This window comes from Vibrio sp. 1562 (assembly GCF_033340155.1).
GTDB lineage: Bacteria > Pseudomonadota > Gammaproteobacteria > Enterobacterales > Vibrionaceae > Vibrio > Vibrio alginolyticus.
The window spans coordinates 1-57,671 of record NZ_JAWOVY010000024.1 but is presented as its reverse complement, the minus strand read 5'-3'; the positions used below and the strand labels follow the sequence as shown (position 1 = coordinate 57,671).

Genomic DNA, 57,671 nt, shown 5'->3' with positions numbered 1-57,671 from the left:
TCGACGTTGAATTGTTTAACCGAACTGGCAACCAGCTCACCCTCTCTGAAGCTGGGAAAGCCATTTACAAAGATTGCGAACACCTACTTATCATCGCACAACGGGTCAGAAAGACCTGCGCTCAAATCTCGGAAGGGTTTAACGCGGAAGTTTGGGTAGCACGTGACGACTCCTTACCTGATGATCTCTGGCAAGAATTATCTCATACATTGAATAACCGCTTTCCTTCAACAACCTTCAACTTAATCTTGGCATCCAGTGGCGACTTAGCCAACTTGGTCAGTACCCACCAAGTAGATTTTGCTTTCGGCGTTGATTATGAGCGAGTAGACGATCCTCGTATCGTATATAACCCATTAGGCAAGATACGTATGATGTCAGTATGCAGTGTAGCACACCGCCTAAGTAAGATGCGCCGTGTCTCAGACGAAGATCTACGTAGTCAAATGCAAGCACTAATGGTGTACCTAAATGAGAAAGACAACCCTGAACTGCAACCTTTCTCGACTCGATATATTGGTTTTTCGAGTTTTGACTACATGCTGAACACCATCTTAGAAGAAGACGCTTGGGGCGTGCTTCCAGAACCATTAATCCGCCATTACCTTCGTCAGCAGAAGCTCGCCGTTATCAAACACACATACGGATTGACGCAAGAAGACTACTGTATGTTTTCACCTAACGGCCATGCTGAGCATCCTGCAATGACGTGGTTAGCAGATAAATTGAGCGAGTATTTATTTGACTTCTAAACATTTTATCAGTGAGCGTCAATTTTACTGACACCAAAAAACCACAGTAAGCCGTTGTTTTATAAGAGCATAAATAAAAGCGCAATTTTTTAGATTAGTTACTGGTCACTTTGTGGTTGCCTAAATTACCTTATGAGCGAAGAATAGTAAGGTATTAAAATTCAAAGGCATCTTTTATGTGTGACAGGACAAGCAAAAACGAAAACCGTATTCTAACCATTTCAGCCCTTTTGGCATCTGGGTTCGCTGCTGGTGGTATGGTACTTGGCTTGCTTGTAGGCTCAATTGTCATCGTTTTTGACGGTGTTTACTCTTTGGTCAGCTTACTGTTAACTTTATTGTCACTGGCCGCTTCTTACTATATTAACAAGCCTTCAAAATCTGTATTCCCATTTGGAAAAGCGGTCTTAGAACCAATCGTTATTGCGATAAAAGCAGCCGTCATTTTAGTGGTTGTAAGCTTCTCTCTCTACTCTGCGATATCAGCATTGATGTCTGGAGGTCGCGAGGTCGATGCTTCTATTGCGACCTTATTCGGCATCGTGAATGTTATCGGTTGTGGTTACGCTTGGTGGTTTATGGCGAAACGCAGCCGCCGCTTCTCATCAGGCTTGATTGAAGCGGAGAAAAAACAGTGGCAAATGGATACTTTGTTGAGTGTGGCGGTGACCGTAGGATTTATCTCGGCTTGGGCTGTTTCACTAACGCCATTCTCTGAGTATGCGGTATATGCCGACCCCATGATGATGGTTTTAATGGGCTTTTACTTCCTCAAAGTACCGTTCGATATGCTAGTAGGTGCCTTACGTGAACTACTAATGATGGCACCAAGCAAAGAGCTGTGTCAGAGCGTTGGCAAAGATGTTCTTGAGATTGAAAAAGTAACTGAGCATCAATTGAAACTGGCTGGCGTAACGAAGGTTGGCCAAGAGCTACGAGTAAATGTGGACGTACATATTGATGACGACACATTGGAGCTTGATACACTAGAGCACACTCGTAAGCAGCTTATCAAGCGACTGTCGAAGCACAGATTCAAGCTTCAACTACACTTGAACGTCGCTTATTAGAGCGCCACCAAAGAGCCGTTAAAACTCAATAAAAAGCTCCCAATCTCGGGAGCTTTTTTAATTTTTTCGATTTAGTTGCTTCGTATTCGAATACAGCTCGCAAGGGAGATCTGTTCGTTGCTCACTTAAATTCTCCGATCTCGTTGGTAACTTACCCAGCCGCTTCGCGCTTCTCTTTAGTGACTAACCAACACATCAGCGAGCCCACCGTTACCATCACAACGCCCTGCCAAAAGCTATGGCTCAGAGTTACGCCAAGAATAATGGAAGAAAATAAAGCGGAAAAAATGGGCGTGAAGTAAGACAAGGTGGCGAGAAAAACCATATTGCCGCCAACGATCGCGATGTTCCATAAACCATAACCACCAGCCATTAAAGCCGCAGAAGCCACTAAGTACCCCATCGCTTCCCAACTGAATGTCATTGGTGGCTCATCCGTAAACGCATATTTGACCCAAAGCGAAACAGCTGTTGCAATGAAAAACAGGGTAATCGCATTATGTTTAGATTGCTGCCTTTGGGTTAAGTTGCAATAAAAAGCCCATATAACCGCGCCAGCGAAAGCCATAAAATACACCAGAGGGTTACTACTAACATTGGACATGATCTGAGTTATGGATAAGCCATTCTCACCGCTCACAGTCCAAGCAACCCCAACAAACGCCAGCGTAACTGCTGGATAAAGCAACCAGTTTGTTTTTTTATTGCTGCCAAGGACCGCAAATAAAACCGTCAGTGCGGGCCAAAGGTAGTTGACAATCGACACCTCAATTGCCTGCGCGCGCGAGTTGGAATATCCCAAAGATAGAGCGAGAAATATTTCATAACAAACGAACATCGCACCACCAAGCACAAGATACTTGGGAGAAAAGTAAGACAACTTTGGAATACCGACCACGATAAGAAGGAAAACAGAGCTAAGAGAGTACAACATGGCTGCCCCGCCTACAGGACCTAAACTCTCCGTAACCAACCTCGCGATGCCAAGCAGACAACTCCAAGAGAGAATCGCGATACAACCATAAAGTGTGAAACGAAATTGCACTGATTTCATGTGACCTACCACTCACGAATGCCAAAGGAAACGTCAGCTTAACTCAAAAATGATCAGGTTCAACGTACTGTTTTATAAAAATCAGTATAAAAATCATTCTATTAAGCCGTTGGAGTTGATATGAAACATTTTCTGCCCTCTAGTGTTATGCTTACACCCTTTGTTGTGCGCTACTATGATGAAGATGACAACGAGAGTGAAAACGTTAAAACACACTCGGAAACGCATGGTCTAGATAGCGAAGAGCAATCTAAGGAACGTTCAGAGTAAAGGAATCCAAACATGAAAAAAGTCGCAGTCATTTTAAGTGGTTCAGGCGTTTACGACGGTTCTGAGATCCACGAAGCAGTGTTGGCGCTCTACGCCATCGAGAAAGCAGGGGCAACTTGGCACTGCTTTGCACCTAACATTGACCAACTCCATGTCATCAATCACCTAACTGGTGACGAAATGGATGAAACCCGTAACGTCTTGATCGAATCAGCTCGTATCGCACGCGGAAACATTGACGATGTTGCCAAACTTAACGTTGATGAATACGATGCCCTACTGCTTCCAGGTGGATTTGGTGCTGCGAAAAACTTAACCGACTTCGCCGTTTCAGGTGCAGAGTGCTCCATTAACACACACGTAGCTCAAGCTTGTCGCGCGTTTGCTAATGCGAAAAAACCAGCTGGCTATCTATGCATCGCACCAACCATTATCCCGATGATTTATGAGCAAGGCGTGAAAGGAACGGTAGGCAACGATGAGGCAGTCTCAATAGCATTTAATCAAATGGGCGGTGAACACACCACGTGCTCTGTCGAAGACATCGTTTTTGATGAAAAACACCTCGTACTTTCAACCCCTGCTTACATGTTGGCAGAAAATATCTCTCAAGCGGCTTCAGGTATCGAAAAGTTAGTATCAAAGCTGATTAAAATAGCTTAATTATTAGTAGTTATCTTATAAAACACTTCTCTATCCCCATTGATAATTAAGTTATTAATGGGGATTTTTTATACTTTAGTCGAATTTAGAGATATATCCGCGTCAGAAGTCAATTTCTGCCAATCGTTTGCGTCCATAGTTTCATATTTGTTCTACTTTATATCAGTGTTGCACTTATACGCAGTGCAACAAGATCACTGTCACAGTTTTTCTCTTGCAAGTACCTCTAAGTAGGTAAACTTGCTTCAGATCAACTTCAATCTGGAAACGAATGTGCGACAGTAAATGGCAAATTAAGAAAGATTATTAAAAATAACGACGGAGCTATCCAATATGACAAGTGCATTTTTTATCCCTACGGTAAACCTAATGGGCGCTGGTTGTTTGAAAGACGCAGCAGACAGCATCCAATCTCAAGGCTTTAAAAAAGGTTTGATCGTTACGGATAAGATCCTTAACCAAATCGGTGTAGTCAAACAAGTTCAAGACCTTCTCACTGAGCGCGATGTAGCAACCGTTGTGTTTGATGGCACTCAACCAAATCCAACTATCAGCAACGTTAACGACGGCTTAGCACTTCTTACTGATAACGAATGTGACTTCGTTGTCTCTCTAGGTGGTGGTTCACCACACGACTGTGCGAAAGGTATCGCGCTTGTTGCTTCTAGCGGCGGCAAAATCGCAGATTACGAAGGCGTAGACCAGTCTGCAAAACCAATGATGCCACTTATCGCAATCAACACGACGGCAGGTACTGCATCTGAAATGACGCGTTTCTGCATCATCACTGACGAAGAGCGTCACATCAAGATGGCTATCGTTGATAAGCACACAACACCGCTTATCTCGGTAAACGATCCAGAGCTAATGCTAGCTAAACCTGCTTCGCTAACTGCGGCAACAGGTATGGATGCCCTAACTCACGCGATTGAAGCTTACGTATCTATCGCAGCAACACCAATCACTGATGCGGTAGCAATTAAAGCGATTGAGCTTATCCAGGCTTATCTACGCACAGCAGTGAAAAACGGTGAAGATCTAGAAGCTCGTGAACAAATGGCATACGCGCAGTTCATGGCGGGTATGGCATTCAACAACGCGTCTCTAGGTTACGTACACGCAATGGCACACCAGCTAGGTGGTTTCTATGACCTTCCACACGGTGTTTGTAACGCGATTCTTCTACCTCACGTACAGCGTTACAACGCGCAAGTATGTCCTGAGCGTCTACGTGACGTAGCAAAAGCAATGGGCGTAAACGTAGAAGGCATGTCTGCTGAAGCAGGTGCAGCGGCAGCAATCGACGCTATCGTTACTCTAGCGAAAGATGTGGGTATCCCAGCAGGTATCAAAGAGCTTGGTGCGAAACTGGAAGACATCCCAACACTAGCAGACAACGCACTGAAAGACGCTTGTGGTTTCACTAACCCTAAACAAGCAACTCACGAAGAAATTTCTAAGATCTTCGAAGAAGCGATGTAATCTCGCTAACTAAACAGTTCTCTAGCCTTAATTCAATCCCCGATCTCGTATCGGGGATTTTTTACATTCATATACAAGTGAATCTCTGCCAAACATAGTCTTTTAGTGTTAGCTTTTAAGTATTAACACGATTCATATTGGAAGGAACCATGAGAACGATTGCTGCTGCCCTACTCACTTGTTTATCCTTTTCTGCCAACGCTGCCGAATACCGCGCGAACGAGGTGGCGAATGGATTTCAGATCCCTTGGGGGATCGAGTTTTTAGATAACCAACGCGTTATCGTCAATGAAAAGAACGGTACGGTTTCGTTGCTGGATATCACATCAGGCAAACCTCAAAAGCTGTTTAACGTCCCCAATGTGAACACCAGTGGACAAGCTGGTTTATTGGATGTTGCACTCGCACCGAATGCCGATACGCAAAACCCGCAACTCTTCTTTACCTACAGCAAGCGCACGAGTAAAGGCAATACGGTGGCGTTAGCGACGGCGCAATTGCAAAACAATCAACTTGTGGGTTGGAACGATCTCTTTGTTGCTGATGCCATCAGCGACACAGGGCGTCACTACGGCAGTCGACTTTCATTTGTAGACGACAAAGTTTATTTCTCAATCGGTGACCGTGGCGAACGTGATAATGGGCAAGACACTCAAACCCATGCTGGCAGTATTCTGCGCCTTAACCTTGATGGTTCGGTTCCGCAAGACAACCCATTCAAACCTTCCCAAGCTCGTCCTGAGATATGGAGTTACGGGCACCGCAACCCACAAGGTATGTTTTACGACGAAGCAACAAAACAGCTGTGGTCTATTGAACATGGACCACGCGGCGGCGATGAAATTAATCTAATCAAGAAAGGCGCGAACTACGGCTGGGCAAAAGTCTCTCATGGTAAAGAATATTGGGGTCCGTTGGACGTCGGTGAAGCTAAGTCGTTACCGGGAATGGAAGATCCCAAGCTGGTATACGTCCCTTCTATCGCACCCAGTAATATGATTTTGTACCGTGGTGATAAATACCCAGAGTTGGACGGAAAAATCCTCGCCGGTGCCTTGAAGCTGGCGCACATCAACGTGGTTTCTATTGAGAATGGCAAGCTCACCGAATCAAAAAGATTGATGGAGAATCTTGGTGAGCGAGTAAGAGATATAACCATCAGCCCCGATGGTTATATCTACTTTTCTACCGACAGCGGCAAAATCTTTCGTCTTGAGGAAAGGTAATCAAACACTAAAATCGTTAAGACTATTTAATTTGTGACGTACTAGTGATTTATTTTCGTACAATCTAAGCAGAAGAATCTAAACTTAACAATAACCTTTTGTTTTTTAAAACGATAGTTCGGTTAAGTTGTACGAGGTCATTATGATTCCATTCCCTTTACAGCTCGATAAAATTAAAGCCGTGGTGTTTGATTTGGACAACACCTTGGTGAGTTCTGATATGAACTTCGGCGAATTGCGACAACAGCTTGGCTGTCCGCAGAGTGAAGATCTATTGGATTTTGTCGACGCACTTGAGCATCCTCATCATCGAGAGCACGCTCATAACGTGATATTTGATTACGAGATTTCTGATGCTGAGCAGTCTGCTCTAATGATTGGCTGCCATGAATTGCTCGCCCACTTGCATCAAAATGAAATCAAAACCGCTATCGTGACGCGCAACTGCCAAATCGCCACTCAGCGCAAACTAGAGCACAACCAAATCTCAGTAGAACGAGTCATCACTCGTGAATGCTTCCCGCCCAAGCCAGACCCTTTGTCTCTGCAGGTATTGGCGAAAGAGTGGCGTTTGATGCCTGATGAAGTGCTTTATGTCGGCGATTACCTTTACGACTTGCAGGCAGCGTATAACGCGCAGATGCCCTCTTGCCTTGTGCACCATGGGAATCAAGAAACCTTCAATGACTCAGCCTCGTTGGCGCTTAATGAACTCAGCGATTTACTGAGCCATTTCCAATCCTTACCACGCAAATAAAGCGCACACATAAAACACGCAAACAAAAAAAGGGGCACCAGCGTGCCCCTTATGACTTATTCCCGATTGTTTCATGCGTTCCCAAGGATTGCTTGGGTGATGCGCTGCTTAGCCTTGTAGGTAAGCGTTAAGCATCCACATTAATTTTTCTTGCTCACGGATGTAGTCACCCATCAATGCCGCTGTACCTTCGTCATCTGCTTCACCCGCGTTTTGTAGAATCTCACGCTGTTTTAGAAGCAGAACGCTAAAGCCTTGAACCAGACCTTGTACACACTCCTCACCAGAAGTAGCGTTTTGATGTTCTTTAATTTCACTTGCTTCCAAGTAGTTGCTGAATGCGTGCGCTGGCGTGTGACCCAAAGTTAGAATACGCTCTGCAAGCTCATCGATTTTTGTTTGTAGATCAGTGTAGATCTCTTCAAATTTTACGTGCAGTTCGAAGAATTGCGCACCTTTAATGTTCCAGTGGTAACCGCGAGAGTTCATGTACAACACTTGGTAATGCGCTAACAGTTGATTGAGCTGTTGAGCTAGTTGTGCTGATTGTTCGCTGTCTAGACCAATTAGGCTTACTTGTTTGTTCATAATCTTGCTCCTAGAAGGATGATACCAATCGTAGTAACGAACGATTCTCTTACCGGGATTGGTATAAAGTTTAAAAATTCTTTTGCAGTATTTGCTGCCGATGGAGTCATATTACGACTCCGGCTCGGCGAAGAGAATTTGGTTTTAGCTATGATTTAAATAGCCAAATCCAATGAGCAAGCAGACGAATATCGGCGTATCATCCAACAAAAAGCCCCAACCCTTTTTGTGTAAAAAGGATTGGGGCTTTTTTACTATTTGGTTAACGTTCAAAAGTCGATGAAAGATGTAAACCTTATCTACGCCGTTTTGAAAGTTGCCATCTGTTGATTCAGCTCAGTAACTTGCTCTTTTACTTGCAATGATGTCTCTGATGCACGTTGGCTGTTATTCGAAACTTCATCCACTGATTGAGTAATACCGGACATCAATCCAGTGATCGAATTGGTCGCATGAGATTGCTGCTCTGCCGCTGCTGCAAGTTCTGCCATTTGCTCATTCAAGGAACCTATTTGCTCAGTAGTAACAAGCAAACGAGTTACCGCTTTTTCAATGTGCTCAGCGCCCTGCTCCGCAAGTGATTGACTGTGTTCAATCTCCTCTACCACCGAATTGGTCGAGCGTTGAATCGCATTGATGATACCGTTGATTTCTGTCGTCGATTGAGTAGTGCGAGTCGCTAACATACGTACTTCATCCGCCACAACCGCAAAGCCTCGTCCTTGGTCACCCGCACGCGCTGCTTCTATCGCGGCATTCAATGCCAGTAAGTTAGTTTGTTCTGCTAAGCCTTCAATCACCTCTGTAACTCGGCCAATGGCTTCGCTCTCTTTGCTTAACTGCGTCACCTGCGTACTCGCGGTTTCAATGCTGCCGTGCAAACTTTCCATAGTGACTTTGTTTTGCTCTAAAGCATCACGACCTTGTTCAATCTCGCCTTTTGAATCAGAAAGCTTCTGCACTGATTGGTTGGCTTGATCTAGGGTGTTACGCGCGGCTAAAGCGATTTCATCCAATTGGCTTCCCATTTCAACAATGCTGGTCTGTTGCTGTTCTACATTCGATGAAGTGACTTGCGCCGATTCCAACAAAGCCCCCATACTGGTATCCACTTGGTGCGCTTTCTCACTCACCCCTGCCACGATGCTCGCTAACGATTGGTTCATGCGGTTAATCGAATCGGTAAGGTCTGCCAATTCATCTTTCCCAACAACAGTTAACGGAGGCTGAGAAACGTCCCCTGAAGCGATCGTCTTTGCACGCTCCGATAAGTTTTTCACTCGGCGACCAATGGTGTTGCCCATGTATTTTGAAATCGCTACTGCGGCAAACAAAACCAATGCCGCGGCAATCAGCATGGTGGTGAGTACGTTTTTGATCGACTGATTAATGCCCTGTCCACTTTGATCTGCACGACTTTGCTGAGCCAATACGATCGTTTCTAAGCTTTGGTCTAGTGCATCCGCTGCTGGCAACAGTTCATTCGCCATTAACAAGTTTGATTCGTTCCACTCTGGCGATTGACGCAATGCAATTACCTGCTCTGCTAAAGGAAAGTACAGTTGCTGCATTTCTTTAAACAGTGACCACAAAGATTGGTCGTTATCAGTAAGTCTGTCGAGTTTGCTATCGATTTCCGCCACAGATTGATTGTGGTATTTAATCAAGTCGTGGTATTTGTCTAGGTGATCTTGCTGCCCGTATAACAGGAAATCTCGCAGTGCAGACAGTGCATTGGCGAGCGAGGTATAGCTGTCGGCATAAACTTTGAACAGACGTTTTCTGTCTCCACCGAATGGGTTTCCTGACTCTTCGTTGATTAAGCTTTGAAGCTGGTCAAGTGCCACTTCTGCAATGGGTGCCGCTTCGTTAATAAAGAGGTTGTGTGCGGGTAAGTTCTCATCACTGTGGCTAAGTTCAATCAGCTTGTTTAGAGAAACTTTTACCGCGTCCCACTGGCTTTGGATCGCTTGAAAATCCTGTTCAGAGATCAACGCCTGCAACGTTGGAAGCGACTCGTCTGTAGATGCCATGATATTACGCACGTCCTCACTCAGACGTGCGCTCGCCTCTTCATCGCCACCTAGCAACATGTAGGCTCGAATCGAGGACAGCGACGCTTGAACGGACTGTTGGATACCGCGACTGGTGTCGACGGTCGGTAAATCGGATTTAAGTAACGAAGAGGCGTATTGCTCTACGGTAGTGACGTTGCGATACGTGAATACCGCTGATGCCATAAAAAGTACGGCTAGCAGCACAAAACTGAGCTGCAACTTCCCTGATATCGTAAGGTTCATCCATAAACTCCTGACAACGATGAGCCTTAAATATAACGATGTTTACAAAAATGTTAAATACAGGTGTCAAAAGTTACTAAGAAAACCATGTAAACCACTATTTTAAGCCTATAAATAGGGCTTATTCGAAGTATGGTATGCGCTCACTACGTAAAATCAGATAATTAACGTAAGTCGTTTCTAAGCAGTCTTGCTCCCACAACGAAAGAATCCGCTTAGTGGCGAAGTAGTAATCTTTATTACGCAGTAACACGCCCACCGTGCGACTGAGCTGCTCAAAGCGCTGTTGCTCATTAGCAGAGATGTCATTGTCCTCATTTTCAATGATGGGCGCCAATCCATCGGCAAACCAATTGTTCAGAATTTCACGCATCTCAAGTTCTGACTCCGGTACATCGATACTCGACAACTCGCGATGCTGTGGTGGCGGTACTATGTACTTTGACGCTTTTGGTGAACTGACATAACGGTACATGTCGCTCCTCCTTGTAAATGACTCTTATACCCAAGTGACTTCAAGATGCAGGATTCAGAGCGTTGTCATTGATTCGGGGTCAAGGAAAACAACGCAGCGTAATAGTCAGCTCTTTCCAAGTTGTTTGACACAGAAACCGAGTCAATGACACGCTCCCGAAGGGCGAGCTGTCTTGGTTTGTATACTTTGTTGTCGATTCTTGATTTAGACCCACTAGACCTTTAAATCGCCGCCGCGTCTACAAACCAAGCCATTCTCGCTGAACCTAACATCTCGAGGTTACTTGGGTATAAACTAGCTAAGAATACTTTTTTCAATTTCCAAGTTTTTTTCTAGAGCTCATAGAAAGAAGCCCAACAAAAAAGCCATGCAAAGTAGGCTCTGCATGGCTTTGGTTTGGGCAGCAATGACACTGCCCTCGTCTAGGACTGGTTACATTGAGCTTTGATCGAAATCGTTGCCTTGGTCAGTACCCGTTTGAGTATCCGAGTCGAAGCTGCCAGAGTCATCCGTGAAGTCAACACCTTGATCTTGACCTCCTGCACTTGTCCAGTCGCTGCCGCCAGATTCCATACCCGCCATATCTGGTTGCTGATCTTGAGCAGAACCTTGCATGGTGTATTGATCATCGACTTCAACTTCAACTGTGCCACTCGCACCTTCTACTGCGCTGCCCAATTCGTCGTAACCTTGGAATTGGATTTCGCTCGTACCTTCGTAACCTTCTGGTAGGTCAACTGATACTGGTTGGTTGAGGTTGCCACTTAATGTGAAGCTACCATCGCCATTATCCAGTGCGTTGCTTACCGATGCACCATCAGGTAGACCGGACATTTCTGCATAATCCACCGATTCGTTACCACTGACCTCATCTGGAACCGAGATAGAAATAGTATCGCCTGGTGCTGCAGTCACATCAGCTGCGCTCTCCTCTTCACTGTCTGCACCGTTTGCTGCTTGCTCTTCAGGCTGTTGCGCTTCGCCAACTTGCTGCTCTGCTGATGCTTGAGCAGTTTGGATTTGTGGCTCGTCGCTTTGCGCTGAATCGTCCGCAACTTGGATGCTCAGATTCTGAGTCAATACTTCACCATTGTCGTTGACCTGAACATCCATAGCCAAATTGCCATCGAAGTCATCGTTCGGCCAGTATGTCCACTCTTCATCACCTGATTTCGCAAAGAAACCAGCATCGTTTGCATCGGCGACATCCAACACTTCTGCAGAAGGGCTAATGCCAAGTTCATCAATCAACTGCGCTTCCGTTAGTGTTAGTGAACCATCATCAGCCAGTGCGTAGCCTTCGCTGGTTGTGGTTTCACCTTCACCTTGGATGTCGACATTGAAGAAGCTCTCAATGCGGTTTTCACCGTCAGTTGCAATGAAGCCAACTTGAACATCTCCGGTGTAGCCTTCTGCTGGTGTGAATTGGTAGTTACCTTGGTTATCGGTCTCTATCACACCTTGACCTTCCATTAGGCTCACTGACTCAATGCTCAAGCTGTCGCCTTCTGCATCGCTCAAGGTCGATAGCATGTCATCATTGGTGAACGACAAGGTGCCATCCGCTGCCATTTCTGTGGTAGAAATGCTGTCGATTTCTGGTGAAGCATTCTCTTGTGGTGCGTCTTCTTTCACGACCACGCCTGTTTGCTCATCATGAAGCACACCGTCTTTATCAATCACGTAAGCGATATCCGCTTCACCCGTAAAGCCTGGTGCTGGATTGAATGTCCATGTGCCATCACCGTTATCGACAATTTCACCTTGGCTGCGATCAGCTAGGTGAACGAATTTCACTTCATCACCCGCGTCAGCGTCCACATTCTCTGCCAATCCGATTAGGTCATCTGCGGTTAGTACAACTGGCTCACCCGCTAAGGTTTCGAAGTCACCTGAATCGATGCCATCTTCGAACTCTTCTGGCTCGTCACCATAATCCACCGTTGTTGCGGTCACGGTTACGAAGAACTCGCCATTAAAGTCAGCCGGAGGCGTCATTTGCAGGTCTGAGATATCCCACTCGTTCAAGTCGATGTATTGACCCGGTTCCGTGATGGTAACGGTGTTCACACCATCCGTAACTTCGAAGCCAACAGGGAAACCAGTCATCACTAGGTTACTTAGCGTTTCTGAATCGTCGATCAGACCGACATTCAAGCCTAGGTGACCTGTTTCGTCCTCACCGAAGACTAACGGACCATCATGGTCGGTTGTGATGACTGCGCCATCGGCAACAGGGCGAACAAACACTGGTACATCAAGTACCGTCTCAAACTCACCGTCACTTACCACAACTTGCAAGTCAGAAACCCCTGCAAAATCGCCAGTCGGTGTGAATGTCCAAGTACCGTCACCGTTGTCCGTTACCTCACCACCATATTCACCTTCTGCGGTGATAATGCGTGATACGACTAGGTTTTCAGTGTCGATATCGCCGAACAAGTTCATCAAGTCGCCAGCGTCGAAGGTGAATGCGCCATCCTCGTCGGTTGCCATAAAGGCATTACCCACATTGAATGGAGCATCGTTGACTGGGATGACATCCACATTCAACGAGCCTTCAACCACTTCTTCACCATCCGTCGCGGTGTAGCCCAGTTCCACCAAACCATTGAAGTCTTGAGTGGTCACCAAGTGGTACATACCATCTGGCTGCTGGGTTAATGTCGCGTTTGCAGGAGCACGAACCGTGATGCTTTCTACGCTGATTTCGTCACCATCAAGATCCGTAACTTGATCAGCGATGTAAGCTGGGTCAATCACCATGACCACATCTTCTTCGCCTTGCATCTGGATGGTTGGCGCTTCTGGTGCATCGTTAACCGCTTCGACGTTTAGATTGCCTTCAACCGGCGTAACTAAATCACCATCGCTGACGCCGAACGACATTGGCACATCACCATTGAAGTTCTCAGCCGGAGTGAATGACCAAGTACCATCACCGTTGTCTAGCAAGTCACCGTATTGCTCATCAATCACTAGGTCGACAGCAGACAGTTCATCGTAGGTGTTGTCGATGTCTGTCGCGTTAGCAAGCAACATGTCCTGCGTAATAAGAATGGTGGTATCTTCGGTGCCAGCAATATTCACTGGCGTTGATTGCGGCGCATCGTTAATTGGGTTCACCGTTAGGTCGACGCCCACTTCCACGCTCGCACCATCGTTATCAATCAAGTCGAAACTTAGGTCGATATCGCCATTGAAGTTCGCGTCAGGCGTAATCGTAAAGCTACCATCTTGGTTCTCAACAACGGTTGCATTGGCTACCGCGGTTAAGTTCACCGCTTCTAGATTATCGCTGTCGACGTCACCCGCTTGAGCCAGTAACTGCTCTTGACTCAATGTGATTGAACCGCCTTCATCGACGCTGTAAGCCAAGTCGCCAGATACCGGAGCATCGTTGACTGGCAATACATCAATGTTCGCGTTGGTTGTCGCAGTTGCACCGTCTTCATCAGCGACGACTACGTCTAGGCTTACGCCACCGTTGAAGTTTTCATTTGGTGCGAAGCTGTAAGTGCCATCGTCATTCGCCGTTAGAATGCCGTCACTACCACTGTAAGAGACGCTTTCTAGGCTCACGTCACCTTCCACATCACTTGATTGCGCTAGCAGTTGCTCTTCCGTGAAGATAATGACTTCGTCTTCATTGACAGAGTAACTTGTCGCACCTGCGATTGGCGGATCGTTCACCTCAAGTACCGTAATACCTGCGGTGGTTGAATCCGTCGCACCGTCTTCATCGACAACCACAACGTCAAGGCTCACTTCACCATTGAAGTTCTCGTTTGGAGAGAAGGTGTACGTACCATCACCATTGTCTTGGAAGACGCCATCGTTGCCACTGTAAGTCACACTACTGATGTCTACGTCGCCTTCAATATCCGACGAATTAGCCAGTAGTTGCTCGTCACTGATGGTGATCGAGTTGTCTTCATGTACGGTGTAAGACGTGCTGCCCGCCACAGGTGGATCGTTCTCCGGCGTCACACTCACATCAATGTTGGCAGAGGTCGTATCCGTACCGTCTGACACATCGAAAGTGAAGTTCACATCACCATTGAAGTTCTCGTTTGGAGCAAAGCTGTAGGTCCCATCACCGTTATCGGTTAGGACACCATCAGCGCCAGTGTAAGTGACACCTTCTACCGATAGGTCATCACCATCGATATCCGTTGCGCCATCAAGCAGATCTTGGTCAGTGAAGGTCAACACACCATCTTCACCAATGGTGAACGCTTGATCTTCCGGCTGCGGCAAGTCATTGACTGGGTTAACCGTTAGGTCAGCCGTTGCAACGATAGTATCGCTGCCATCATTGATATCGAACGTGATATCAATGTCGCCATTGAAGTTCGCGTCAGGCGTGATAGTAAAGCTACCATCGTCATTAGCCGTAACCGTCGCATCACCGTCAACCACTAGGTTGGAAGCGGTTAGTGCATCACCTTCTACATCCGTTGCTTGTGCCAACAATTGTTCTTGGCTTAGCGTGATTGAGTTGTCTTCGTCGACACTGTAAGCCAAGTCACCCGATACCGGAGCATCATTGATTGGCAGAACATCAATGTTTGCCGTCGTCGAAGCGGTCGCACCATCTTCGTCCACGACTACAACATCAAGATTCACTTCACCATTGAAATTTTGGTTTGGTGCAAAGCTGAACGTACCATCACCATTGTCGGTAAAGATACCTTCGCTGCCACTGTAGCTCACGCTATCTAGTACTACCTCACCTTCAATATCGGAAGAGTTTGCCAACAACTGTTCTGCGCTGATGGTGATAACTTCATCTTCATCAATGGTGTAACTGGTTGTGCCTGCGATTGGTGGATCGTTCACCTCAAGAACGGTAATACCCGCTGTTGTTGTATCAACCGCGCCGTCCTCGTCAACCACGACAACATCAAGGCTAACATCGCCTGTAAAGTTTTCGTTTGGAGAGAAGGTGTAAGTACCATCGCCATTAATTTCTAGCACACCGTCGTTACCGCTGTAACTCACGCTGCTGATCGCAACATCACCCTCGATATCAGACGAATTAGCCAGTAGTTGCTCGTCACTGATGGTGATCGAGTTATCTTCATGCACTGTGTAAGACGTGCTGCCTGCCACTGGTGGATCATTCTCTGGCGTCACACTCACATCGATATTCGCGGTCACGGTGTCCGTGCCATCGGAAACATCGAAGGTAAAGTTTACGTCGCCATTGAAGTTCTCGTTTGGTGCGAAGCTGTACGTGCCATCGCCATTGTCGGTTAGGACACCGTCTGCACCTGTGTAAGTCACGCCTTCAACGGTTAGGTTGTCACCTTCTACATCCGTCGCGCCTGTTAATAGGTCTGCATCTGTGAAGGTAAGAATACCATCCTCACCCACGGTGAACGCTTGATCTTGTGGCTCTGGAGCATCATTGACTGGTGTTACTGTTAAGTCGAGGCCAGCAGCAACCACTTCTTCCCCGTCAGTCACATCGTAGGTGAACTCGATGTCACCGTAGAAGTTCTCGCTCGGAGTAATGGTGAAGCTGCCATCCTCATTCATTTCAACCGTTGCATTTTCATCATTGGTGCTCAGGTTGATTGCACTTAAGTCATCGCCATCGATATCAACAGCGTGCTCCAGTAACTGCTCTTGAGTTAGCGTAATGCTATTGTCTTCGGCAGTGACTGCGCTGATATCACCCGTCACTTCTGGTGCATCATTGGTTGGCGAGATATGAATCGTCACATCTTGCGTTGCTGTTGCCGTGGTTCCGGTATCCACATCTGTAGAGGTTGCATTCACGGTTAGCGTCACATCGCCATTGAAGTCCGCAGAAGGAATAAACTCTAGCCCTTCTAGCTCGCCCGGTTGTAGTGACCAAGTGCCGTCACCATTATCGACACCCGCTGATAGCGCGCTGCCTTCTGGCACATCTTCAATCAAGATAGAGAGGTTTTCTGAACCATCGGTATCGGTTAACGCTGCATCGATATCAAGCGGCACTGGTGTATCTTCGGTGCCAATGATTTGGTAATCCGCGTCCGCTACCGTGATTTCAATGTTGTCGATGCCGAATGACTCGTCAGGAATACTTTGGTTTAGCGTAGAACCAAAGCCTAACTGAAGCTGACCGTCTTCCACCGGAACGGTTAAGTTCACTTGGTGTGCTTGGTCGTTCCAACCACTGAAGCCTTCACGTTGAGAGGCTCCGTGGATCACTTCACCCACTTCATTACCATCTGAGTCGTAAAGCGTTGTCGTACCATCTTGAGTACGGAACGCGGAGTTCTCCAAGGTGGTTAGCTGTTCGCCGCCGACAAAGATTTGGAACGACTCGCCATCCCAAGAATCGATTTCGTAGAAGCTAAACGAGATATTCACTTCATTGACATCGCTTGGGATATCGTAGGTTTTGCTGACCGCTTCATCACCGCCAGTGCCACCAATACGACCCAGCATGTCGCCTGTTTCGAAACCTTGTGAACTTTCAGTATTCGCGTTCCAACCGTTCGAGCCAGACTCGAAGTTATCAGAGGCAATTACCAAGTCCGAAGCAATCGACAACTCTGGCATATCAACCACAGATTGAACATCAATGTTCGCTTCTGCAGGAACCGTTACGGTGCCATCGTTGACATCAAACGTCACGTTGACGTTGCCATCGAAGTTTTCATTCGGAGCGAAGGTGTACGTGCCGTCACCGTTATCAACCAAAGTACCGCTGTCAGAAGCAACGTTTTCAACCGTTAGGTTATCACCATCGATATCACCTGCATTTTGCAGCAGTTGCTCTTCGGTGAAGGTGAAGCTGGTGTCTTCTTGCGTAACAAACTGTGGCTGACCAACCGTTGGCAAGTCATTCACTGGGTTCACAGTCAGATCGGCAGTGGCTTGAATGGTCGCATCGCCGTCTGTAATGTCGAAGCTCAGATCAATGTCGCCATTGAAGTCCGCATCCGGTGTGATAGTGAAGCTGCCGTCATTATTCGCAACAACGGTCGCATTGCCGTCAACAGTGAGGTTGGATGCAGTTAGGTCATCGCCATCCACGTCGCCGGCTTGAGCAAGAAGCTGCTCTTGGCTTAGCGTGATAGAACCGTCTTCATCCACGCTGTATGCCAAATCACCTGATACTGGCGCATCATTGATTGGCAATACATCGATGCTTGCATTGGTTGACGCAGTTGCACCGTCTTCATCAACAACGACAACATTTAGGCTAACATCACCGTTGAAGTTTTCGTTTGGTGCGAAGCTGAATGTACCGTCGCCGTTGTCAGTAAAGATACCGTCGGAGCCGCTGTAGCTGACGCTATCAATCGCGACATCACCTTCAACGTCAGAAGCATTCGCCAATAGCTGCTCAGAGCTAATGGTGATGACTTCATCTTCGTTAACGGAGTAGCTGGTCGCGCCTGCGATTGGTGGGTCGTTCACCTCAAGAACAGTAATGTCAGCGGTGGTTGAGTCCGTCGCACCGTCTTCATCTACCACGACAACATCTAGGCTCACTTCACCATTGAAGTTCTCGTTTGGCGAGAAGGTGTACGTACCGTCACCATTGTCTTGGAACACACCATCTGTGCCGCTGTAGCTAACGCTATCAACTGCGACATCTCCTTCGACGTCTGATGAATTCGCCAGTAACTGCTCGTCACTAATGGTGATCGAGTTGTCTTCATGCACTGTGTAAGAGGTGCTGCCCGCAACCGGTGGATCGTTCTCAGGTGTGACTGTCACATCGATATTCGCGGTCACGGTATCCGTACCATCGGAAACATCGAAGGTAAAACTCACGTCGCCATTGAAGTTTTCGTTTGGAGCGAAGCTGTAAGTGCCGTCACCGTTGTCGGTTAGGACACCATCTGCGCCAGTGTAGCTCACACCTTCAACCGATAGGTCATCACCATCGATGTCCGTTGCACCATCCAACAGGTCTTGATCCGTGAAGGTCAACACGCCATCTTCACCAATGGTGAACGCTTGATCTTCTGGCTGCGGCAAATCATTAACTGGGTTAACAGTAAGGTCCGCCGTTGCAACAATAGTGTCGCTGCCATCATTGATGTCGAACGTGATATCAATGTCGCCATTGAAGTTCGCATCTGGCGTGATAGTGAAGCTACCATCGTCGTTTGCCGTAACCGTTGCATCACCGTCAACCACTAAGTTAGTCGCGGTTAGCGCGTCCCCTTCTACATCCGATGCTTGAGCAAGAAGCTGCTCTTGGCTAAGCGTAATTGAATTGTCTTCATCGACACTGTAAGCCAAGTTGCCCGATACTGGCGCATCGTTGATTGGCAATACATCGATGTTTGCATTAGTTGACGCAGTTGCACCGTCTTCATCAACAACCACAACATCTAGGCTAACATCGCCATCAAAGTTGGCGTTTGGTGCGAAGCTGAATGTGCCGTCACCGTTATCGGTAAAGATACCGTCGGAGCCGCTGTAGCTGACGCTATCAATCGCAACTTCACCTTCAACGTCAGAAGCATTTGCCAATAGCTGTTCAGAGCTAATGGTGATAACTTCGTCTTCGTTCACTGAGTAGCTGGTCGCGCCTGCAATTGGTGGATCGTTCACCTCAAGTACTGTAATACCTGCGGTAGTCGAATCCGTCGCACCATCTTCATCGACCACGACAACATCTAGGCTCACTTCGCCATTGAAGTTCTCGTTTGGCGAGAAGGTGTACGTACCGTCACCATTGTCTTGGAACACACCATCTGTGCCGCTGTAGCTAACGCTATCAACCGCGACATCTCCTTCGACGTCTGATGAATTCGCCAGTAACTGCTCGTCACTGATGGTGATCGAGTTGTCTTCATGCACTGTGTAAGACGTGCTGCCTGCCACCGGTGGATCGTTCTCTGGAGTGACTGTCACATCGATATTCGCGGTCACGGTATCCGTGCCGTCAGAAACATCGAAGGTAAAGTTCACGTCGCCATTGAAGTTCTCGTTTGGCGCGAAGCTGTAAGTGCCATCGCCATTGTCAGTTAGGACACCATCTGCGCCTGTGTAAGTGACGCCTTCAATCGAGAGGTCATCGCCATCGATGTCCGTTGCACCATCCAATAGGTCTTGATCAGTGAAGGTCAACACGCCATCTTCACCAATGGTGAACGCTTGATCTTCTGGCTGCGGCAAATCATTAACTGGGTTAACGGTTAGGTCCGCTGTTGCAACAATAGTATCGCTGCCGTCGTTGATATCGAACGTGATATCAATGTCGCCATTAAAGTTCGCATCTGGCGTGATAGTGAAGCTACCATCGTCGTTTGCCGTAACCGTTGCATCGCCATCAACCACTAGATTAGATGCGGTTAATGCGTCGCCTTCTACATCCGATGCTTGAGCAAGAAGCTGCTCTTGACTCAACGTGATTGAGTTGTCTTCGTCGACGCTGTAAGCCAAGTTGCCCGATACTGGTGCATCATTGATTGGTAAGACATCGACTGTGATGTAAGTATCGACCTCTGCACCGTCTTCATCACGAATGGTCACATCCAACTGCACTTGACCATTGAAGTTTTCATTCGGTGCAAAGCTACAAGTACCATCGCCGTTTACTGAGAAGATACCATCTGGACCGTCGTAGCTGATGCCTACTAGCTCAACATCCCCTTCAACATCCGAAGCATTCAGTAGCACTTGCGATTCACTAAAGGTTAGAACTTGGTCTTCATCGATAGTGTATGCAGTAGGACCTGCGATTGGTGGGTCATTTACCTCAATCACAGTAATGCCAGCAGTGGTAGAGTCCGTTGCACCTTCTTCATCGACAACGACAACATCTAGGCTCACCTCGCCACTGAAGTTCTCGTTTGGTGAGAAGGTGTAAGTACCATCACCGTTGATTTCCAGGACACCATCGTTACCGCTGTAGCTCACGCTATCAATCAACACATCGCCTTCAATATCCGATGAGTTCGCTAATAGCTGCTCGTCACTGATGGTAATCGAATTGTCTTCATGAACGGTGTAAGCCGTACTGCCTGCCACCGGTGGATCGTTCTCTGGCGTAACTGTTACATCGATATTTGCCGTCACGGTATCCGTGCCATCGGAAACATCGAAAGTGAAGTTCACGTCGCCATTGAAGTTCTCGTTTGGTGCGAAACTGTAGGTGCCATCACCATTGTCAGTAAGAACACCGTCTGCGCCTGTGTAAGTGACGCCCTCAACAGATAGGTCATCCCCTTCAATGTCGGTAGCGCCTGTTAGCAGATCCGCATCAGTAAAGGTCAGCACACCATCTTCACCAACAGTGAACGCTTGATCTTGTGGTTCAGGCGCATCATTAACTGGTGACACCAATAACTCAAGGTTGGTTGAGACAACATCATCGCCGTCAGACACATCGAACGTAAAGGTGATATAACCATTAAAGTCCGCATCTGGCGTTAAGGTGTAAGTACCGTCGCCATTGTCTGTAATGGTGATGTTTTCATCATCCGTTGCCAAGTTCAGTGCTGTCAGTTGGTCTCCATCCAAGTCACGCGCATTAGCGAGTAAATCTTCTTGCGTAATTAGGATCGAACCATCTTCTTCAACCATCGCTGAAACAGGCAATGCTTCAGGCGCATGTTCAATGTGGGCACCTGTTGCATTGACGTAGATGGTTTGAGAAACGGTTTCAGAATCATTATTTGATAGCTCTGTTGCCGTTGCCGTTACATTGATTTCTAGCTGTTGGTTAAAGTCTTCTGGCAATTGAATCTGTAGCTCTTGTTCAATTGCTGTGGTTGGAAGCGTTACAGAACCATCTGGACCGACTGTCACTTCACCGCTGTAGATCTGGCTGTTCACTTCACCGACATCAATGGTGAAGTTGAAGTCGGTGTAATCGGCATCGCCGCCACCGTAGAGATCTTCAAAGCCGTAAACCAGTTCACCGTCTTCGTTCACAGTAGTTCGGGTATGTTCAATACCATCTTGGTTCAGCTCTGAGCTTGAACCACCATGGAAGACAGCATCACCGAATTGGCTTTGAATCACGGTTTCAGAACCATCAGCGCCAACAAACACGAGTTGTGGGTCAACTGTATCCATGTTCGCAGGAGAGCCATCTGCTGCACGGAACTCGTACTGACCATCTTGCATGGACGCAAAGTCATTGAAGTTATGACCGTTAGGAATCAAGAATAGGTTGAAGCTTTCCCCTTCCGAGATTTGGAAGCTGAACTGATCTTGTCCCGGAACGAGGTCACCGCCGCCGCCAACTTGAGAGGCGTTTTCGTACACCACTTCAACGCCCGTGATGTTGCCATCTTCATCGACTTTGTAGTAACCCGCTGTATTTTGGTAACCCGCGGTTTCACCTTCAAACGTAACCGTGATTTCAGTATCGTTGAAACTGGTGATACCGTTGTCTTGATCGTTAAGTACCCCTTCGTTGTCGTAGCTGATCACCGAACCTTCAGGAACACCATCAACGGTCACAGTCAGCGTTTCTGACAAGTCTTGGTCAACCAATGCTGCGGCGATGTTCACTTCAACAATACCGCCTGGCTCAACCAAGATCGCTTGGTCATCCACGTTTCGACCATCGCCATCAGTGATGACTAGGTCTGGCGCATCTGCCACGGCTTCGATATGGACATTAATGTCTTGCTCAACTTCATCAGTACCGTCAGAAACCGTAAAGCTGAACTGCAAGTCACCACTGAAGTGCTCTTCTGGTACGAAGCTAAATGTACCGTCACCGTTGTCCGTTACAGTACCCTCATCACCCGAGTAGTTAATGCTGGTAACGGTGAGGTCATCACCATCAATATCAATCGCGCCACTTAGAAGATCTTCTTGCGTGAACAGGATGCTGCCATCCTCTTCAATGTGGTACATGCCAGGCGCAACAATTGGAATGTCATTGACTGGGTTCACCGTCAACGTCATTTCATTGGCAACACTCAATTCACCGTCGCTTACTTCATAAGTAAACTCTATGTCTCCATTGAAGTGCTGTGAAGGCGTAACGGTAAAGGTGCCGTCACCGTTATCCACGATAGAGGCATTCGGATCATTGGTTTCTAGTGCCGTTGCGTATAGGTCATCACCATCTTGATCGCTGGCGTTTTCAAGCAGCATTTCTTGTGTCACGAGGATAGAACCATCCTCGTCCACGTCTGCCACGATTGGTGCTGCTTCTGGTGCGTCGTTGACGAACTCAACTTTCAAGTCGATGTTTGCCGCCACCACATCGGTGCCATCACTCACATCAAACGTGAGGTCAACATTACCAAAGAAGCCCTGCTCTGGCGTTAACGTGTAGGTGCCATCGCCATTGTCTGTCACTTGAACCGTATCGCTTGAGCTCGTCACGTTCACAACAGATAAGTCATCGCCTTCGATGTCCGTCGCTTGAGCCAGCAGCTCTGCTTCAGTAATCGTGATGGCTTCACCGTCTTCTGTGGTGAAGGACAAATCAGGTACATCTGGCAGGTCGTTCACTGGGTTAACAGTGAGGTTTAGATCCGCGGCGACGGTTTCGATCGCGTCAGTTACGTCATAAGTAAATTCGATTTCACCAAAGAAGTTTTCACTAGGCGTAATCGTGAAGCTACCATCAGCGTTCTCAACGATGGTTGCATTAGGATCGTTGGTCGACAGGTTCACCGCTTCAAGGTTGTCACCATCCACGTCCGTCGCGTTCGCTAACAAGTCTTCTTGAGTGATGGTAATTGAGCCATCTTCATCAACGACCGCATCAACAGGACCGCTGACCTCTGGACCTTCGTTGACGATCTCAACATCGATCTTCGCAGTGCTTGGTGCACTTGCTTGACCGTCGCTGATATCGAAGGTCAGGTTCACTTCACCGTAGAAGTTCGAAGTTGGCTCGAAGGTAAAGGTGTTGTCGCCGTTGTCTGTCAACGTACCTTGTGACTGGTCAACAAGCAGTAGATTCTCGATATGAAGAATGTCGCCATCCACATCGGTCGCACCTGATAACAGGTCTTTTGCTTCGATGATGATGGTGCCGTTTTCTAGCATTTGAGTATGCAGCGGTGCACCAGGAACTGGCACATCGTTGACCGGAATAACGGTCAGATCTAGATGGGTATCGACTTCATCGGTGCCATCGAAGACTTTGTAATCGATATCGACTTCACCATTGAAGTTTTCATTCGGCATAAAGGTGTAAGTGCCGTCGCCATTGTCGACAAGCTCACCGTTATCACCGCTGTAAGAGATATCAGAGATAGACAGCGCATCGCCTTCCACATCACTTGCATTGGCAAGCAGATCGTCCGCGCTAAACGTAATGCCCACATCCTCATCAGTCGACAACACAATCGGACCAGAAACGATTGGCGCATCGTTTACTGCTTCGAAGTTGATGTTGATGATGTTGTCGTCAGTGAGTTCACCATCCGTAACTTGGTAACCCAGCTCAATCTCACCGTAGAAGTTCTCATCTGGTGTGACTGTCCATGTACCATCGCCGTTGTCAGTTAACGTAGCGTGCTCCGCGTTATCCCCCACCAGCTCTAGGTTTTGAATATCAAGAACATCGCTATCGATATCACTCGCTTGTGCGAGAAGCTGCTCTTCTGTGATAACCACAGAGGCAAACTGCGTAGAACCTTCGGTATCGATGGTCACATTTGGCAAGTCAGCGGTCAGTTCGATTTCACTGTCACCTTCTCGGATATTCAGTTCTACCGTCTCCGTGATTTCCGTGCCGTCCACGCCAATAGATGTGAACACTGCTTCATCATGACAAGTTTGCGATACCGTCATGTTTTGAACCACGTAAGTACCGTTACCTTGAATTGTTCCTAGCTCAAAGTAAGACACTGGCTCGTTCACCGTTAGGGTGTAATCCGTCTCATAGCTACCACGATCTTCTTTGTGGTAAGTCATCGAGTCGATCAAGTCACCATCGGAGTTGAATGCACGAATTTCGACTTCGGTAAAGTGGCGAGACTCTTCCATAAACCAGCCACCTAGACCGTCTAGGTGGAAGCTGATTTCGTTGATGTCTTGACCTTCAACGCTCACAGTCAGTTTTTCATCACCACTCAAGCCTTGACGGTCAGTATCACCAATACCGTGACCGATGTGTGTTTTACCATTCCACGCACCGAGTGGGTCATCATTACTTTGAACGGTAACTTTCAAATCACCATCAACAAACTCACGTGTGTAAGGGTCAACAGCAGTACCCCAATCATCGAGGCTAGCGTTGTCATCAAAGGTACCAATTTGACTCGTGTGCGTACCGTTTGCCAATGCGTCATCATTTGGAATGAAGCGCACTTCCGTATCTGCAGGCACCTCCTGCCCGACTTCTAGCTGTACCCATTCGTCATTTAGATTTGCTTCAATGATGCCGTTTTCAGGGGCTTGGTCGAGACGTAACGCAGGCTCTTCACGCAGAGAAACACCCACGGTTTGATCTTCTTCTGCTTGAATAAAGATCTCGTCGCCCGCTTCTGGCGCATCGTTGACAGGATTAACGGTCAGATCCAACGTGGTCAGAACATCATTTTCGCCATCGCTGATGTTGTAAGTGAAGTCCAACTCACCGTTAAAGTTTTCCGTATGCGTAATGGTGAAAGAACCATCATCGTTGGCTACGATCGTCGCATCTGGGTCATTGGTTTGTAGATTGCTGGCAACAAGGTCATCACCTTCAATGTCTGTCGCATTCGCAAGCAACTGTTCTTGCGTGATGGTGATGGCATTATCTTCATCCACTTCAGCTTGAATGCCTGACGTTTCTGGTGCGTCATTCATCGCGATAACATCGATGCCTGCGGTTGTTGTATCCGTTGCACCATCTTGGTCAATAACCGTAACGTCGAGCGAAATGTTACCGTCAAAGTTCTCATTTGGCGTAAAGGTATATGTGCCGTCGCCATTGTCCACGAAGCTACCGTCGTTACCAGAGTAGCTAACATTCGCCAAGGCTACGTCGCCTTCCACATCAGAAGAGTTGGCTAACAACTGCTCGTCACTAATGGTGATTTGACCATCTTCTTGAACCGTGTAAGACGTAGAACCTGCCACCGGTGGATCGTTCACTGGTGTCACGCTGACATCAATGAATGCTGGTGTTGAACCTGTGCCGTCAGACACATCGAATGTGAACTGAACATCACCGTTGAAGTTCTCATTCGGCGCGAAGCTGTAAGTGCCATCACCATTATCGGTAAGCACGCCGTCCGCACCTGTGTAGAGAACATTTTCGATAGACAGATCATCGCCGTCAATATCCGATGCGCCTTCCAATAGGTCTGCATCCGTGAAAAGCAAGGTGCCGTCTTCTTCTACCGTGAACTGTTGATCTTGCGCTTGTGGCAAGTCATTCACAGGATTAACCGTAATATCCAGACCAACTTGTACCGAGCCGCCATCGTTATCAATGATATCGAAGGTCAGATCTAGGTCACCGTTGTAGTTTTCATCCGGTGTGATGGTGTAGCTGCCATCATCGTTGTATTGAATCGTCGCGTTGTCATCTGTCGATAGATTGATGGCTTCAAGGTTCTCGCTATCAATATCGCCCGCTTTGGCAAGCAGCTGCTCTTGGCTTAGCGTGATTGAGCTGTCTTCGTTGATGGTGTAAGCCAAATCACCCGATACTGGTGGATCGTTGATTGGCAATACGTCGACATTGATGTGCGTATCAACGGTTGCCCCATTTTCATCTTGAATGGTCACATCCAACTGAACTTGACCATTGAAGTTCTCGTTTGGTGCAAAGCTGCAAGTACCATCACCATTGACGGTAAAGATACCATCCGAGCCTTCATAGCTGATGCCAACAAGCTCTACATCGCCCTCAATATCAGATGCGTTGGCAAGAATTTGTGACTCACTGAATGTCAGTACTGAATCTTCATCAATCGTGTAAGACGTTGGACCGGCAACTGGAGGATCATTCACTTCAATGACGGTAATGCCTGCGGTCGTTTCGTCAATCGCACCTTGCTCATCCGCCACAATCACATCAAGGCTGATATCACCACTGAAGTTCTCATTCGGCATGAAGGTGTAAGTACCGTCACCGTTGTCTTGGAATACGCCATCGGTGCCTGAATAGGTCACGCTATCGATGGACACCGCGCCTTCCACATCCGAAGAGTTAGCCAGAAGCTGCTCGTCGGAAATCGTAATCGCATTATCTTCATCAACCGTGTAAGACGTTGAACCCGCAACCGGAGGATCGTTCACTGGAGTGACGCTCACATCCACATTGGCAGGTACGGTCTCAGTGCCGTCAGAAACACCAAAGCTAAAGCTGACATCGCCGTTGAAGTTTTCGTTTGGTGCAAAGGTGTAAGTACCATCGCCGTGGTCAGTCAGCACACCATCGCTGCCTGTGTAGCTAATGCCATCAACCGTTAAGTTATCGCCATCGATGTCGGTCGCCCCTGCAAGCAGGTCTGCGTCAGTAAACTGAAGCGTGCCGTCTTCTTCAACACTAAACTGCTGGTCTTGAGGAACAGGAAGATCATTAACCGGATTAACCGTTAGATCTGCCGTTGCTTGGATAGTGTCTGTGCCGTCCGTAATGTTGAATTGGATATCAATGTCACCATTAAAGTCCGCATCTGGTGTAATCGTGAAGCTGCCATCATCGTTCGCTGTAACGGTTGCGTTTCCATCCACCGTCAAATCACTAGCAGTCAGGTCATCGCCCTCAATATCAGACGCTTGAGAAAGAAGTTGCTCTTGGCTGAGTGTAATCGCACCGTCTTCATCAACACTGTAAGCCAAATCACCCGATACTGGCGCATCATTGATTGGCAATACATTCACATTGATGACGGTATCAACTTCTGCTCCATCTTCATCTCGAATGGTGACATCAAGTTGAACTTGTCCGTTAAAGTTCTCGTTTGGCGCGAAGCTGCACGTGCCATCATCGTTAACGGTGAAAATGCCATCCGGCCCATCGTAACTAATGCCAACAAGCTCTACATCGCCTTCCACATCAGAGGCATTCAACAGCACTTGCGACTCACTAAACGTCAGAACTGAATCTTCATCAATAGTGTAAGAAGTTGGTCCAGCGACTGGTGGATCGTTCACTTCCAGTACTGTAATGCCAGCAGTGGTGACATCCGTTGCGCCTTCTTCATCAGCGACGACAACATCAAGCGTCACTTCACCATTAAAGTTTTCATTTGGAGAGAAGGTGTACGTACCGTCACCATTGATTTGCAACACACCATCGCTGCCAGAGTAGCTCACGCTATCAATCGATACATCCCCTTCTAAATCCGAAGAGTTTGCCAACAGTTGCGCGTCAGAAATGGTAATAGAGTTGTCTTCGTGAACCGTGTAAGACGTTGAACCAGCCACAGGAGGATCATTCACCGGCGTAACGCTCACATCCACATTCGCTGAAACTGTATCTGTGCCATCAGATACGTCGAAGCTGAAGTTTACATCACCGTTGAAGTTCTCATTTGGCGCAAAGCTATACGTGCCATCGCCATTGTCAGTTAGAACGCCGTCGGTTCCTTCGTAGCTGATTCCCGTTACAGAAAGGTCATCGCCTTCAATGTCGGTCGCACCTGCAAGCAGATCCGCATCGGTAAATTGTAGCGTGCCGTCCTCTTCCACACTGAATTGTTGGTCTTGAGGAACAGGCAGATCGTTGATTGGATTAACGGTTAGGTCAGCGGTTGCTTGAACGGTATTCGTGCCATCTGAAATATCAAAGCTAATGTCGATATCACCGTTGAAATCTGCGTCCGGCGTGATGGTGAAGCTACCATCGTCATTTTGAGTCACCGTCGCGTTGCCATCTACCGAAAGGTTAGAAGCCGTCAGTGCATCGCCTTCCACGTCAGAAGCTTGCGACAACAACTGTTCTTGGCTCAAACGAATCGAGCCATCTTCATCCACTGAGTAAGCAAGATTGCCAGATACTGGCGCATCATCAACTGGCGTAACGTTAACATCAATGTTGGCAGAAACCGTATCTGTGCCATCGGACACATCAAAGCTAAAGTTCACATCGCCATTGAAGTTTTCATTTGGCGCAAAAGTGTAGGTCCCATTACCGTTGTCGGTCAGGATGCCGTCACCACCGTCGTAGCTTACGCCCTCAACCGTTAGGTTATCGCCTTCAATATCCGTTGCACCACTGAGCAGGTCTGCGTCCGTAAAGATCAGCGTGCCATCCTCTTCAATCTCAAAGGTTTTATCTTCAGGCACTGGTGCGTCATTGATTGGACGAACAGTTAAATCAATCGAGCTAGAAATGGTTTCTTGACCATCACTGATATCAAACGTTAAGCCGAGTTCACCATTAAAATCAGTATCAGGTGTGACGGTATAAGTGCCATCACCATTATCCACAACGGATGCATTAGCACCCACTTGCACGTTGAATGCGGCAAGATCATCGCCATCAACATCACTCGCGTACCCGAGAAGTTGTTCTTGCGTGAAGGTAATGGTGCCATCTTCATCCATGATGTATGCCAGATCTTGCCCTACTTCTGGCGCGTCATTTTCACCTTCGACTTTAATTTGGAACGTTTCGCTCGTAGTTTCGGAGTCGAAATCGTCTTCTACTTGCGTCGTGGTTTCTTCGCTGGTGTCTTGTACATCCACCGCGAAGCTCTCTTCAGTGGTTTCTGAATCTAGCTCGTCACCACCTTGAGAACCTTCAGAGTCTGAAGAAGCACTTGGCGCAGATGAAGTTTGTACCGCTTGTCCTTGCGCTTCATTGCCTTCTGCGTCCGAACCACCTTCAGAGCCAGAGGCATCACCACCACCGACCGCTTGGGCACCCGCCCCAGAATCCGAACCACCGCTGCCCAGAGCCTCGTCACCTGATTCTCCGCTAGAAGCTACACTATCAACAACATTGGATTGTGCAGCGTCAGAGTCGCTGCTACTTTCAGTATCCTCTTCTTGAACTGCGCCACCCGAGCTCACTGCTTCTTCTTCCGTACCCGCGCCACTAGGATTTTCTTCCATCGCACGATTGGCTTCATCAACAGCATCTGCGCTTTCAGCACCGGTCGCTACAGTCGAAGAGACGGTCGACTGCTGTTTTTCTTCTTTTGTCCCCGTATCCTTCGTTTCTGTTTGCTCTACCGCATCGTTAAGCTTTTCATTGTCTTTTTCTTGATTAGTGTCGCCTGCCATTACAGCCTCCGTTGCTTTTAGCTAACTGATCGTATTTAGAGGCAGTAAAGGACACCATTTTTAGAAACCAACTTTTTTATACAACTTTTTTCATACCTTTCGAGTTCCATAAAAACAAAAAAATTTGAAAACCCAGTATAAAGATCCTTACTTGTTGTCATTAAAGCAATTAGTGCGGTGGGATAATGATAAATATGACAAATCTGTTGCGCTCAGTCGACAACAGCCATAAAGGGCTGCAATTGCTATTAGGCGATTTTTACCAAGATTTCAGTGACGCAGGGATTGATATTGAGATGCTGCATAAACAAAACCGTTTTGAAGCACTCAGATGTTATTCAAAAAGACTAAAGACCATTCTCGTCTTGTTATGTGATGACGACTTACCACCAAAATTGGCAAAGCTTGAACACTTAAACAAACACCATTTCCCTGCTCCTAATGAATTGATCGAGGATGTTAAAACCGAGCTTAACAACGTAAACAAACAAATTAGCCAGCTGTTAAAAATCGAAAATTCAATCGATAGCCGCACAGGTAGTGAATCGTAGGGGTGGCTCATGAGCAATAAGCAAATAGAACATCACCTCAAAAAGGCGCTCGTTTCGAACAACGAAGCTTCGAAGGTAACAACAGACGATACAATCGTGCTAGCCAGTGCAATGACCAGCGTACACAAAACCTTGCTGGTTATCTTTTTGCTTTCCATGGTGGCTATCGCCGTGGCATCTCAGGCTCGTATCGACATTGTGGTGTCGGTGCGCGGTGAGCTATTGCTCGAATCTGACATCGAAAAAGTGCAACACCTTGAAGGCGGTATTCTAGAAGAAATGCTAGTGCGCAAAGGCGAAGTAGTTTACGAAGGTCAGCCTATTGCACGCCTTCGCTCTCTGGATAGAAACACTCAACTCGATACGGTAAACACAGAGATCATTCAGCTTGAGCTAGACAAGATTCGTTACGAAAGCCTGCGCGATATGGTGGAACCCGATTTTTCTGCCTACATCGAAAAGTACCCAGAATTAGTGCAAGTCAACATGAATACCTGGCAGCAAGAATTTTCTAAAAACCGTTCCAATGAAGAGTTGATCACTCACGATATCCAACATAAGAATTCGCTTATTGATTCAATGCTCAAGCGCCGTAAAAGCTCCGAGAACCAGCTCTCCTTGATACGCAAGCAGCTCAATATTAAGAACACCTTGTACAAAGAGGAAATGGCGTCTTACGTCGATGTTCTGAATATGCAGGTTCAAGAGTCAAACATGGTGCGTGAGATTGAAAACCTTGATGAGTCGGTCATGAATGAGCGCTTCCAACTCGACAAACTAGAGAAGCAGTACCGAGACTTGGTGGAGAATCGTAATGCCGAGTATCAAGCACAAATCATTCAAGCAAACAAGGACTTAAAGTTGAAACGTATATTACGTCCTCAACACTCAGATAAAGTGGATCGCCTCGTGGTTTACGCCCCTATTGACGGTGTAGTAGATAAAGTGCACTTCAATTTCCGCTCCGCTGTGATACCGCCAGGTGAAAGCATCGCGGACATTGCACCGATCAATAACGCCCTTCACGGAGAGGCGAAGATCCCGCGTAAAGACATGGGTTTTGTAGAAATCGGACAAGCGGTCAAAGTGAAGATGGATACCTACAACTTTGCCAAATACGGATTTTTGGAAGGTCGAATTGCATCGATCAGCCGTTCTTCTTATGAAGAAGAAGACGCTGAATTCTATCTCGCGGAAATCCAAATCAGTCAAAACTATCTAGAGCGCGGAGGCACACAATACAAGCTGTCCCCTTATATGGAGTTTACCGCAGACGTGAAAACAGGTTCACGCCGGGTGATCGAATACGCAGCGAAGCCGGTTATGTCGGCTATCGAAGACGCATTCGATGAGAGGTGATGGATGAGTAGCAAACCTTCTTACAATATTTCCGTTCCTGTTATGCGCCTAAGCATCGCTTTCAGCTTGATGCTGGCTGCCCTCGCCTTTTATTTGTATATCTCTTGGGAAAAAGTGGATTCAGTCGAGAAAGTGCAAAACGCGCCTCTGTTGGTTCAAGCTCAACAGCTCAACCAAACTATCGAGTTTGATATTCAAACGCTTCAACGCTGTTTAAGCGCGCGTTATTGCAGTACAACAGAGCTTGATTTTGAGGTTCTGAAAGACGAAATTGACCAATTTAAGTCGCTCGCGTCACTCAACAAAACCGAGTTTAGCTTGGTGGGCGCGACCGAATACACGCAGCTTGAACTGGCAATCAATCGCTTCTCAGACAGCCAAAAAACACGCGACGATGTGTTGGCACTGTACCTCTCGCTCACCAATAACTACCTACAAATGGACGACAACTACCGGACCATATTTAACAACCATGCGAGTGACCTAATGATGGAGAAAAACGAGTTCTTCATTTGGTTGTTTGTGGTCGTTGTCGTACTGGTTGGTATCGCAGTGCTATCGAACTTGGTGGCAATCCTTAAACTGAAAAAATCCAGCTCGAATGAGCGTGACATTGACCAAGAATTCGATGAGCTTTATCAAGAACTCAAACTACTGGATTTACAAAGGTTGGAAGAGTTGCTGAATGAAGTGAGCATCAATCCTAAGCAGCGTCAGATCTACTCACACCTAAAACTGATTTTCAGCAAACTCGAAGAGCAAAAACGCAATAACGATCTCTACAAGCAGCTCTATGCTCTGATTGGTTACGAGATTCGTGGCATCACCAACACCATTAACGGCGGCGTGCAATATCTCGTTCAAGAGACCGATGAGAGCGGAGTGTTGATGGCGCAAGATATAACCTCGGCTGCCAATACCCTGTCTGAATTGGCAGAGAACTACAACCGACTCATTTCACAAGGGACCGAGAGCAAATCGAAAGAGTTTTCACTGCTGAATGTACTGTCTGAATTGATGATTCACATCAGTTCAAAAGTGCAGCGAAATGAAGGTGAGCTAGACTGCTTTATCTCAGATAACTTACCAAACCGTGTTGAAGGACAATCTACCAGCTTATTCTGGGTGTTGTTCCTACAGCTATCAAATGCCATCCAACTCAAAGCCGACAAGAAACTGTTTGTCACCATTGAATCAGGTGCGGCGTCAGACATTGAAAATACCCGCTTGACCATCAATCTAAACTTCTTAACCACACTGGATGTGCCGTTTGCCAAGCTCAATACCCTACACTGGAGCGACCATAAACAGCACACTGCAACCAAAGACGATTTGGCTAAAAGCGTACTGAAAGATTATGGCTATTACGAGAGCCATTGGTATCAATCGGGCAATCAGGAACGTTTTCAAATTCAGCTCGATTTGAAAGCCAAAAGCTTCCACACCGAGAAAACTCGCTTCGACAATAAGCGTTTGTTGCTGTGTGCCAACTCTCAGCTGCGCATTGATGTAATGAACAAAATGTTAGTCAACTTGGGCTTGGAGATCACGCCAATTCGAACGCCGAACGAACTCTTCTCTGCTGCAAAAACCTTTGGCGAATACGATGCCATCATGCTGACCGACACGTTCGAGCCAAACAAGCTGCCCTCACTGAGCAAAACGGTGAAATCGCAACTGCGCAATCACCCGAACACGAAGTTGTTGCTTTCAGTCACTAGCACTCAGCAAGCACAAGAGAGTCATACCTTTGTCGACAAGATTCTGAACTCTCCTGCGATTCCATATGAGTTCATCCCTAACCTGTTAGCAATCATGGAAGCGGAAGCCTCTGAAGATCAGATGGAGAACAGCTCATTCCTGATTGTGGAAGATGACCGTGTTCAACAGATTCTACTCAAACGTATTTTGAGCAAGCAAGAATACGAAGCCGATACCGTTGGCGATGGCGCAGACGCTGTTCAGCACTTCATAAATCAACGCTCGGACATCATCTTTATGGACTGCATCATGCCAGGCATGGGCGGTATTGAAGCAACCAAACGCATTCGACAGTACGAACAAGAGAGCGGGCAAAACCCTTGCACCATTATAGGTGCGACAGCATTGACCAGCAGTAATGAACACCAAGCTTGTATCGAAGCAGGAATGGATTACGTGATCAGCAAACCTTATAAAAACGACGAAATCATCAAGGTGATCAACAAGTATGTGGCGGTACAGAAACTTAACTAGCTGCGTATTGGCAGCGCTTACATTGAGCAATGCTCCTTCGGCAATGGCGACCACCTTGCTTGAGGCGGTCAAACTCGGCTTGGAAAACAACTTATCTCTGCGCGCTAGTGACAAAGGCGTGGAAGAAAACGAATACAACATCGACATTAGCCGTTCTAAGTTTCTACCCTCTTTAAACGGTGCTGCTGATACCACATGGAATGAAAACGAAACCATATTAACGGGAACACCGGATACACGTTCTAGCTACAACTCGAACAGCTACAGTGTGTCTTTATCCCAATCGGTGTTTAACCTTGGTGACATCTTTAAATACGGCACCGCGAAGCTTGATTTCAACATTGAAGAAATCAAACACGAGAACAAAATCCAGAGCACCATTTCTGAAATCGCGACGCAATATTTCGAATACCTCAAAAACAACGCGCAAATCAAAGCCACCCAAGTAGAACTTAAATCGTCTGAAACACGTGAGCGCCAAATGCGTCGCAACGTGGAACTTGGCAACACTGCGGCGAGCGAGTTGTATGAGGTAATTGCCCAGAAAGAAGGCATTGCCAATCGCTTAAGAACCTTAGAGAAAGACCGGCGCGTAATTTTGAACGGTTTAGAGATTCAAGTTCAATACCCAGTCACCCCATCACAGGACATCTACGAAAGCGTGCCCTTGGCGGAAATCAGCGAATCCGAACAACGTGAGATTCTTGAACAAGCTTTGAAGCTCAATAACGACTTATTGGTTGCGAAGAAAACCGTCGAGCGCAGCCGAAGAGGCTTGAAAGAAAGCGGTTCAAACTTTGTGCCGACCGTATCGCTCTCTGCCAGTTACCGTTACGACGATGCGAACAACTATGACCGAACCGACCCAACCGCAACAGGGGACAGTAACTCGACCAGCGTCGGGTTGAACTTGAATGTGCCAATTTTCTCCGGCGGTTCGGATTACTACGGTTATCAAAAATCGTCGACTGCCATCGAGCGAACGGAGCTGCTGTACCAAGATTCGTTGTTCACTACGCGCAATAGCGTTAACACCTCGGTGCTCAACATCAATGACTTCTCCCGCGCCATCAGCAGTTACGAGAACATCATCCGTGCAAACTACGCTTCCTACAAAGGCATTCAACGCGCTTACCAGCTTGGCACGCGAACCATTACCGACTTACTGGCAGCGGAAAGTAAACTGTTTAGCGCGCTACGTGATTACGAGAGCGCGCGTTATGACTACATCATTGAATCGATCAATCTTGAGCAAATCAAGGGCATGTTGTCGGTGCAATCCATCGAAAGCATCATGCAGTTGATGAGCGATATCGAAGGCAGAAGCAATCAAGACTTAGTTCCAAAACACCTTCTCTCCAAACCATCGATTAAGAAAGGAGGTCGCAATGCAAACTGAGCATTTTTCCCAAAAGATTAACTTTGCTGACAAGTGTTACCTGACTTTCTCAACGGTCATCTCGACACTGTTTGGTTTAGTACTGCCCTTTTCGATTCTGATTATCTTTGACCGAGTTTTACCTAACCAAGCCAAAGACACACTGTTTCTTCTGTTTGCCATTATCTTGATCACCATCTTCCTCGACTATCACTTAAAAAATCAGGAAGAGAAGATTTCGTCGGTCATCATGAAGCAGTTCGAAACCAACCTAACCAACAAGGTGTTTCAATCCATCTGTTTGGCTGAGATATCGAAGTTTCGTCGCCTAGAACCCGGTGAATACCTAGAGCGTATTGCTACCATTCCAGAGATTAAATCCTTCTTTGGCGGAGAATCTGTACGGGCATTGATCAACCTTGCAGTCAGCATACTGACCATTCTGATTATCGGTCTAATCAACATCTGGGCTGGGGTGACCATCTTGCTCGCCTCCATCGTTTTGGCGGTGTTCGCACTCAGTCTTTCCAAGCAAAAAATCAACAGCCTAGAAAACAAATCCGACATCGAAGGCTTAACCACGTCGAAAATCATCGAGATCATCTCTAGCCCACTCGATATCAAAGCGCGCAATATGGAATATCGCGTCGAAAGTTTGATGACACAAATGGTGGAAGAACGTGAAGTCGAGAACATCAAATACGAGCAAATCGAATCGAACTTCAGCCTTATCTTGTCGCTCATACAACAGCTCTCCATCGCTTGTGTGGTGGTGGTTTTGGCAACGGCAGTTATCAACATGCAATCTAGCCAAGGCATCATGGCAGCCATCATCATGCTTACCAACCGCTACTTCGCCCCATACCAACAAGTGATGCGTACGGTGAGCCGCTGGGAGTTGAACAAGCTTCATATTCAACGTATCGCCGAACTACTTGAGCTTGCGGCATCTGTAGAACAACAAAATGACACGACAGAAGTCGAGCGCATCTCGGTGAAGTATTCGGAAAAACAACGCATCGAGTTTGAACGCGGTCAGGCTTACTTGCTAACAGGGAAAAGCGGCGCAGGCAAAACCCACCTCGCTAACTGCATTACGCGGCAAAACACCGACAGCAAGCTCGATATCCAAATCAACGAGACACCACTCGATGACGTCAATTACAACGTCTGGCGCAATAGCGTGCTCATGGTCGACAAAACCAATTCGTTCGTCGAAGGCACCATCATCGACAACTTGACTTGTTTCCGCCCGAGCTTAAACAACACCGCATTTGCGCTTTGCGAGACCATGAACATCAAAGCACAAATCGATGCCCTTCCCGCTGGTTTTTATACCGAGCTTAAAGGACATTTACGCAACCCATTCTCGCGCCAAGTCGCTTATGCCTTGTTGTTAGTGCGTGCCTTACTCGCGAACAAACGTGTGTTGATCTTCGACGATATCGACTGTGTTTATGATGACGACTTTGCTCGATTGGTTTTGACCAGTACCGCCTATCGCGCCAACGACAAAATCCTCATCATCGTCAGCAACAAGATGGACAAACTTAATCATCGCCTCAAACGCGTCAAACTTACCGGAGGTGACCAATGAGTATTTTGGTTGATTTTAATAATGTCCCTCAGCGCTTGTTGGACTTTGAGGCTCGCAGTTATGACGAGCGATACAATCAGTCACCTTTGATTCGTGGTTTAGCTTACACCCTCATTGCGCTTGAATGGGAAGGCACACCTTCTATCCTCAGTGACGCTTTTATCCCTAAACCAAAAGACAGCGACAGTTTTGTTGCCACGATTGAACGTCTTGGTTACCGTTGTGACGTCACCAAATTAAAAACGTTGGAGCACATCGAGGGGCACCCTCATCCTTGTTTTATCGAGATAGAAAACCTCACTGCGATTTTCTTGGGCACTAAAGACGGCAAACTGATCCTGTTTGATTACACAAATAACAACACCATTGAATACCCGCTCTGCAAGAAGCCGTGCTTGTTGGTCTCGATCAGCGAATACTCCCGCTTATTCCGAGAACCGCCACCTGAATCTCAAGACCGCAGTAACTGGATTAAATACGCGTTTTATCGCTACAACAATGAACTCAAAAGCCTGATTATTCTCAGCTTCGTGGTCAGCATTCTCGGCGCACTCCAGCCCTTTTTTATTATGAGTGTGTACAACTTCGCCTTAACCTCTAGCTCGCAAGCCACGCTTTATTGGCTCACGTTATTTGCTGTGATTGTTGGGTTCTCGGAATACTTTTTCAAGAAAATGCGGGTCAACATCATCGCCACATCAGGAAAGGATTTGGCGGTGCATATTTCTCAAAACGTAATATCCAAACTGTTGTGGCTTCCTTATTCGATGACATCTACCGCTGGTGTCTCTTCTCAGTTAGCACGATTGAAGGACATCGACACTTTCCGCCGTTTGGTAACCGCAGAGTCAACATTAAGCTACTTCGACATGCCGTTTGTTATCGTATTCATTATTGCCATTGCTCTTATGTCTGGTACCGCAGCGCTAGTCGTTATGGCGGGGTTGATTCTAATGTTGGTGTTCTGTGTTTATTCTCGTTACATCTACTCGCAAGCCACGTCCAAGAGCTCTCGCGCCAACGCCATGGTTTCTTACCAATGGAATGAGATTCTTCGTGGTATAAAAACCATCCAAGGCTTGCCATTATTGCGTGTTATCCAGTCCCGCTTTAGCGCATCGCATTTACAAAGCACCAGCGATGCAGAACATGTTTCAGTGACTAATAGCAGGGTTCAGGCAGCAGGCGGGAGTTTGATTCAGGTTATTGGTACCGCAAGTATCGTCGCGGCCGTTATCGGCGTGATGGACGGCACCTCCGATGCAGGTGCAATGCTTGCTACCGTAATTTTAGTCTGGAAGGCGTTGGGGCCTATTATGGGCATCTACAACTCTATTTCTAAGTTCCAATCCATTAAGGCGTCTTCTGCGCAAATCAACAACCTTATGGCGATGAATGACGATAAGCTAACGTTAGAGAAAAGCCCCCCTATTCGCCTCTTTCAAGGTAGTATCGTCGGCTCTGGTGTGAGCCATCGTTATAGTGGTGCGGCAACAGGCTTAACTAATCTTGGTTTTAAAATTCCACCGGGCGCAAAAGTTGTGATTTGTGGACCAACAGGTTGCGGTAAAACGACGCTCATTTCTATTATCGCTGGGCTAGAGGAACGCTATCAAGGCTCAGTTTCGGTGGACGGTTATAACATCAAACAATTCAACAGTTACCGCTATCGAACCTCGATTAACTACATCCCGTTTAACCTGCATATTTTTGAAGGCTCCTTGGAGACTAACTTCATCTTGCATAATGGGTTAATCCCAACAGAAAAAATGCGTGAAATGGTGAGTTTCTTTGAGCTCGATACATGGTTGCCACAAGGCCTGGACACTCAATTGAGCGTTGATATCTGTAAAAGTTTACCAAATGGTATTCAACAAAGACTGCGGCTCGCATTAGGGCTAGGCAACTGCGAACAATCTTTGATTATCATTGACGAGCCATTTAATGGTGCAGAGCAAGAAAATTCCCACTACTTCAAGCGGTTATTTAGCGACAAACTACTCAATAAGACCGTTATTTTCTCAACGAATGATCCGGGCATGATCTCTACATCCAATATGAGCTTAGTCTTGGAGCCAGATGGCAACCTGAAGTATTTCGGGTTAACCGATAAGTACTTAAAAAGTCTAAGTTAAGTTCGGAATGTGGTGTGGTTCATCATTCATACTTGAGCACGGTCATTGACAAAAATGTAAACGATGAGACTATTTACTCTGTAAGCGCGTACACTAAGGAATCCGATGTATACATTTGTTGCAGACAAATTGGATGTGGTTTATTTATCAACGATACCAGAAAACTACCAGTTACAAGACTTCGACGTGCCTGAAGAAGAACTCGAAATTCGTGAAATTGTAGAGGTATGGTATGAGTGTGCGTTTCTTCCTGACTTTAACCTTCAACACATCGACATCGAAAACAAAACTGCTTTGGTCGAGACACAAGCGCAAGTCGTAAACAACTACACAAGTACGCTCGCTTTTTTACTCAAAAGTCGTACTTATCGCGCAGCACTTAACCGATTATTGAGTGTATGGAGATTGGAGGCAGCAGCTAAAGCACAGCTTGAGCTGCTGTTACTTACGGAAGAACAGAGTAGCAAGCCAGTAAATTAATCGGCTAGGATAAGGGGCTAAAAATCTTAAACCCAACCATCGAATCGGAGACGTTTCTGCACGCGTTCAACCGCCTCTATCTGCATCTGACGAACACGCTCGTTAGACACGTTTAACAACAGGCCTATTTCCGACAAGGTTTTCACTCTCTGGTCAAATAATCCGAATCGATGGATTAAGACTTTCTGCAACTTAGTTGGCAAGGTTTTAATAATATTTTCAATAGCTTGAGTAAAGCACTGGTTTTCACAGTCTTGTTGTGGATCTGGCGTATACTCACTTTCACACAGTTCAAGAACAAATGGAACACGATGAAGGTCCGCAGTGGTCGATACATCAATAAAACCACTAAGAGCAACAAGTTCATCTATACGCTCTGCTTTCACCCCTGAGCAGCGTGAGAGTTCAGAAATAGACAACTCCTTGCTCTCACTTTTTGACGCATCGAGCTTTTTTAAAGCCAGGCTATTTATCTCTTTGCACACATGAGCAGGTAAACGTACCGTGCGGCCATTGTTCATTAATGCCGCTTCTATATTCTCGCGAATCCACCATACCGCATAAGTAGAAAAACGGTAGCCTGGCTCAGGATCGAACTTATCGACCGCTTTTATCAAACCAATGTTACCTTCTTCTATTAAATCGAGCAGAGTAAAGTTATTGCCTGGCCGTTTGAGGTAGCCTTTTGCGATTTTCACAACAAGTCGAAGATTAGACTCAATCAACATTTCGCGCGCTTCTTCATCACCAGCTCGATTAAGTTTGGCGTAATGCAACTCCTCTTCACGAGACAACAAATCAATCCCCACAATATCTTTGAGATAGTGAGCATAAGGGTCTTTCCCAACTGACAACGATTCTTTCATTGACAGTTCATCCGTGACAGCTCGGAACCTAGCAAAGCATTCGTTGTTCATTCCCCGTCCTTCTCAAGCCAACTTATTTCTTATCTTCTTTAATTGTTTTTGTACAACACCGTATGCATCATGCTTTATATGCATTACTTTACACTGAGTGTAGACAGGGGTTCTGATCTTTACCAAGAAATCGCTTATCACTTTAAAACAATTACTGCTTCTATGATAAAAACGTGAGCAGGTGGGGGGTTATATATATGAAAGTGCGAATATTTGTACGCAAATTGGCCTCAAAGAAAACAACGCAACGTAATCGTCAACGCTTACCACGTTACTCTGACTAAACCTTTGAGGCTTGAGGATGGTTTGAAGTATCAGTTGAATTAGCGAGACCTAATTCACTTGACGAAGCGCAGGTTGAAGCTGACAGTCTGTTATAACTTGGAAAACTGCACGATTCTTTCCTTCAGACTTACCTTGATACATCAAGTCGTCAGCATCTTGCAAGCTCACGATGTGGGTAAACTCAGGATAGTAAGCACAGCCCAAACTGATACTCAAATGAATTGCTTGTCCGCCCAGTATAACAGGCTGATCGTAAACGGCTTTACAAAGCATATTGGCAAAATTGAGCGCTTCTCGCTCTGACAGAGACGACGTAACGAGTGCGAACTCTTCTCCTCCAATTCTCGCCAATGTCATTCGGTCATCAGTCATCGACTTAGCGGCTTCTGCGATGGCAACTATTGCTCGGTCTCCAGCAAGGTGGCCATATCGATCATTGATTGATTTAAAATCATCAATATCAAACACCATCACCGTTAAGTTTCGCTTCAAATGATTCAGTAGCGCCAATTGCTCAATCAGGTGTCTACGGTTGTATAGCTTTGTGAGAGAATCCGTCAACGTCATCTCCAGCAATTGCTGATTGGCAATCGTTAATTGCCTTGTCCGAAGAGCAACCATACGTTTGAGAGCAAAAATATGATAAAGCGTTGCGACCGCCATAATGAAAATAGCAATAGGGAAAAGATAAAGTGGATAAACCGTTTTCACCACACTCCAACGGGTGAGGATCCGCTCACGATCCGTATCGATGACTTTTTCAAACGCTCGTGATACCTCTAAAATGGAAGTTGCACTGTGCATTCCTGCTGCAATCCGAAGATCTTTACTATATAAGCTAATTGTCGGGACAAACATACCCGCTCCCGGCGTGGTTGCCATATAAAAGTTAGCAACTTGCAGGTCTGCAACAAAGTACAGCACCTTTTTATCGACGGCGGCTTGTATCATCGAATCATTGTTAATGTATTCTGCGATAGGTGCATTCGGATAATTCGTCTGAACAAACTCAGACTCGTAACTTCCTTTAACAACGCCAATTGGCAGCGTCATTTCGCCAGTTAAAACACTCCTGATATCAACCGAAAGTACATCTTTATTTACGTACAGTTTGGTTTGGATAGGCATTATGACTGCGCCAAAGTCCATATACTTCGCTCTTTCGGGCGAGTAGACAAGTCCTCCGTGAAAGTCAGCCTTACCCTCTTTTACGGCTTGTAAAGAAGCATCCCAATCCAAAAGGAGAAACTGAACGTCGATTTGGTTGTTCGCCGCGTACTCTTTCCAAAAGTCGATTAAAATACCTTTAGGTTCACCATCTGGGCTAAGGTAAGAGAACGGCTTCCACGCTTTGGAGTTAGCAACAATTAAAGAATGAGACTCTGACTTGTGTGCATGCGCCATCGGACAAATGGACAGCCACAGTAGTAATAAAGAAGCACACGCTTTTTTACATTTGCAACCATAAGTACCATAACTCGTCGATGACATACCTACTTCTCACCAGTCTTTTTAAACCATAATCTCGGCTGTTTGATTAGACTAAAGATATAGTAGAGTTGCATAAGACAGGAAGTGACGCTTATTGATATGAATCTAACTTAGTAAGTTTTAGTACTTAATTGGTACTTTCAACGCCTAGTTCGCTGAAGCAGTTGAAGCAGTTGAAGCAGTTGAAGCAGTTGAAGCAGTTGAAGCAGTTGAAGCAGTTGAAGCAGTTGAAGCAGTACATGATAAATTAGGAAAACTTATCTGGTACTAAAAATTGAATATCATCAGTTTTGCAAACACCTAGTACCAACAAAAAAGCCCTATTCAAAATCCACCTTGGGGAGAACTTTGAATAGGGCTCTTTGCCTCTATGCTTCATTTTACGGCTGAAGCTACCTTTACCTTTTTTCGCTTTAACGACTCGTGTTTGGAACAGCTGACTGGTAACAACCGCTTTTAACGCGTTGTCTTTGATTTCACCTCTGCCGAAGTCGGTCTCATGTTGTGAGCCACTCGGTTGAGGACTGATTTTACGCTTTGCCATAAATCCTCCTTAATGGTCGAACCAGATTGGACAATAATTATATAAATAAGTCAAATTTATAGATTTAGTTGAATTTTATGCTAAAAAACTTCACATCACCGTCATTTATTTGAAATTTAATCAAAAACATGCTGGTTAAATAGTGACTAAATACAAATATTTGTCCATAAAGCACTAATATATGTTGACTCTTCGTGGAATTAACCTAGACTCAAACACGGCTAGAAAGAAAGTTCTTTGTTTTCACATTTCGTTGGATTACTTGTAACCCGTCGTCCTGTGGTACGCAATAGCAATTTATTTTTCCACGCTATAAGCGCCGTTGAGGCGAAAGATTACATTATTTAGATATTTAGGAAATAGACATGTCTAACACAGCTACTGGCACAGTTAAGTGGTTCAACGAAACTAAAGGCTTCGGTTTCATTCAACAAGAAAACGGTCCTGACGTATTTGCTCACTTCTCTGCAATCACTGGTGACGGCTTCCGTACTCTAGTTGAAGGCCAGAAAGTAGAATTTGTTATCTCTCAAGGTCAAAAAGGCCCTCAAGCAGAGCAAATCAAAGTACTTTAATTCTTAAAGAATTTGATACGATAGCCAGCTTTTAAAGCTGGCTATTTTTTTGCCTAAAACTTATTTTGCCAACAAAACGATATAAATCTATGGCTCTTAAACCAACCATTTACAAATTTCGTATCGCCATTTCCGATATGAATAATGACTATTACGATTCTAAAAATCTAACTATCGCCCTTCATCCTTCTGAAAAGCCGCAACGAATGTTGGCTCGCATTCTAGCTTACTGTTTAAATGCTCAAAGCAATCTGGAGTTTACAAAAGGACTCTCTACGATTGAAGAGCCTGATTTATGGCATGTTGGCGATGATCAAAGCATTACTCACTGGATTGAAATTGGCGAACCAGAACCAGACAGAATTAAGAAAGCTTCTCGCCTCGCAAAGCATGTAAAAGTTTACACTTATAACACCAAAGCGGCTGTCTGGTGGGACAAAATGTCAGGAAAGTTCTCAATGCTTCCCGTCAACGTAGAGAGCTTTGACTATGACGCTATCGACTTGATTTGTCAGCATCTTGACCGAGGTACTAGCCTTTCTGTTATGATTACTGGCAGCTCAATTTTTGTTGATATCAATGATCAACATATCGAAGTAACGGTGAAGGAACTAAAAAACCATGACGTCTCTTAGTGAACTGAGTCAAGAGATGGGATTTGAAGAAATCCCCTTTGTTAAAGAACATAAAGCAGCAAAGCGGCGTTGGTTAAAAGAACAGTCACAACTATTTACAAAAGTTTGTGAGAACAAACCCACAACAGCACCTACTCTTCACCTGCTTGGCCTTTTGACCAAATCACATATTGAAGCAAGTGCTAACTACGAGCAACATGCTCACTCTACCCAGCGTATGCAGCAAGTTCTGACTGACTCCTTGGGTAATGAGCACGCGGATAAGTTTACTAACCAATCTGCTGAAGACCTAATCTTAGTCACCCACCTTTGGTTATACACGCAAGGCTATTTAAATATGGATTTCAGCTTGGCGCACGATCATGCCGAGCAGACTCAAAATACATTGCAGCACGAACTTGTCATGAAACGCATGGACGTTGATGCATTCAGAACCGAACTCATGCAAAGTTTTTATCAAGGTAAAGAAGCCCGTCCGGCTTCAGCAAGTGGCTTTTGGGGTTGGTTTAAACGTCTATTTTCCGCATAAAATACATGGTTTTATCCATTTCAAACAACTGATAGACTTCACGTCCAGTGCAACAAGCATCATGATTGCATTCTTAAAGGACAATTACCCAATGAACATCAAGGGATCATTATGAAGTTTATCCGTTGGATTTTAGGCAAGGTTATCTTATTGCTGAACGCGGTGTTCTCACCTCGTGGTATTAAGCGCACCGCAGAAGAACAGCAACGTATTGATGAAAAAGCGAAACAATACGCACTTTACCAATTTGAAGCCTGCCCTTTTTGTGTAAAGGTCCGCCGTGCAATGAAGCGTCAATCGGTGAACATTGAGCTACGTGATGCAAAAAATAACCCGACTCATCGAGCTGAACTAGAGCAATGTGGTGGGCGAGTTAAAGTCCCTTGTCTTCGTATCGAAAAAGATGGCGAGACACAGTGGTTATACGAGTCATCTGACATCGTCGCTTACGTTGAAAAAGAATTTGCCTAAGTTCCCCCTATGAACATTGGCGGATGTAAAAGAGGCACCTAACGGTGCCTCTTTTCTATTTTTTCTAGCTAGATGTTGCCGTGCGAGCTTTCCTTATTCAGTCTTCTTGCTCAACTCCGAACTTAAACTCCACTAAGCAAATAACGGGTATGCAAGAACAACACAACGAAGATTACCGCCTAACGTCTGCGTTATTCATCCACGATCAATGTTAGCTCTACGCGCCGATTGCAAGCTTTACCACTCGCTGTCGCATTGCTGCACTTCGGTACATACTCCCCGAAGCCTCTAGAAAACACTCGTTGACGTGGAATACTCGTCGCCAATAGTTGTTTTTCTACTTCACGAGCTCGCTTTTCAGATAGCGTGTCATTGAAGCTTTCAGCTCCCGTGCTATCCGCATGACCATCAATCACGACATCAACATCAGTTCTTCCAGCCAGATAGTGACCAATGTTTCGAATCCAGTCTTGAGATTGAGCAGATAACCGTGCAGAACCCGTTTGAAAATGCACTTGCTCTTTCAAACGTATCATCAGGTGACCACCACTGAGCGTCTCGTGAGGAATGTTATGCCTGCTCAGGAACATTTCCAGAGAGGTCACGTTTTGCGACTTTTTTACTGACGCCCTCGCCGTTTGATATGAACGAGGGGAAGAAGCCACATTGGATGCGCTCGGGTATCCCCACTCTGGGTGTCTCAGCTCAGTGTTTGATTTAGGAGCTGTATCTAAAATGTTCCCACCAGGGACCATATCTTGATCGAGGCTGCTGCACCCGGCCAGAATGCCACAAACAATTAAAAACCAATGCTTCATACCATTACCAACGTAGAAAAACTCTTGTTCATTGTGTCGACAAAACACGCCGAATCTTTAGCGCTTTTGTCCACCGATTGGTTTGTCTATGCAGCGTTCATGCCACTGGAGTCAATGCAAAATCATCTCTCAAATAAAACGCAACACTAAAATACCCTACCCTTACAGTCCATACGTCAGGCAAAGTCTGTTACCAATGGTCTCACTTTATTGTTATTTAATGGTTTTAGTCACTATCGTTAACCGATAAACTAACGCAAATTTCTCATTTAGAGCACTACTATGTTAAAAACCATATCGAAAGGCTTTGCTGTTGTTGTTGCCGTAATGGCTTTGTCGGCATGCGATAGCGGCAAGAGTCAGCCTCAGCAAGGCAAACAATACGAAGTTTTGCCAGTATCCCTTGAAGAGTATGATTTAGCTCCCCTGACTGAAGCATTCTCTTTAACTTGTGGCCACTGCCGCTCAATGGAAGAGTTTGTCCCTCAAATTGAATCATTGACCGATCAAAGCGTTGAAAAAATGCATGTAACGTTCAATGAAAGTGCACAAGTGAGCGCCATCATCTTCTATACTGCCGTAATGCAGCTTGAATCAACACCAGATAAAGCGTTTATGGCGGATCTTTTTACTGCTGTGCAAATGGGTGCCGATGCAACGGCTGAGGAACGCCAAATCGCTGTTGAGAAAGCCTTTGAGTCTCGCAACCTTATCAGCCCTTACCATTTAGATGAAGCACAGCAAAAAGCGCTGTTTGAGTACATCACTAAGGCAGAAGCGATCACCACGCGAGGCCAAATTAACTCCGTTCCAGCCTTTATCGTAAACGGAAAATATCAAGTAATTACTGGTGGTCATGACAGCGTTGAAGCCATGGCAGAAACCATCAACTTTTTGCTAAAACAACCTAAATAGACAAGGAGATTACGTGTCTAAATTTTTGTTTCCTCTTATTATTTTTATTTTGGCGGGCTTTTTCATTTACCGTACTTGGACAAACCATAAAGTAGCAGATGAAAACTTTGCCAAAGGCCAAGCATTCTTACTAGAAAATGCGAAAAAAGAAGGCGTCATCACAACAGAAAGTGGCCTTCAATACATGGTTCTTGAAAAAGGCGAAGGTGAGGTTCACCCAACGGCAACAAGTAAAGTAAAAGTACACTACCACGGCACCTTGATTGATGGCACGGTATTCGATAGCTCTGTTAATCGTGGTGAGCCTATTTCATTTGGTCTTAACCAAGTCATTAAAGGCTGGCAAGAAGGTCTACAATACATGGTAGAAGGTGAGAAAATCCGCCTTTTCGTACCAAGCACGCTTGGCTATGGTAAGAGTGGCTCTGGCCCAATTCCACCAGCAAGTGTTTTGATCTTTGATGTTGAACTGCTAGAAATTCAATAAATCTAGAAAGCTTTGTCTTAAAGCCAAAGTATCAAAACCAAAAACGCCGCGAACCACGCGGCGTTTTCTGTTTTAAGAGAGGTTAAAAACCAATATAGTGATCCGAAAGCAATGCAATGAACAACGCCAAAAGATGATAGATAGAGAATTTAAACGTCTCCATCGCGGTATTTGGCTCTGGTGCATATTTTAGCTTCCATGCATGGTACATAAAGCCAGCATTGAGTAGTAGCGAGGCAAAAAGATACACCACGCCGACCATACCAACCAAAACCGGTAGGACACAAACCAAAGTCAATAGCACCGTATACAACAGAATAGAAGTTTTGGTGTACTCAATGCCGTGTGTCACTGGCAGCATGGGAATATCTACCTTGCGGTAATCCTCGACACGATGAATAGCCAGAGCCCAAAAATGTGGTGGCGTCCAGATAAAAATGATCATTACGAGCAGCCAAGCATTCGCATGTAATTGCCCTGTTACAGCAGTCCAACCGAGAAGAGGCGGCATCGCACCGGCAATCCCTGCAATGACGATATTTTGGGGCGTAGCACGTTTGAGGTACATTGTGTATACCATCGCATAGCCGAGCAAACTCATCAAAGTCAACCATGCCGTCAGCGGGTTGACCATCGCATAGAGAAGTACAAACCCTAAGACACCTAAAACTGTAGCGAAGGCTATCACCGATGATGGTTTAGTCTCACCCGATGGCAATGGTCGTTTGTGTGTACGTGCCATTCTCGCATCAATTCGGCGGTCAATTAGATGATTAAACGCTGCCGCAGACCCTGCCATCAGACCAATCCCCGTTAGGCCAACTACCGCCTGCAACCAGGGGAAATCATCAACCGGGGCTAAGCTCATCCCTACTACTGCCGTCACCAACATTAACGCCACCACTTTAGGTTTCGTTAACTTCAAATAAACGGAACTTAGTCGCTTTCGCCCATTTAACGACAGCGCGATTTCTTTACTCATAGCGAACTCCTTTCGCGGTGTAATTCCAAGCCGTTTTACCCTGCCACAAGTAAAACTGGCTAACACAAACGAGACTCAACATAACAGCGGCACCAAGGTTGTGCGCCACCGCGACATAGATAGGAAGTTGAAATACTACGTTGCTTACACCCAGCATAATTTGGCACACCAGAGTGAATAACAACCACCCTCCGATTCTCTGTGAATGATGAGAATCTTGCCTCATAAGCCCAATACTATAAGCCAATACCACGGTGGCGGTAACAATAGCGCCTATACGATGAGTGACGTGTATAGTCATTCTTGCCGGATACTCCAAGACACCAAATTCATAATTCTCGAATCCAGTTTGCCAGAAAGAAAACGCTTCTTTCCATGAGAGATGGCTCATCCAGTCTCCCTCACAAATCGGCAGTGTGGTACACATCAGCGCAGCATAATTTGACGAAGTCCATCCTCCAAGGAGCACTTGCACCAAAACAACCAGGAAAGCCAACAATGAAAAGCCTCTCAGAGAGCTAGAAGATGGAGAGAAATAGAGATTGTTTTGCGCTTTTAATTGGCAGTAAAAAATCGCCTGTAACGCCAATAAAACAAAACCACCGAGCAAGTGAAGCATCACGATGACGGGCATTAATTTAAGAGTAACTGTCCACATCCCCAAAAGTGCCTGCCCAATCACCAATACGCTTAGCAACATCGGAATGGTTGAATTTACACGCTCAGACCTTACTGATATCGCTGCCATCGCAAAAATGACTAAACCTAACGTTCCTGCAAAATAGCGATGAATCATCTCAAGCCATGCTTTCTCATGCTCTACTGCCCGCTCGGGGAAGTTCAGGTTAGCACGTATGACGTCTTCTTCTTGATGCGGCACAGAAAAGTGCCCATAACAACCAGGCCAGTCCGGGCAACCTAACCCTGCATCTGAAAGGCGAGTATATGCCCCTAGCATGATCACCACGAGAGTTAGGAGCAAACTGAATCTAACCAACTGAATTAATTTCATATGCACTTCCTCTAACCGACTCGTGACAGTTTTAAGAGCTTGCGTAAGTCCGCCAACATACCTTTATTCAATAGGACTAAGTCCTCATTTGGTTTCGGCGAATAAGACATCACCAGTTGCCCAAGAGGATCAACGATCAACATTTGCCCAGGTTTCACTTTTGCGGTAACCAATTCATTCATTTGCATCGCTAACATCGATACTTCCATGGGATCTGAATGCTCAGTCTGCCAAACGACTGGCACTACTCGCTCTTGATACTTACCTAAAGCAACATGACTTTGCTGAAGCAGGTAAAGCTGCTGTTTACACTGTTCAGTGCATTCGTTAGGCAATACATAAGCGAGTTGCCAACCATGGTCTTTGAGAGGTGACTCTTGACCAAGCTGCTCTAACGTCGTGTATGGTTCGACTAACTCGCCTCTATTGGTCACTCCGCTTTGATACCACCCTTGTGTGAGAATGACTTTTGCAATGACAGCGGGAAGCGCGAACGTACAAACCAGCGCAATCAACATTAGTCGTCCTTTGGTTACTTTAGATGTCATGCTTCACCTCCATGTGACGCAACTTTTTTTGCCAACGAACAAAAACAATTAAAGTCAGTATTAAGAAAACACCTGCCATCGAAAACCATTGAATCGAATAGCCAAAATGTTTGGCACTATTGAGTGGTAATGGATTCCAAGGAAAGTCATAGGGCCAACGAGTTAAATTGTCTGGCTGCAAGACTGCGGGCATAAGTTCAATATTCAGTAGCTGATTCAATTGCGCGATGTTTAGGTTTTGCACGCGAATAACATCGCCAACTTCCGGCATTAACTCTGAGCTCAGTGGATTAGTAGATTTTCGGTACAGGCGTCCTGTGATGAAAATCGAATTATCGAGTTTGGTGACCGTTGGTAACACTGAGCGATCTGCTTTTCCCTCGACAAAACCAAGCTCCAATAACGCATAGGCACTAGGTTCATCGCTCGTCAATACAATCTGAAATGCTAAATATCCCACACTGCCTTGATGCGTTTGGTTGTCTAACAAAATTACGGGAAACGCCTGAGGAACAACATTAACTTCCACTTTTTTCCCGAGGATACTTTCCTCTCGCCAGTCGTTGTCTTCAAGAACGACGCTTAGTGCTTGGTACGCACTATCCGCACGCGCGAGAATGGCTTGTTCCAATGCTTGTTTTTCTTGCCCTCTCTCAAACTGCCAAAAACCCAGTTTGACCAAAAGAGAAAACACAACCACAGTTAAACCAACTGCAACCCAAAACCGTTTCGATAGCCATAATTGTCTTGATAACAACAATGATGAAACCGGAGGTGCCATGTCCACCGTATTTCTATTCAAACTGACGCTTGTCCTTTTGCTGCTTTTCATTATCTTCAACCTCGCAAAAGCGCTTATCGAAATGGTTCGTGAAGACCCAGATAATCCTGAAAAAAGAGACAAACCCATGAGTCATTACTTAGGCCGTCGAGTCATGTTCTCCGCTTTGGTGGTCGTCCTTTTGCTTATTGCGCTCAGCTCGGGTTGGCTAGCACCAAACCCTCGCCCTTATTAGTCGAACCAAGAGTTCACACTGCGCCTAAAGTACGTAAACAAACACAAACAGACATAACCAAACCACATCCACGAAATGCCAATACCAGCTGCCCGCTTGAAAGGCAAAATGGTTCTTTGGCGAAAAGTGATCTTTAGCGATTCTGAACAGCAGCACGATCAAGAAGATAGTCCCAAGACAAACGTGTAAACCGTGGAACCCCGTCAACATGAAGAACGTGTTACCGTAAATACCGGACTGCAACGTGAGCCCTATGTCTTGATAAGCATGAACATACTCAACCGCTTGGTAATATAGGAAAAAGCCAGCAAGTACGATGGTTATCTCTAACCAAACAATCAGTGCCGTTCTTTTGTCTTGTTCAAGGCTTATATGCGCCATATGTAGCGTAATAGACGACAATAGCAGCAAGATAGTATTGGTAAGGGGTATGCCCTGCCACGGCATAGCTTGTGTTGTTTCTCCCCCCGGTGTCAGTGTGAGTGGCCACATCGCTTCGAAGGTTGGCCACAGGACTTCGTTGGTCATGAAGTTATTATCTGCCCCACCTAACCAAGGCACAGAAATCATTCTGGCGTAAAACAAGGCACCAAAAAAGGCACCAAAAAACATCACTTCAGAAAAGATAAACCAGCTCATTCCTTGGCGAAAAGAACGAGTAATTTGCGAGCTGTATTTTCCACTCAGTGATTCAGTAATCACATTACTAAACCAACCAGCCAACATGTAAAGCAAGAACAAGAAGCCCACCGCTAGCACAATGCCACCAATGGTTCCCACTGCACCGCCACTTTGTGTCCCCTGGACGGTCATGCCTGCGCCAACAGCAACCAAAAACAGAGCAAATGCACCGATGATCGGCCAGCTACTTTGAGCGGGAACATAATATGTTCCTGGCTTGTTACTCATAATTTCTCTCCTTACTGACCAACCTTGGTCTGTATCTCTCTCCCTGAGTGGCTAAGAGCCTGTAGGAGGGGGAAGTTTATAGAGTGTGTAAGACAGCGTTAACGTGTGTATAGACTCCGGCAAGTCCGGTTCGATATAAAAAATCAACGGCATTTGAGCTTGCTGTTTACCATCCAGAGGCTGCTGGTTAAAACAAAAACACTCAATCTTATTGAAGTAAGCAGCTCCAGTCCCGGGAGAAACAGAAGGAACGGCTTGCCCCACCAACTTCTGCCCGCTTTCATTAAATGCAAGGTATTCGGTTTGCACGACTTCACCTGGGTGAACATCCATCGAAATCACTTTGGGTCTAAACTCCCAAGGCATATCTGGGCTGACATGCGCCATAAACTCCACGCGAATAGTTCGGCTCATGTCCGGTTGCATACCTGTCGGTTGAATGGCGGCCACTTCACTTGTCTTTCCATTGATTCCCAGTGCGTCGCACATCACGTCATAAAGTGGGACCAGTGCATAGCCGAAGCCAAACATTAACAGGGTCGCCAAAAGTAACTTCACTGTGAGCTTCTTGTTTGATGGATTCGGTTTCATGTCACTCACCCCACTTGCTAGTCAATCTTAGGCGGTGTAGTAAACGTATGATGTGGCGCAGGGCTTGGCACTGTCCACTCTAAGCCTTCCGCACGTTCCCACGGTTTTGCAGAAGCCTTCTCCCCGCCACGAATACACTTGATCACCAACCATAAGAAGATCAGTTGTGACAACCCAAATGCAAACCCACCAATTGATACTATTTGATTAACATCAGCAAACTGAATGGCGTAATCCGGTATGCGCCTTGGCATGCCTGCTAAGCCTAGGAAGTGCATTGGGAAAAACAGGACATTGACGGAAATAATTGAGCACCAGAAATGCCATAAACTCAGCTTGTGGTCGTACATATTGCCCGTCCACTTAGGTAGCCAGTAGTATGCCGCTGCCATGATCGAGAATACCGCACCAGATACCAACACATAATGAAAATGGGCAACCACGAAGTAAGTGTCATGATATTGGAAATCCGCCGGCACAATCGCCAACATCAGTCCCGAGAAGCCGCCAATAGTAAAAAGCACAATAAAGGCAATGGCAAACAACATTGGCGTTTCAAATGTCAGAGCTCCACGCCACATGGTGGCAACCCAGTTAAAGACTTTAACCCCCGTTGGTACCGCAATCAGCATAGTGCAATACATGAAGAAGAGCTCAGCAAAAACTGGCATCCCCGTGGTAAACATGTGGTGCGCCCACACAAGGAAAGATAACAATGCAATGCTGCACGTCGCGTAAACCATCGAATGATAACCAAACAGCTTCTTACCACTGAAAGCAGGCAGAATGGCGGAAATGATTCCAAACGACGGTAAAATCATGATGTACACTTCTGGGTGACCAAAGAACCAAAAGATGTGTTGGAACATTACCGGGTCACCACCACCAGCTGCGTCAAAGAAGCTAGTCCCGAAATATTTGTCAGTAAGAACCATGGTCACTGCACCCGCTAGTACCGGCATAACCGCGATCAACAAGAAAGCGGTAATTAACCAAGTCCAAACAAACATTGGTAACTTGAACCAAGTCATTCCCGGAGCTCGCATATTTACGATCGTCACGATAACGTTGATCGCGCCCATAATGGAGCTGATACCCATGATATGCACAGAGAATACAAACAGCGCAGTGCTATCTGGTCCATAAGTCGTGGACAGCGGAGCATAAAACGTCCAACCAAAATCAGGACCGCCGCCAGGTAAAAACAACGAGCTCAACAAAATAAGAAATGCAAAAGGTAAGATCCAAAAGCTCAAGTTGTTCATGCGCGGCAGCGCCATATCAGGAGCGCCGATCATCATCGGGATCATCCAGTTAGCAAGACCCGTAAATGCTGGCATCACCGCACCAAATACCATCACTAAACCGTGTACCGTGGTCATTTGATTAAAAAACTGCGGATCGACTAGCTGTAGCCCTGGCTGGAACAGTTCGGCACGAATGATCATTGCCATCGCACCACCTGTTAGAAACATCGCAAAGCTAAACCAAAGGTAGAGGGTGCCTATGTCTTTATGGCTTGTAGAATACAACCAACGAGTGATGCCCTGGGGTGCATGATGCTCGTGACCATCATCGATCGCAATGGTACTGTTCGCACTGGCTTCTGCTGGCGCAGACTTCACTGCCTTATCTATTGGCTTACTCATATTTCCTCCTTAGCACTGCCTTGTGCCTTAAAGGCATTCACATCGGATGCTTGCACTGTATCGCCAGTATCGTTGCCCCATGCATTTCGTTGATATGTGATAACCGCGCCAATTTCTTTGTCACTTAACTGATTAGAAAAAGCCTGCATTGCGGTGCCCGGGCGACCGTTGACAATAATATCTATGTGCTCTGTAACATCTCCGGTTGCAATAGGACTGCCTTTAATCGCGGGAAATGCACCCGGAATCCCCTCACCATTTGCCTGATGACACACAGCGCAACGCGCCGTGTATATCGATTCGCCTTGCGACATCAATTCGTCCATAGATAAGTCTTGAGAGAGCGCTTCTTGTGCCGCCGCTTTTTGAAGCGCGAGTTCTTCCTTCTTACTCGCTAGCCATTCATCGAACTTTTCTTCTTCCATTGCATGCACCACCACTGGCATAAATCCGTGTGCACGACCACATAGCTCCGCACACTGACCGCGATATACGCCTGGCTCATCAATTCTTGTCCATGCTTCATTGATAAAACCTGGAATGGTGTCTTTCTTGACGGCAAAGTCTGGTACCCACCAAGAGTGAATGACATCATCAGAAGTCATCAAAAAACGCACTTTGCGATTCACAGGCAACACCAAAGGGTTGTCTACTTCCAGTAAGTAATGCGCGCCTTTAGCTTCGATTCCATCAATTTGTTTTTGGCTGGTGGCAAGCAAACTGAAGAACTCAACATCTTCACCAAAATAGCTGTAATGCCATTTCCATTGCGAGCCTGTGATCTTGACCGTGATATCCGATTGGCTTGTGTCTTCCATTGCTACTAGAGTTTTTGTTGCGGGAATCGCCATAGCGACAAGAATGATGATGGGTATGACCGTCCAAATAATTTCCACTTTTGTGCTTTCATGGAAATGTGCTGCAACTGCTCCTTTTGACTTGCGATGACGGAAGATGGAATAGAACATCACACCAAAAACAATCAAAGCAATTACACAGCAGATATAGAAAATCAGCATATGTAATTCATACACTTGCCCACTTATCTCTGTGACCCCTTTTGTCATGTTGTAGTCATTTTCCTTTGACCAACCAAAAGAGGAAAATGTGATTAAAATCACATTCAGTGATAAGGCTAGAGTAGTCGTTAATCTTTTCAAAAGATCTCTCCTCTGCTCAGCCGCTACGCCTACGCGAGCTTCCTTGCGTCCCGATGCAAATATCGAACAACTTTACGAAAAATCACAAAAACTACGATTTCGACACGGTTTGTTATATTTATGTTAAAAGGCTAGTTATAGTTCCAAGGTTCTTCAAGAAATTAAATATGATTAAATTTTGTTCGGATAAGAAAAATTAATTCGGTTTATCGATTGCCCTCTTTGAAATGTAATTGAGAACCATTTACATTGATTTAAAAGAAAACATTGAGATACTTACCAAACGAAGTGTCCAAGAAAGTAGGCTCCCCCTACTAAGGAATGACTGATATGACAGCACTAATTACGCAATGGCTAGAACGAGACCCTGATCCTAAGACTCGTGAAGAGCTACAACACCTCGTCGATACGAACAATGAACAAGAACTTACTGATCGCTTTGGCTCACGCCTTGCCTTTGGTACTGCAGGCTTACGTGGCAAAGTGGGCGCAGGTCCAAACCGAATGAACCGCTTGGTGATTCAAGAGACCGCCACTGGTTTAGGAAACTATTTGCTTGAGCAAGTCAAAGATGCCGCGAGTCGTGGTGTCGTTATTGGCTACGACGGTCGTCCCGATTCAAAACAATTCGCGCATGATACCGCATCCGTACTGACGGCCCTTGGTATCAAGGTTTACCTAACGTATGACGTTGCAGCAACCCCAATTGTTGCGTTTGGTGTCCGTACATTGAATGCTGCGGCCGCTGTTGTTGTTACTGCCAGCCACAATCCACCAGAATACAATGGCTTCAAAGTATATTGGGAAAATGGCGCACAGATTATTCCTCCACACGACTCTGGAATCGCAGCGAAAATTGATGACGCAACAACGAAGCCATTACCTTTAATGTCTCTCGATGATGCAAAACAGCACGGTTTGTTAGTTTGGTTGGAAGACGACTACTACCAAACTTACCGTAAGACAATGAATGAAAACGCGCTGCTTACTCCTGACAACAATACCGATATATCTATTGCTTACACCGCAATGCATGGCGTTGGCGCGAATATGGCGGAAACGCTACTTGTCGACGCAGGCTTCCAAAAAGTGGCAAGTGTTAAGGAACAGCGCGAACCTGACGGAAGCTTCCCAACCGTCAACTTCCCAAACCCTGAAGAAGCCGGTGCAATGGATATGGTGATGGCATTAGGTAAGTCCGTAGATGCAGATATCGCTTGCGCTAACGATCCAGATGCAGACCGTTTTGCCGTGGCAGTTAGACGCCCAGATGGCGAGTATCAGATGTTAACCGGCGACCAAGTGGGCTCACTATTTGGCGATTACTTGCTGGAACAGCAACCTAACGCTTTGGTTGGCAACACCATCGTATCCTCAAGAATGCTGAGCAGCATCGCTAAGGCGCATGGCGCACAATACTATCAAACATTAACTGGCTTTAAATGGCTTACTAATGTTGCCATGGAACAAGAGACAGAAGTCAACCCATTCTTGTTTGCTTATGAGGAAGCGCTCGGTTATACCGTGGGTAACAAGGTGTGGGATAAAGATGGTTTATCTGCAATCGTCGCGTTTTCACAGCTAACAGGCAAGCTTAAAGCGCAAGGCAAAACACTGTGGGATAAACTGGAAGAGCTGTACCGCGAGCACGGTTTCTACTTCAACGCGCAACGCAGCATCGCTCTCGACCCGAACTCTCCACCAATCGGCGACAAACTCCGAGCAAATCCACCAACAGAGATTGCTGGTAAAAAAGTTGCAGTAACCGAAGATCTTAAAACATCGGTTCGCATGTTTGACGACGGCTCTGAAGAATCCATTGACTTACCAGCAAGTGACGTATTGATTTATCACCTAGAAGATCAATCACGCGTGATTGTTCGTCCTTCTGGTACTGAGCCAAAACTAAAATGTTACTACGAAGTCATCAACCTCTTCCCTGCGGATATGAGCTATGAACAAGCACAGCAAGCAGCAGAAGCGAAGATGAACGAACTTATCGACGCGCACCAGCAAAGTTTGTAAGTCAAAGAGAAACATAGATATTTTATACAACAAGAGGCGCAAATTCGCGCCTCTTTTTTTGATTTTAACTAGAACAAGTCAAGCTAACCCGTGCTTTCCCTAGCCTACAATTTCCTTTTGTAGAAAGTACTTGTGGATGCCCTCTGCAGGATAGCCTGAGTACTGCCCCACTTTCTCAAAACCTAATTTGATATAGAACTCAAGAGCTTGAAAGCTGTAGGTATCCAAATAAACATGGGTAACCCCATGAGGCTTTACTTTTTGTTCTAGCATCGACATTAATTGGCTACCGAGACCAGAGGTTCGACTTTCAGCGTCTACCCACAAAAACTCAACAAACACCGTATTTTTAAACATTTCGCCAGTCAAGCCACCCATGATCTTGCCATTCTCATCTTTTGCGAAACAGCCTACAGCATGCACTTCCCCTTCTGGTAAATGCAGTCGGTTATAAGATCGAATACCTTCACGAACAAAATCAAGGTCTGTTTGATCTGGATTTAAACAAAATTCAAGCTTCATATACCCTCTCCTTAGGAAACACCAATATCCTAAAGTAAATTACCACCTTCTAAAGAAGGTGGCTTTGTGTGAGCCCCCTAAAAGGGGGCCTTTGTTTAGTCCAGCGCC

Annotated in this window: 40 protein-coding genes (1 of these 40 running past the window's edge); 22 read left to right on the top strand and 18 right to left on the bottom strand. The window is 46.1% G+C overall.

The annotated features are described in order from the left end of the window. Nucleotides 1-752 carry the 3' portion of a LysR family transcriptional regulator gene (locus tag R7Z49_RS19785; RefSeq protein WP_115386719.1) on the top strand. Its footprint begins 127 nt before the window's first position, so only the last 752 of its 879 coding nucleotides appear in the window; the start codon falls outside the window, past its left edge; its stop codon occupies nucleotides 750-752. Between the two features lie 176 nt (nucleotides 753-928). After that, nucleotides 929-1,822 (top strand): cation diffusion facilitator family transporter, encoded by an 894-nt coding sequence (locus R7Z49_RS19780; RefSeq protein ID WP_053303754.1) that lies wholly within the window; start codon nucleotides 929-931, stop codon nucleotides 1,820-1,822. 151 nt (nucleotides 1,823-1,973) lie between these two features. Here the strand turns inward: R7Z49_RS19780 and yddG are convergent, their stop codons facing one another. Beyond that, on the bottom strand, nucleotides 1,974-2,876 hold the full coding sequence (gene yddG / locus R7Z49_RS19775; RefSeq protein WP_042521459.1) for an aromatic amino acid DMT transporter YddG: 903 nt from the start codon (nucleotides 2,874-2,876) through the stop codon (nucleotides 1,974-1,976). Between the two features lie 120 nt (nucleotides 2,877-2,996). Between yddG and R7Z49_RS19770 the strand changes: the two genes are divergently transcribed. From R7Z49_RS19770 to R7Z49_RS19750, 5 genes are all read left to right on the top strand, one after another. Continuing rightward, entirely contained in the window at nucleotides 2,997-3,146 is a 150-nt protein-coding gene (locus tag R7Z49_RS19770; protein ID WP_017634379.1) for a hypothetical protein, read from the top strand. A gap of 12 nt (nucleotides 3,147-3,158) precedes the next feature. Then, nucleotides 3,159-3,809 carry an isoprenoid biosynthesis glyoxalase ElbB gene (gene elbB / locus R7Z49_RS19765; protein ID WP_170893319.1) on the top strand — a complete coding sequence of 217 codons (651 nt, stop codon included), beginning with the start codon at nucleotides 3,159-3,161 and terminating at the stop codon, nucleotides 3,807-3,809. A 333-nt stretch (nucleotides 3,810-4,142) separates the two neighbouring features. Further along, nucleotides 4,143-5,291 (top strand): L-threonine dehydrogenase, encoded by a 1,149-nt coding sequence (gene yiaY, locus R7Z49_RS19760; protein ID WP_318111947.1) that lies wholly within the window; start codon nucleotides 4,143-4,145, stop codon nucleotides 5,289-5,291. 149 nt (nucleotides 5,292-5,440) lie between these two features. Beyond that, nucleotides 5,441-6,517: a PQQ-dependent sugar dehydrogenase gene (locus tag R7Z49_RS19755; protein ID WP_318111946.1), complete on the top strand. Its 1,077-nt coding sequence runs from the start codon at nucleotides 5,441-5,443 to the stop codon at nucleotides 6,515-6,517. Between the two features lie 142 nt (nucleotides 6,518-6,659). Continuing rightward, nucleotides 6,660-7,274 (top strand): HAD family hydrolase, encoded by a 615-nt coding sequence (locus tag R7Z49_RS19750; RefSeq protein WP_186585191.1) that lies wholly within the window; start codon nucleotides 6,660-6,662, stop codon nucleotides 7,272-7,274. A 108-nt stretch (nucleotides 7,275-7,382) separates the two neighbouring features. Here R7Z49_RS19750 and R7Z49_RS19745 read toward each other — a convergent pair whose 3' ends face one another. The 4 genes from R7Z49_RS19745 to R7Z49_RS19730 all read right to left on the bottom strand — a co-directional run bounded on the left by R7Z49_RS19745 (nucleotide 7,383) and on the right by R7Z49_RS19730 (nucleotide 29,747). Beyond that, on the bottom strand, nucleotides 7,383-7,862 hold the full coding sequence (locus R7Z49_RS19745) for a Dps family protein (RefSeq protein ID WP_005388254.1): 480 nt from the start codon (nucleotides 7,860-7,862) through the stop codon (nucleotides 7,383-7,385). A gap of 299 nt (nucleotides 7,863-8,161) precedes the next feature. Beyond that, nucleotides 8,162-10,162 (bottom strand): methyl-accepting chemotaxis protein, encoded by a 2,001-nt coding sequence (locus tag R7Z49_RS19740; RefSeq protein WP_053303759.1) that lies wholly within the window; start codon nucleotides 10,160-10,162, stop codon nucleotides 8,162-8,164. Nucleotides 10,163-10,283: 121 nt separating this feature from the next. Next, nucleotides 10,284-10,637, bottom strand: coding sequence for a hypothetical protein (locus tag R7Z49_RS19735; protein WP_033906832.1), 354 nt, complete (start codon nucleotides 10,635-10,637; stop codon nucleotides 10,284-10,286). A gap of 432 nt (nucleotides 10,638-11,069) precedes the next feature. Further along, nucleotides 11,070-29,747: a tandem-95 repeat protein gene (locus R7Z49_RS19730; RefSeq protein ID WP_318111945.1), complete on the bottom strand. Its 18,678-nt coding sequence runs from the start codon at nucleotides 29,745-29,747 to the stop codon at nucleotides 11,070-11,072. A 182-nt stretch (nucleotides 29,748-29,929) separates the two neighbouring features. On the opposite strand from R7Z49_RS19730, the gene R7Z49_RS19725 reads away from it, so the two are divergent. From R7Z49_RS19725 to R7Z49_RS19695, 7 genes are all read left to right on the top strand, one after another. After that, nucleotides 29,930-30,298 carry a hypothetical protein gene (locus R7Z49_RS19725; protein ID WP_031777210.1) on the top strand — a complete coding sequence of 123 codons (369 nt, stop codon included), beginning with the start codon at nucleotides 29,930-29,932 and terminating at the stop codon, nucleotides 30,296-30,298. Between the two features lie 9 nt (nucleotides 30,299-30,307). Next, nucleotides 30,308-31,657, top strand: coding sequence for an HlyD family type I secretion periplasmic adaptor subunit (locus R7Z49_RS19720; protein ID WP_005375593.1), 1,350 nt, complete (start codon nucleotides 30,308-30,310; stop codon nucleotides 31,655-31,657). A gap of 3 nt (nucleotides 31,658-31,660) precedes the next feature. Then, the gene (locus R7Z49_RS19715; RefSeq protein ID WP_170897020.1) at nucleotides 31,661-33,892 is read left to right on the top strand and encodes a response regulator; all 2,232 of its coding nucleotides are present in this window, start codon (nucleotides 31,661-31,663) and stop codon (nucleotides 33,890-33,892) included. Continuing rightward, nucleotides 33,867-35,291, top strand: coding sequence for a TolC family protein (locus tag R7Z49_RS19710; RefSeq protein WP_053307835.1), 1,425 nt, complete (start codon nucleotides 33,867-33,869; stop codon nucleotides 35,289-35,291). Before R7Z49_RS19715 ends, R7Z49_RS19710 begins: the two co-directional genes overlap by 26 nt. Continuing rightward, nucleotides 35,281-36,867 carry an ATP-binding cassette domain-containing protein gene (locus R7Z49_RS19705; protein WP_054701322.1) on the top strand — a complete coding sequence of 529 codons (1,587 nt, stop codon included), beginning with the start codon at nucleotides 35,281-35,283 and terminating at the stop codon, nucleotides 36,865-36,867. Before R7Z49_RS19710 ends, R7Z49_RS19705 begins: the two co-directional genes overlap by 11 nt. Further along, the gene (locus R7Z49_RS19700; protein ID WP_170897022.1) at nucleotides 36,864-39,002 is read left to right on the top strand and encodes an ATP-binding cassette domain-containing protein; all 2,139 of its coding nucleotides are present in this window, start codon (nucleotides 36,864-36,866) and stop codon (nucleotides 39,000-39,002) included. The genes R7Z49_RS19705 and R7Z49_RS19700 overlap by 4 nt, the downstream gene beginning before the upstream one ends. A 105-nt stretch (nucleotides 39,003-39,107) precedes the next feature. Then, nucleotides 39,108-39,482, top strand: coding sequence for a hypothetical protein (locus tag R7Z49_RS19695; protein WP_005375619.1), 375 nt, complete (start codon nucleotides 39,108-39,110; stop codon nucleotides 39,480-39,482). Nucleotides 39,483-39,508: 26 nt separating this feature from the next. On the opposite strand, the gene R7Z49_RS19690 is transcribed toward R7Z49_RS19695, so the two are convergent. The 3 genes from R7Z49_RS19690 to R7Z49_RS19680 form a co-directional block, all read right to left on the bottom strand. Next, nucleotides 39,509-40,399: an RNA polymerase sigma factor RpoD/SigA gene (locus R7Z49_RS19690; protein WP_017635872.1), complete on the bottom strand. Its 891-nt coding sequence runs from the start codon at nucleotides 40,397-40,399 to the stop codon at nucleotides 39,509-39,511. Between the two features lie 333 nt (nucleotides 40,400-40,732). Continuing rightward, on the bottom strand, nucleotides 40,733-42,175 hold the full coding sequence (locus R7Z49_RS19685) for a diguanylate cyclase domain-containing protein (protein WP_054577116.1): 1,443 nt from the start codon (nucleotides 42,173-42,175) through the stop codon (nucleotides 40,733-40,735). Nucleotides 42,176-42,422: 247 nt separating this feature from the next. Next, nucleotides 42,423-42,719 carry an alternative ribosome-rescue factor A gene (locus R7Z49_RS19680; protein WP_017635870.1) on the bottom strand — a complete coding sequence of 99 codons (297 nt, stop codon included), beginning with the start codon at nucleotides 42,717-42,719 and terminating at the stop codon, nucleotides 42,423-42,425. Between the two features lie 365 nt (nucleotides 42,720-43,084). Here R7Z49_RS19680 and R7Z49_RS19675 point away from each other — a divergent pair, with 365 nt between their 5' ends. The 4 genes from R7Z49_RS19675 (at nucleotide 43,085) to R7Z49_RS19660 (ending at nucleotide 44,929) form a co-directional block, all read left to right on the top strand. After that, nucleotides 43,085-43,294, top strand: coding sequence for a cold-shock protein (locus tag R7Z49_RS19675; RefSeq protein WP_005375625.1), 210 nt, complete (start codon nucleotides 43,085-43,087; stop codon nucleotides 43,292-43,294). 89 nt (nucleotides 43,295-43,383) lie between these two features. Next, nucleotides 43,384-43,929, top strand: coding sequence for a YaeQ family protein (locus R7Z49_RS19670; protein WP_005375627.1), 546 nt, complete (start codon nucleotides 43,384-43,386; stop codon nucleotides 43,927-43,929). After that, nucleotides 43,916-44,458, top strand: coding sequence for a hypothetical protein (locus tag R7Z49_RS19665; RefSeq protein WP_017635869.1), 543 nt, complete (start codon nucleotides 43,916-43,918; stop codon nucleotides 44,456-44,458). Before R7Z49_RS19670 ends, R7Z49_RS19665 begins: the two co-directional genes overlap by 14 nt. 111 nt (nucleotides 44,459-44,569) lie before the next feature. Next, nucleotides 44,570-44,929, top strand: coding sequence for a glutaredoxin family protein (locus tag R7Z49_RS19660; protein WP_054574391.1), 360 nt, complete (start codon nucleotides 44,570-44,572; stop codon nucleotides 44,927-44,929). A 191-nt stretch (nucleotides 44,930-45,120) separates the two neighbouring features. On the opposite strand, the gene R7Z49_RS19655 is transcribed toward R7Z49_RS19660, so the two are convergent. Then, a complete protein-coding gene (locus R7Z49_RS19655; protein WP_025768460.1) occupies nucleotides 45,121-45,747 on the bottom strand; it encodes an OmpA family protein in 627 nt (208 codons plus the stop codon). Nucleotides 45,748-46,029: 282 nt separating this feature from the next. Between R7Z49_RS19655 and R7Z49_RS19650 the strand changes: the two genes are divergently transcribed. Together R7Z49_RS19650 and R7Z49_RS19645 are read left to right on the top strand one after the other, a co-directional pair. Further along, nucleotides 46,030-46,662 (top strand): thiol:disulfide interchange protein DsbA/DsbL, encoded by a 633-nt coding sequence (locus R7Z49_RS19650; RefSeq protein WP_042521488.1) that lies wholly within the window; start codon nucleotides 46,030-46,032, stop codon nucleotides 46,660-46,662. Nucleotides 46,663-46,675: 13 nt separating this feature from the next. Further along, nucleotides 46,676-47,149 (top strand): FKBP-type peptidyl-prolyl cis-trans isomerase, encoded by a 474-nt coding sequence (locus R7Z49_RS19645; protein ID WP_005375638.1) that lies wholly within the window; start codon nucleotides 46,676-46,678, stop codon nucleotides 47,147-47,149. A gap of 82 nt (nucleotides 47,150-47,231) precedes the next feature. On the opposite strand, the gene cyoE is transcribed toward R7Z49_RS19645, so the two are convergent. The 4 genes from cyoE to R7Z49_RS19625 are packed head-to-tail and all read right to left on the bottom strand — an operon-like array spanning nucleotide 47,232 to nucleotide 50,472. Then, on the bottom strand, nucleotides 47,232-48,131 hold the full coding sequence (cyoE, locus tag R7Z49_RS19640) for a heme o synthase (RefSeq protein WP_005385222.1): 900 nt from the start codon (nucleotides 48,129-48,131) through the stop codon (nucleotides 47,232-47,234). Beyond that, a complete protein-coding gene (locus tag R7Z49_RS19635) occupies nucleotides 48,124-49,143 on the bottom strand; it encodes a COX15/CtaA family protein (RefSeq protein WP_318111943.1) in 1,020 nt (339 codons plus the stop codon). The genes cyoE and R7Z49_RS19635 overlap by 8 nt, the downstream gene beginning before the upstream one ends. Nucleotides 49,144-49,154: 11 nt before the next feature. Then, nucleotides 49,155-49,691 carry a hypothetical protein gene (locus tag R7Z49_RS19630; RefSeq protein WP_017635864.1) on the bottom strand — a complete coding sequence of 179 codons (537 nt, stop codon included), beginning with the start codon at nucleotides 49,689-49,691 and terminating at the stop codon, nucleotides 49,155-49,157. Next, entirely contained in the window at nucleotides 49,681-50,472 is a 792-nt protein-coding gene (locus R7Z49_RS19625; RefSeq protein ID WP_186585627.1) for an SURF1 family protein, read from the bottom strand. Before R7Z49_RS19625 ends, R7Z49_RS19630 begins: the two co-directional genes overlap by 11 nt. On the opposite strand from R7Z49_RS19625, the gene R7Z49_RS19620 reads away from it, so the two are divergent. Further along, a complete protein-coding gene (locus R7Z49_RS19620) occupies nucleotides 50,471-50,707 on the top strand; it encodes a DUF2909 domain-containing protein (RefSeq protein WP_005375504.1) in 237 nt (78 codons plus the stop codon). The genes R7Z49_RS19625 and R7Z49_RS19620 overlap by 2 nt on opposite strands. Nucleotides 50,708-50,731: 24 nt before the next feature. Here the strand turns inward: R7Z49_RS19620 and R7Z49_RS19615 are convergent, their stop codons facing one another. From R7Z49_RS19615 to coxB, 4 genes are read right to left on the bottom strand one after another with little or no spacing between them, the layout of a single operon-like run. Then, nucleotides 50,732-51,616: a cytochrome c oxidase subunit 3 gene (locus R7Z49_RS19615; protein ID WP_005375506.1), complete on the bottom strand. Its 885-nt coding sequence runs from the start codon at nucleotides 51,614-51,616 to the stop codon at nucleotides 50,732-50,734. Between the two features lie 51 nt (nucleotides 51,617-51,667). Further along, on the bottom strand, nucleotides 51,668-52,207 hold the full coding sequence (locus R7Z49_RS19610) for a cytochrome c oxidase assembly protein (protein WP_017821600.1): 540 nt from the start codon (nucleotides 52,205-52,207) through the stop codon (nucleotides 51,668-51,670). A 17-nt stretch (nucleotides 52,208-52,224) separates the two neighbouring features. Further along, nucleotides 52,225-53,856, bottom strand: coding sequence for a cytochrome c oxidase subunit I (gene ctaD / locus R7Z49_RS19605; RefSeq protein WP_005375510.1), 1,632 nt, complete (start codon nucleotides 53,854-53,856; stop codon nucleotides 52,225-52,227). Then, nucleotides 53,853-55,016: a cytochrome c oxidase subunit II gene (gene coxB / locus R7Z49_RS19600; protein WP_005385208.1), complete on the bottom strand. Its 1,164-nt coding sequence runs from the start codon at nucleotides 55,014-55,016 to the stop codon at nucleotides 53,853-53,855. The genes ctaD and coxB overlap by 4 nt, the downstream gene beginning before the upstream one ends. 330 nt (nucleotides 55,017-55,346) lie before the next feature. On the opposite strand from coxB, the gene R7Z49_RS19595 reads away from it, so the two are divergent. Further along, complete coding sequence (locus R7Z49_RS19595) at nucleotides 55,347-57,041, top strand: phospho-sugar mutase (protein WP_186585187.1); 1,695 nt, start codon at nucleotides 55,347-55,349, stop codon at nucleotides 57,039-57,041. Nucleotides 57,042-57,140: 99 nt separating this feature from the next. Here R7Z49_RS19595 and R7Z49_RS19590 read toward each other — a convergent pair whose 3' ends face one another. Continuing rightward, the gene (locus R7Z49_RS19590; RefSeq protein ID WP_053307844.1) at nucleotides 57,141-57,563 is read right to left on the bottom strand and encodes a GNAT family N-acetyltransferase; all 423 of its coding nucleotides are present in this window, start codon (nucleotides 57,561-57,563) and stop codon (nucleotides 57,141-57,143) included. Between the last annotated feature and the right edge of the window lie 108 nt (nucleotides 57,564-57,671).

What these genes read in the sequence shown, in the direction of transcription:
- ctaD (WP_005375510.1), bottom strand. Translation starts at nt 53,856, where the DNA reads ATGAGTAAGCCAATAGATAAGGCAGTGAAGTCTGCGCCAGCAGAAGCC.
- R7Z49_RS19630 (WP_017635864.1), bottom strand. Translation starts at nt 49,691, where the DNA reads ATGACATCTAAAGTAACCAAAGGACGACTAATGTTGATTGCGCTGGTT.
- elbB (WP_170893319.1), top strand. Translation starts at nt 3,159, where the DNA reads ATGAAAAAAGTCGCAGTCATTTTAAGTGGTTCAGGCGTTTACGACGGT.
- R7Z49_RS19730 (WP_318111945.1), bottom strand. Translation starts at nt 29,747, where the DNA reads ATGGCAGGCGACACTAATCAAGAAAAAGACAATGAAAAGCTTAACGAT.
- R7Z49_RS19615 (WP_005375506.1), bottom strand. Translation starts at nt 51,616, where the DNA reads ATGAGTAACAAGCCAGGAACATATTATGTTCCCGCTCAAAGTAGCTGG.
- R7Z49_RS19705 (WP_054701322.1), top strand. Translation starts at nt 35,281, where the DNA reads ATGCAAACTGAGCATTTTTCCCAAAAGATTAACTTTGCTGACAAGTGT.
- R7Z49_RS19655 (WP_025768460.1), bottom strand. Translation starts at nt 45,747, where the DNA reads ATGAAGCATTGGTTTTTAATTGTTTGTGGCATTCTGGCCGGGTGCAGC.
- R7Z49_RS19710 (WP_053307835.1), top strand. Translation starts at nt 33,867, where the DNA reads ATGTGGCGGTACAGAAACTTAACTAGCTGCGTATTGGCAGCGCTTACA.
- R7Z49_RS19750 (WP_186585191.1), top strand. Translation starts at nt 6,660, where the DNA reads ATGATTCCATTCCCTTTACAGCTCGATAAAATTAAAGCCGTGGTGTTT.
- R7Z49_RS19675 (WP_005375625.1), top strand. Translation starts at nt 43,085, where the DNA reads ATGTCTAACACAGCTACTGGCACAGTTAAGTGGTTCAACGAAACTAAA.
- R7Z49_RS19610 (WP_017821600.1), bottom strand. Translation starts at nt 52,207, where the DNA reads ATGAAACCGAATCCATCAAACAAGAAGCTCACAGTGAAGTTACTTTTG.
- R7Z49_RS19700 (WP_170897022.1), top strand. Translation starts at nt 36,864, where the DNA reads ATGAGTATTTTGGTTGATTTTAATAATGTCCCTCAGCGCTTGTTGGAC.
- R7Z49_RS19650 (WP_042521488.1), top strand. Translation starts at nt 46,030, where the DNA reads ATGTTAAAAACCATATCGAAAGGCTTTGCTGTTGTTGTTGCCGTAATG.
- R7Z49_RS19715 (WP_170897020.1), top strand. Translation starts at nt 31,661, where the DNA reads ATGAGTAGCAAACCTTCTTACAATATTTCCGTTCCTGTTATGCGCCTA.
- R7Z49_RS19735 (WP_033906832.1), bottom strand. Translation starts at nt 10,637, where the DNA reads ATGTACCGTTATGTCAGTTCACCAAAAGCGTCAAAGTACATAGTACCG.
- R7Z49_RS19590 (WP_053307844.1), bottom strand. Translation starts at nt 57,563, where the DNA reads ATGAAGCTTGAATTTTGTTTAAATCCAGATCAAACAGACCTTGATTTT.
- R7Z49_RS19670 (WP_005375627.1), top strand. Translation starts at nt 43,384, where the DNA reads ATGGCTCTTAAACCAACCATTTACAAATTTCGTATCGCCATTTCCGAT.
- cyoE (WP_005385222.1), bottom strand. Translation starts at nt 48,131, where the DNA reads ATGAGTAAAGAAATCGCGCTGTCGTTAAATGGGCGAAAGCGACTAAGT.
- R7Z49_RS19680 (WP_017635870.1), bottom strand. Translation starts at nt 42,719, where the DNA reads ATGGCAAAGCGTAAAATCAGTCCTCAACCGAGTGGCTCACAACATGAG.
- R7Z49_RS19755 (WP_318111946.1), top strand. Translation starts at nt 5,441, where the DNA reads ATGAGAACGATTGCTGCTGCCCTACTCACTTGTTTATCCTTTTCTGCC.
- yiaY (WP_318111947.1), top strand. Translation starts at nt 4,143, where the DNA reads ATGACAAGTGCATTTTTTATCCCTACGGTAAACCTAATGGGCGCTGGT.
- R7Z49_RS19620 (WP_005375504.1), top strand. Translation starts at nt 50,471, where the DNA reads ATGTCCACCGTATTTCTATTCAAACTGACGCTTGTCCTTTTGCTGCTT.
- R7Z49_RS19780 (WP_053303754.1), top strand. Translation starts at nt 929, where the DNA reads ATGTGTGACAGGACAAGCAAAAACGAAAACCGTATTCTAACCATTTCA.
- R7Z49_RS19625 (WP_186585627.1), bottom strand. Translation starts at nt 50,472, where the DNA reads ATGGCACCTCCGGTTTCATCATTGTTGTTATCAAGACAATTATGGCTA.
- R7Z49_RS19595 (WP_186585187.1), top strand. Translation starts at nt 55,347, where the DNA reads ATGACAGCACTAATTACGCAATGGCTAGAACGAGACCCTGATCCTAAG.
- R7Z49_RS19660 (WP_054574391.1), top strand. Translation starts at nt 44,570, where the DNA reads ATGAAGTTTATCCGTTGGATTTTAGGCAAGGTTATCTTATTGCTGAAC.
- R7Z49_RS19770 (WP_017634379.1), top strand. Translation starts at nt 2,997, where the DNA reads ATGAAACATTTTCTGCCCTCTAGTGTTATGCTTACACCCTTTGTTGTG.
- R7Z49_RS19635 (WP_318111943.1), bottom strand. Translation starts at nt 49,143, where the DNA reads ATGAAATTAATTCAGTTGGTTAGATTCAGTTTGCTCCTAACTCTCGTG.
- R7Z49_RS19665 (WP_017635869.1), top strand. Translation starts at nt 43,916, where the DNA reads ATGACGTCTCTTAGTGAACTGAGTCAAGAGATGGGATTTGAAGAAATC.
- R7Z49_RS19740 (WP_053303759.1), bottom strand. Translation starts at nt 10,162, where the DNA reads ATGAACCTTACGATATCAGGGAAGTTGCAGCTCAGTTTTGTGCTGCTA.
- R7Z49_RS19720 (WP_005375593.1), top strand. Translation starts at nt 30,308, where the DNA reads ATGAGCAATAAGCAAATAGAACATCACCTCAAAAAGGCGCTCGTTTCG.
- R7Z49_RS19685 (WP_054577116.1), bottom strand. Translation starts at nt 42,175, where the DNA reads ATGTCATCGACGAGTTATGGTACTTATGGTTGCAAATGTAAAAAAGCG.
- R7Z49_RS19690 (WP_017635872.1), bottom strand. Translation starts at nt 40,399, where the DNA reads ATGAACAACGAATGCTTTGCTAGGTTCCGAGCTGTCACGGATGAACTG.
- R7Z49_RS19695 (WP_005375619.1), top strand. Translation starts at nt 39,108, where the DNA reads ATGTATACATTTGTTGCAGACAAATTGGATGTGGTTTATTTATCAACG.
- R7Z49_RS19745 (WP_005388254.1), bottom strand. Translation starts at nt 7,862, where the DNA reads ATGAACAAACAAGTAAGCCTAATTGGTCTAGACAGCGAACAATCAGCA.
- yddG (WP_042521459.1), bottom strand. Translation starts at nt 2,876, where the DNA reads ATGAAATCAGTGCAATTTCGTTTCACACTTTATGGTTGTATCGCGATT.